General features: G+C 67.0%; 48 protein-coding genes and 1 tRNA gene (2 of these 49 running past the window's edge). 28 read left to right on the top strand and 21 right to left on the bottom strand.

The features are described 5' to 3' along the window. Window positions 1–98: the 5' end (the start) of a folate-binding protein gene (locus QZ546_RS08185; protein ID WP_294236101.1), read on the bottom strand. It extends 670 nt beyond the left edge of the window; only the first 98 of its 768 coding nucleotides appear in the window; the start codon lies at window positions 96–98; its stop codon lies off the left edge, out of view. A 47-nt stretch (window positions 99–145) separates the two neighbouring features. On the opposite strand from QZ546_RS08185, the gene QZ546_RS08190 reads away from it, so the two are divergent. Next, a complete protein-coding gene (locus tag QZ546_RS08190; RefSeq protein ID WP_294236102.1) occupies window positions 146–1,465 on the top strand; it encodes a dihydroorotase in 1,320 nt (439 codons plus the stop codon). Next, a complete protein-coding gene (locus tag QZ546_RS08195; RefSeq protein ID WP_294236103.1) occupies window positions 1,462–1,863 on the top strand; it encodes a hypothetical protein in 402 nt (133 codons plus the stop codon). The genes QZ546_RS08190 and QZ546_RS08195 overlap by 4 nt, the downstream gene beginning before the upstream one ends. 167 nt (window positions 1,864–2,030) lie before the next feature. Here QZ546_RS08195 and QZ546_RS08200 read toward each other — a convergent pair whose 3' ends face one another. Then, window positions 2,031–2,801 carry a DUF1134 domain-containing protein gene (locus QZ546_RS08200; RefSeq protein WP_294236104.1) on the bottom strand — a complete coding sequence of 257 codons (771 nt, stop codon included), beginning with the start codon at window positions 2,799–2,801 and terminating at the stop codon, window positions 2,031–2,033. Between the two features lie 165 nt (window positions 2,802–2,966). On the opposite strand from QZ546_RS08200, the gene QZ546_RS08205 reads away from it, so the two are divergent. Both QZ546_RS08205 and QZ546_RS08210 read left to right on the top strand, forming a co-directional pair. Next, window positions 2,967–3,056, top strand: a tRNA-Ser gene (locus tag QZ546_RS08205). Between the two features lie 144 nt (window positions 3,057–3,200). Beyond that, window positions 3,201–4,181, top strand: coding sequence for an MBL fold metallo-hydrolase (locus QZ546_RS08210; protein WP_294236105.1), 981 nt, complete (start codon window positions 3,201–3,203; stop codon window positions 4,179–4,181). A 12-nt stretch (window positions 4,182–4,193) separates the two neighbouring features. Here the strand turns inward: QZ546_RS08210 and QZ546_RS08215 are convergent, their stop codons facing one another. Then, a complete protein-coding gene (locus tag QZ546_RS08215) occupies window positions 4,194–6,230 on the bottom strand; it encodes a DUF3857 domain-containing transglutaminase family protein (RefSeq protein ID WP_294236106.1) in 2,037 nt (678 codons plus the stop codon). Between the two features lie 139 nt (window positions 6,231–6,369). Here QZ546_RS08215 and pncB point away from each other — a divergent pair, with 139 nt between their 5' ends. The 3 genes from pncB (at window position 6,370) to QZ546_RS08230 (ending at window position 12,421) form a co-directional block, all read left to right on the top strand. Continuing rightward, window positions 6,370–7,674, top strand: coding sequence for a nicotinate phosphoribosyltransferase (gene pncB, locus QZ546_RS08220; protein ID WP_294236107.1), 1,305 nt, complete (start codon window positions 6,370–6,372; stop codon window positions 7,672–7,674). Window positions 7,675–7,835: 161 nt separating this feature from the next. Then, window positions 7,836–11,243 (top strand): DUF3857 domain-containing protein, encoded by a 3,408-nt coding sequence (locus QZ546_RS08225; RefSeq protein ID WP_294236108.1) that lies wholly within the window; start codon window positions 7,836–7,838, stop codon window positions 11,241–11,243. An 86-nt stretch (window positions 11,244–11,329) separates the two neighbouring features. Beyond that, the gene (locus QZ546_RS08230) at window positions 11,330–12,421 is read left to right on the top strand and encodes a Gfo/Idh/MocA family oxidoreductase (RefSeq protein WP_294236109.1); all 1,092 of its coding nucleotides are present in this window, start codon (window positions 11,330–11,332) and stop codon (window positions 12,419–12,421) included. Window positions 12,422–12,678: 257 nt separating this feature from the next. On the opposite strand, the gene QZ546_RS08235 is transcribed toward QZ546_RS08230, so the two are convergent. Next, window positions 12,679–13,944, bottom strand: a complete 1,266-nt coding sequence (locus QZ546_RS08235) for an MFS transporter (protein ID WP_294236110.1) — start codon at window positions 13,942–13,944, stop codon at window positions 12,679–12,681. Between the two features lie 167 nt (window positions 13,945–14,111). Between QZ546_RS08235 and QZ546_RS08240 the strand changes: the two genes are divergently transcribed. The 4 genes from QZ546_RS08240 to QZ546_RS08255 all read left to right on the top strand — a co-directional run bounded on the left by QZ546_RS08240 (window position 14,112) and on the right by QZ546_RS08255 (window position 18,608). After that, complete coding sequence (locus tag QZ546_RS08240) at window positions 14,112–16,583, top strand: PAS domain-containing protein (RefSeq protein ID WP_294236111.1); 2,472 nt, start codon at window positions 14,112–14,114, stop codon at window positions 16,581–16,583. A 29-nt stretch (window positions 16,584–16,612) separates the two neighbouring features. Continuing rightward, entirely contained in the window at window positions 16,613–17,029 is a 417-nt protein-coding gene (locus QZ546_RS08245; RefSeq protein WP_294236112.1) for a GNAT family N-acetyltransferase, read from the top strand. A 65-nt stretch (window positions 17,030–17,094) separates the two neighbouring features. Next, window positions 17,095–17,445: a VOC family protein gene (locus QZ546_RS08250; RefSeq protein ID WP_294236113.1), complete on the top strand. Its 351-nt coding sequence runs from the start codon at window positions 17,095–17,097 to the stop codon at window positions 17,443–17,445. 281 nt (window positions 17,446–17,726) lie between these two features. Beyond that, on the top strand, window positions 17,727–18,608 hold the full coding sequence (locus QZ546_RS08255; RefSeq protein ID WP_294236114.1) for a GyrI-like domain-containing protein: 882 nt from the start codon (window positions 17,727–17,729) through the stop codon (window positions 18,606–18,608). Window positions 18,609–18,716: 108 nt separating this feature from the next. Here QZ546_RS08255 and QZ546_RS08260 read toward each other — a convergent pair whose 3' ends face one another. Beyond that, window positions 18,717–19,031 carry a cupin domain-containing protein gene (locus QZ546_RS08260; protein WP_294236115.1) on the bottom strand — a complete coding sequence of 105 codons (315 nt, stop codon included), beginning with the start codon at window positions 19,029–19,031 and terminating at the stop codon, window positions 18,717–18,719. Between the two features lie 89 nt (window positions 19,032–19,120). Here QZ546_RS08260 and QZ546_RS08265 point away from each other — a divergent pair, with 89 nt between their 5' ends. Then, the gene (locus QZ546_RS08265) at window positions 19,121–19,573 is read left to right on the top strand and encodes an Lrp/AsnC family transcriptional regulator (RefSeq protein ID WP_294236116.1); all 453 of its coding nucleotides are present in this window, start codon (window positions 19,121–19,123) and stop codon (window positions 19,571–19,573) included. Window positions 19,574–19,689: 116 nt separating this feature from the next. Here the strand turns inward: QZ546_RS08265 and QZ546_RS08270 are convergent, their stop codons facing one another. Then, window positions 19,690–19,869, bottom strand: coding sequence for a hypothetical protein (locus tag QZ546_RS08270; protein WP_042490606.1), 180 nt, complete (start codon window positions 19,867–19,869; stop codon window positions 19,690–19,692). Between the two features lie 203 nt (window positions 19,870–20,072). Between QZ546_RS08270 and QZ546_RS08275 the strand changes: the two genes are divergently transcribed. Continuing rightward, window positions 20,073–22,157 carry a TonB-dependent receptor gene (locus QZ546_RS08275; RefSeq protein ID WP_294236117.1) on the top strand — a complete coding sequence of 695 codons (2,085 nt, stop codon included), beginning with the start codon at window positions 20,073–20,075 and terminating at the stop codon, window positions 22,155–22,157. 109 nt (window positions 22,158–22,266) lie between these two features. Here the strand turns inward: QZ546_RS08275 and QZ546_RS08280 are convergent, their stop codons facing one another. Then, window positions 22,267–24,036: a retroviral-like aspartic protease family protein gene (locus tag QZ546_RS08280; RefSeq protein WP_294236118.1), complete on the bottom strand. Its 1,770-nt coding sequence runs from the start codon at window positions 24,034–24,036 to the stop codon at window positions 22,267–22,269. A gap of 303 nt (window positions 24,037–24,339) precedes the next feature. Here QZ546_RS08280 and QZ546_RS08285 point away from each other — a divergent pair, with 303 nt between their 5' ends. From QZ546_RS08285 to QZ546_RS08295, 3 genes are read left to right on the top strand one after another with little or no spacing between them, the layout of a single operon-like run. After that, window positions 24,340–25,629: an MFS transporter gene (locus QZ546_RS08285; RefSeq protein WP_294236119.1), complete on the top strand. Its 1,290-nt coding sequence runs from the start codon at window positions 24,340–24,342 to the stop codon at window positions 25,627–25,629. Then, window positions 25,626–26,732, top strand: a complete 1,107-nt coding sequence (locus QZ546_RS08290; RefSeq protein WP_294236120.1) for a metallophosphoesterase — start codon at window positions 25,626–25,628, stop codon at window positions 26,730–26,732. The genes QZ546_RS08285 and QZ546_RS08290 overlap by 4 nt, the downstream gene beginning before the upstream one ends. Then, entirely contained in the window at window positions 26,729–27,979 is a 1,251-nt protein-coding gene (locus QZ546_RS08295; RefSeq protein WP_294236154.1) for an arsenic transporter, read from the top strand. Before QZ546_RS08290 ends, QZ546_RS08295 begins: the two co-directional genes overlap by 4 nt. A 95-nt stretch (window positions 27,980–28,074) precedes the next feature. Here the strand turns inward: QZ546_RS08295 and QZ546_RS08300 are convergent, their stop codons facing one another. The 3 genes from QZ546_RS08300 to QZ546_RS08310 form a co-directional block, all read right to left on the bottom strand. Continuing rightward, window positions 28,075–29,298, bottom strand: coding sequence for a threonine synthase (locus tag QZ546_RS08300; protein WP_294236121.1), 1,224 nt, complete (start codon window positions 29,296–29,298; stop codon window positions 28,075–28,077). 40 nt (window positions 29,299–29,338) lie between these two features. Beyond that, window positions 29,339–30,118: an SDR family oxidoreductase gene (locus QZ546_RS08305; RefSeq protein WP_294236122.1), complete on the bottom strand. Its 780-nt coding sequence runs from the start codon at window positions 30,116–30,118 to the stop codon at window positions 29,339–29,341. A 164-nt stretch (window positions 30,119–30,282) separates the two neighbouring features. Next, the gene (locus tag QZ546_RS08310; protein ID WP_294236123.1) at window positions 30,283–30,870 is read right to left on the bottom strand and encodes a DUF2238 domain-containing protein; all 588 of its coding nucleotides are present in this window, start codon (window positions 30,868–30,870) and stop codon (window positions 30,283–30,285) included. Window positions 30,871–30,996: 126 nt separating this feature from the next. Between QZ546_RS08310 and QZ546_RS08315 the strand changes: the two genes are divergently transcribed. From QZ546_RS08315 to QZ546_RS08330, 4 genes are all read left to right on the top strand, one after another. Next, entirely contained in the window at window positions 30,997–31,740 is a 744-nt protein-coding gene (locus QZ546_RS08315; protein WP_294236124.1) for a dienelactone hydrolase family protein, read from the top strand. A 93-nt stretch (window positions 31,741–31,833) separates the two neighbouring features. Further along, entirely contained in the window at window positions 31,834–32,412 is a 579-nt protein-coding gene (locus tag QZ546_RS08320; RefSeq protein ID WP_294236125.1) for a TadE/TadG family type IV pilus assembly protein, read from the top strand. Beyond that, the gene (locus tag QZ546_RS08325) at window positions 32,409–32,942 is read left to right on the top strand and encodes a TadE/TadG family type IV pilus assembly protein (protein WP_294236126.1); all 534 of its coding nucleotides are present in this window, start codon (window positions 32,409–32,411) and stop codon (window positions 32,940–32,942) included. Before QZ546_RS08320 ends, QZ546_RS08325 begins: the two co-directional genes overlap by 4 nt. Before the next feature lie 5 nt (window positions 32,943–32,947). Continuing rightward, window positions 32,948–34,273, top strand: coding sequence for a TadE/TadG family type IV pilus assembly protein (locus QZ546_RS08330; RefSeq protein ID WP_294236127.1), 1,326 nt, complete (start codon window positions 32,948–32,950; stop codon window positions 34,271–34,273). Window positions 34,274–34,288: 15 nt separating this feature from the next. Here QZ546_RS08330 and QZ546_RS08335 read toward each other — a convergent pair whose 3' ends face one another. Then, window positions 34,289–36,073, bottom strand: coding sequence for an ABC-F family ATP-binding cassette domain-containing protein (locus QZ546_RS08335; protein WP_294236128.1), 1,785 nt, complete (start codon window positions 36,071–36,073; stop codon window positions 34,289–34,291). 113 nt (window positions 36,074–36,186) lie between these two features. Here QZ546_RS08335 and QZ546_RS08340 point away from each other — a divergent pair, with 113 nt between their 5' ends. From QZ546_RS08340 to QZ546_RS08355, 4 genes are all read left to right on the top strand, one after another. Further along, entirely contained in the window at window positions 36,187–36,507 is a 321-nt protein-coding gene (locus QZ546_RS08340; RefSeq protein ID WP_294236129.1) for a hypothetical protein, read from the top strand. 43 nt (window positions 36,508–36,550) lie between these two features. Then, window positions 36,551–37,231, top strand: a complete 681-nt coding sequence (locus tag QZ546_RS08345) for a response regulator transcription factor (RefSeq protein ID WP_294236130.1) — start codon at window positions 36,551–36,553, stop codon at window positions 37,229–37,231. Window positions 37,232–37,253: 22 nt separating this feature from the next. After that, on the top strand, window positions 37,254–38,609 hold the full coding sequence (locus tag QZ546_RS08350; protein WP_294236155.1) for an ATP-binding protein: 1,356 nt from the start codon (window positions 37,254–37,256) through the stop codon (window positions 38,607–38,609). A gap of 112 nt (window positions 38,610–38,721) precedes the next feature. Beyond that, window positions 38,722–39,210: a hypothetical protein gene (locus QZ546_RS08355; protein ID WP_294236131.1), complete on the top strand. Its 489-nt coding sequence runs from the start codon at window positions 38,722–38,724 to the stop codon at window positions 39,208–39,210. Between the two features lie 19 nt (window positions 39,211–39,229). Here QZ546_RS08355 and QZ546_RS08360 read toward each other — a convergent pair whose 3' ends face one another. Both QZ546_RS08360 and QZ546_RS08365 read right to left on the bottom strand, forming a co-directional pair. Next, window positions 39,230–40,231 carry an LLM class flavin-dependent oxidoreductase gene (locus QZ546_RS08360; RefSeq protein WP_294236132.1) on the bottom strand — a complete coding sequence of 334 codons (1,002 nt, stop codon included), beginning with the start codon at window positions 40,229–40,231 and terminating at the stop codon, window positions 39,230–39,232. A 49-nt stretch (window positions 40,232–40,280) separates the two neighbouring features. Beyond that, window positions 40,281–42,575, bottom strand: a complete 2,295-nt coding sequence (locus QZ546_RS08365; protein WP_294236133.1) for a S8 family peptidase — start codon at window positions 42,573–42,575, stop codon at window positions 40,281–40,283. Window positions 42,576–42,710: 135 nt separating this feature from the next. Here QZ546_RS08365 and QZ546_RS08370 point away from each other — a divergent pair, with 135 nt between their 5' ends. Next, complete coding sequence (locus QZ546_RS08370) at window positions 42,711–43,373, top strand: pyrimidine 5'-nucleotidase (protein WP_294236134.1); 663 nt, start codon at window positions 42,711–42,713, stop codon at window positions 43,371–43,373. 2 nt (window positions 43,374–43,375) lie between these two features. Beyond that, window positions 43,376–44,203, top strand: a complete 828-nt coding sequence (dapD, locus tag QZ546_RS08375) for a 2,3,4,5-tetrahydropyridine-2,6-dicarboxylate N-succinyltransferase (RefSeq protein WP_294236135.1) — start codon at window positions 43,376–43,378, stop codon at window positions 44,201–44,203. A 451-nt stretch (window positions 44,204–44,654) separates the two neighbouring features. Here the strand turns inward: dapD and QZ546_RS08380 are convergent, their stop codons facing one another. Together QZ546_RS08380 and QZ546_RS08385 are read right to left on the bottom strand one after the other, a co-directional pair. Next, complete coding sequence (locus QZ546_RS08380; RefSeq protein WP_294236136.1) at window positions 44,655–46,196, bottom strand: glycine betaine ABC transporter substrate-binding protein; 1,542 nt, start codon at window positions 46,194–46,196, stop codon at window positions 44,655–44,657. After that, window positions 46,193–46,936 (bottom strand): ATP-binding cassette domain-containing protein, encoded by a 744-nt coding sequence (locus QZ546_RS08385; protein WP_294236137.1) that lies wholly within the window; start codon window positions 46,934–46,936, stop codon window positions 46,193–46,195. The genes QZ546_RS08380 and QZ546_RS08385 overlap by 4 nt, the downstream gene beginning before the upstream one ends. A gap of 153 nt (window positions 46,937–47,089) precedes the next feature. Here QZ546_RS08385 and glpX point away from each other — a divergent pair, with 153 nt between their 5' ends. Then, window positions 47,090–48,052, top strand: coding sequence for a class II fructose-bisphosphatase (gene glpX, locus QZ546_RS08390; protein WP_294236138.1), 963 nt, complete (start codon window positions 47,090–47,092; stop codon window positions 48,050–48,052). A 177-nt stretch (window positions 48,053–48,229) separates the two neighbouring features. After that, window positions 48,230–48,952 carry a CPBP family intramembrane glutamic endopeptidase gene (locus QZ546_RS08395; protein WP_294236139.1) on the top strand — a complete coding sequence of 241 codons (723 nt, stop codon included), beginning with the start codon at window positions 48,230–48,232 and terminating at the stop codon, window positions 48,950–48,952. Window positions 48,953–49,076: 124 nt separating this feature from the next. On the opposite strand, the gene QZ546_RS08400 is transcribed toward QZ546_RS08395, so the two are convergent. The 6 genes from QZ546_RS08400 to QZ546_RS08425 all read right to left on the bottom strand — a co-directional run. Then, complete coding sequence (locus tag QZ546_RS08400; protein WP_294236140.1) at window positions 49,077–49,838, bottom strand: ABC transporter permease; 762 nt, start codon at window positions 49,836–49,838, stop codon at window positions 49,077–49,079. Further along, window positions 49,835–50,767 (bottom strand): ABC transporter ATP-binding protein, encoded by a 933-nt coding sequence (locus tag QZ546_RS08405; protein WP_294236141.1) that lies wholly within the window; start codon window positions 50,765–50,767, stop codon window positions 49,835–49,837. Before QZ546_RS08405 ends, QZ546_RS08400 begins: the two co-directional genes overlap by 4 nt. Before the next feature lie 33 nt (window positions 50,768–50,800). Then, window positions 50,801–51,508 carry a DsbA family protein gene (locus QZ546_RS08410; RefSeq protein ID WP_294236142.1) on the bottom strand — a complete coding sequence of 236 codons (708 nt, stop codon included), beginning with the start codon at window positions 51,506–51,508 and terminating at the stop codon, window positions 50,801–50,803. Next, the gene (locus tag QZ546_RS08415) at window positions 51,508–52,854 is read right to left on the bottom strand and encodes a M48 family metalloprotease (protein WP_294236143.1); all 1,347 of its coding nucleotides are present in this window, start codon (window positions 52,852–52,854) and stop codon (window positions 51,508–51,510) included. The genes QZ546_RS08410 and QZ546_RS08415 overlap by 1 nt, the downstream gene beginning before the upstream one ends. Window positions 52,855–53,039: 185 nt before the next feature. Next, the gene (locus tag QZ546_RS08420; RefSeq protein WP_294236144.1) at window positions 53,040–55,142 is read right to left on the bottom strand and encodes a TonB-dependent siderophore receptor; all 2,103 of its coding nucleotides are present in this window, start codon (window positions 55,140–55,142) and stop codon (window positions 53,040–53,042) included. A gap of 364 nt (window positions 55,143–55,506) precedes the next feature. Beyond that, on the bottom strand, window positions 55,507–57,671 hold the 3' portion of the coding sequence (locus QZ546_RS08425) for an Rne/Rng family ribonuclease (RefSeq protein ID WP_294236145.1). Its footprint extends 493 nt past the window's final position; the window shows 2,165 of its 2,658 coding nt (coding positions 494–2,658); the start codon falls outside the window, past its right edge; the stop codon is at window positions 55,507–55,509.

The following is a 57,671-nucleotide window of genomic DNA, read 5'->3' on the forward strand; positions in this document are numbered from 1 at the left end:
TCGCCCGCGATCCGGATCAGCCGGCGGTCGGTCAGGGTCGTGCCGGATGGGGTGCCGGGGTGTGTCGCGGGGGCGGTCGTCGGGGTGGTATCGCTCATGCGAGCAAGGTAGGAGGGCGCAACCCTATGCGAAAGGCCCGTTCGTCATGACCTTCGACCTGCTTCTCTCCGGTGGCACCGTTCATACCCCCGGCGGCCCCGTCCGCGCCGATGTCGGTGTGCGCGGCGGCCGAATCGTGGAGATCGGGGCGACAGGCGATGCGGGCCGCGTGATCGACTGTACCGGCCTCGACATCCTGCCCGGCGTCATCGACACCCAGGTGCATTTTCGCGAGCCCGGGCTGATGCACAAGGAAGACCTGGCGAGCGGCAGCCGCGCGGCGGTGATGGGCGGCGTGACCGCCGTGTTCGAGATGCCGAACACCAAGCCGAACACCGATTCGGCCGACGCGATCACCGACAAGCTGACCCGCGCGAAGACCATGTTCTGCGACCACGCCTTTTACGTCGGCGCGACCAACCACAATGCCCGCGACCTGGCCGAGCTGGAGCGGATGCCCGGTACGGCGGGTGTGAAGATCTTCATGGGCGCCTCGACCGGCGACCTGCTGGTGTCGGAAGATGCGCGGCTGGCCGAGGTGCTCGCCTCGGGCCATCGCCGCGTCGCCATCCATGCCGAGGACGAGGACCGGATGAACGCGCGCGTCGACGAGCGGATCGAGGGCGATCCGTCCTCGCATCCTGTCTGGCGCGACGATGAGAGCGCGATGCTCGCCACCCGCCGCATCCTGCGCCTGGCCCGCGAAGCCAATCGCCGTATCCACATCCTGCACGTCACCACCCCGGCCGAGCTGGAATATATCGGCCAGAACAAGGATATTGCGACCTGCGAGGTGACGCCGCAGCATCTGACGCTGGCGGGCGAGGAGGCCTATCCGCGTCTCGGCACGCTGGCGCAGATGAACCCGCCGATCCGCTCGGGCGCGCACCGCGAGGGTCTGTGGTACTGGTTGAACCAGGGCGTGCCCGACGTCATCGGTTCCGATCATGCGCCGCATACGCTGGAGGAAAAGGCCAAGCCCTATCCCGGCAGCCCCAGCGGGATGCCGGGCGTGCAGACGCTGCTGCCGTTGCTGCTCGACCATGCCGCCAATGGCCGTTTGTCGCTCCAGCGCGTGATCGAGCTGACCAGCGCCGGTGCGCAGCGCATCTTCGGCATCGTCGGCAAGGGGCGGATCGCGGCCGGGTATGATGCCGACTTCACCATCGTCGACCTCAAGAAGCGCTGGACGATCGAGGATCAGTGGCTCCAGTCCAAGTGCGGCTGGTCGCCCTTCACCGGCATGGAACTGACCGGCAAGCCGATCGGCACGATCATTCGCGGCGAGGTCGCGATGTGGGAGGATCAGCTCGCCGCCGCGCCGACCGGTCAGCCGCTGCGCTTCGAGGCGGTCGACTTCGGATGAGCGAGAGGCGGTGGGTGCGCGACATCCGGGTCTATTGCCCGGTCGCACCCCCGACCCTGGCGGCGATGATCGCCGGGGATCCCGGCGCGGTGGAGCGGGACGATACCGCCGCCGCGCTGCTGGCGATCCTGCGCATCCCGCCGCTCGGCGATTTCGGGCGGTATCGCGAGGTGGTGGAACTGGCGATCGGTTATGAAGGCTTCCGGCCTGGCGAGGGCGCGGTGCCGACGCTGGGTGCGGTGGGCGAGGCGAGCTGGTCGCCCACCGTCATCCTGACCGCGATGTACGATGCCGGCGCAAATGTGGATGCGCTTACCGAGCAGCTGCTAGCCATGCATCCCTGGGACGTGCCGGTTATCGTGGTGAGCGAGCCCTATCGGTTGCTGGTACGGGGGTAGGGCAGGGCGCGGGCTTCGACTTCGCTCAGCCTGAACGGCTGTCTATCCTCAAACCCCGTTCAGGCTGAGCCCTTCGGCTGGCTGGCAAGCCAGCCGCTCAGGATAAACTTCGGCGCGGAGCGCCGAAGTCGAAGCCCAAGGGAATCCCTCGCGCCCCCAGCCCCGCATCAGAACGGCAACCACCGCGCCTTATGCGTGAAGTTCATATACCCCACATTCACGCCCGCGCGCCAACCGACGCCCAGCCGCACCGGGATCAGCACCACATTGCCGCGCCGCAAATAGGTCGCGGCGAACCCGCCGACGAAATAGAGCCGCCCCTCGGCCGCCGGGAAGCGGTGGAACAGCTCCTCGGTGTCGTAGAGGTTGTAGACCAGCACGAAGACCTTGTTCGCGTCGCCGCCGATATCGAAGCCCAGCGACGGACCGGTCCAATAGACCGGCATCTGCCCCTCGACCTTATGGGTCATGATGCCCGAGCCATAGCGTAGCCCGACGACGAACGCGCCCGACGCCTCGCGGCCCGCGATATAGGCATTGGGGCGCCCCTGTTCCTTCAGGATGCGCTCGATGATGCCCGCCAGGCCCTCGGCGCCCTTGCCGAACACACCTTCGCCCGCCGCGAGCAGGTCGTCGCGCTCGAACGTGTCGGCGGCCTGCGTCGTCTGGGTCGCGCGCGTGTCCGGCGAGGTGGCGGGCGGCGGCGTCACCGGCGTCGACTGCGCGGGCGGGAGGGACGGCATGGTCGTATCGTCCTGGGGCGGCGTGCTGCGCTGGTCGCGCGGCACCTGCTGCGACGGCGGGCGCGAGGCTTGCGTGCCCAGGTCGCTGTCGATGCCCTGATTGGGGTCGATCGTGCGCACCTGCGCCGCCACGGGGGCCGCGGCGATCAGCGCAAGGCCACCCAGCAGCGACAGGGTAGGACGGACGATACGCATGACTTTTCAACTCCCCCGGCGGACCGATGGGCCACGTTAACCAGCCCCCGCCTTGCAGTGCAATGAATGACGGGACGGGGCCTAGTCGATTTTCCGCATAAAATCCCGCTCAGACCCGGTTGATTGCCTCCACCGGCCCCGCTATAGCCGCACCTCGCCGCAGCCGGAGACGTGGGTGAGTGGCTGAAACCAACGCTTTGCTAAAGCGTCGTACGGGAAACCGTACCGAGGGTTCGAATCCCTCCGTCTCCGCCATTGCCCGTCGATCGCACGAACGGATCGAAATTCGGGACCGCGCGCGCAATATCCCTGCCCCCTCCTGTGGCGTTGGTGATTGGCCCGCGCTAGGCCTTTGGCTATGACCGTCCGTCCTTTCCCAGAAACACGTCGCGCCTGACCATGGGCGGCAATCGCTATTATCAGGGTGCGCCGAGCGACCATTTCGACGGCACACGCTTTTTCAATCCGGGGCAGGAGAGCACCGATCGCGGGTTGCGAGCGATCTTGCGCTGGAAGCTGGGCGGACGGCCGGCGAAATGGCCGGTATCCGTTCCGGTGACGCCTGCCAGGCCGGAGGTGCGGGTCGAAGGCCTGTGCGTGACGATGGTCGGTCACGCCTCGCTGCTGATCCAGGTCGCAGGCGTCAATATCCTGACCGATCCCGTCTGGTCAGCGCGGGCGAGCCCCTTTCGCCATGTCGGCCCGAAGCGTGTGACCGCGCCAGGCATCGCGTTCGCGGACCTGCCGCCGATCGATATCGTCCTGCTCAGCCATGGCCATTACGATCATCTGGATATCGAGACGCTCCGGCGGTTGCAGGCGGCGCATGATCCGGTGATGGCGATGCCGCTGGGCAATGACGCGATCGTGCGGCGGGCGATACCAGAGGCGCGCTGCGTGACGGCGGACTGGTGGGATCGCCTGGATTTGGGGCAGGGGATCGCGACGACGCTGACGCCCGCCTATCACTGGTCGAACCGTTGGCCGAGCGATGCGCGGATGATGCTATGGGGCGGCCATTATCTCGACACGCCGGCCGGGTCGCTATGGTTCGTCGGCGACACTGGCTATGGCGACGGGCGAATCTTCGGGGAGATACGCGCGCGGCTGGGCTCGCCGGATGTCGCGCTGATCCCGATCGGGGCCTATGCGCCGCGATGGTTCATGGCCGCCCAGCATGTCGATCCCGTCCAGGCGGTGCGGATCTTTCAGGACGTGGCGGCGGGCAAGGCCCTGGGCATTCACTGGGGTACGTTCCAGCTCACCGACGAGGCGCGCAACGCGCCGGTCGAGGAACTGACCCAGGCGCTGTCCGCCGCAGGAGTTGCGGCCGACCGCTTCGTCGCGGCCGAGCCGGGATGCGCCTATTCGTTCGCCTGACCGACGCTGGCCTCAAACGCCTTTGGGCAGCGCCGTGCAGGGGACGTTGTCGGCGGTCCAGTCGATCTCGTCGGGCGCGGGAACATTGCCGCCCTTGCCGATGTCCGCCTTTTTCCCCTTGGGGCTATAGGTCACATAGGCCTTGCTGTTGTCGAAGGCCGGAATACGCGCATTGTCGCGCTCTGCGGCGGCGGCGTCGATTTCGGTCTGTTCGATGCGCGAACCCCGGATCATGCGGATCGTGCCGCCCCGCATCTCCCAGGCGCGGTAATAGTTACGGCCGAACAGCCGCTGGTCGAAACCGGGCGTCGTCGACCATTGCCGCGCCTCGGTCGTGGCCGGCAGGCGAAGGGTGGTGGCATAGCAGTCATATTCGGGCTTGGTGTAGAAGGGCACGTCCCGGCGCGTGTCGCCGCCCCGGCTGCGCCGTTCGGGCGGGCTGAAGCCACCGCCGGGCAGCGCCAGCGACTTCGTGCCATCGGTACCATTCTCCCAGTCGATCGTGCCGGTGCCCTTGATGGTCAGGACGCTCGCCTGCGCCTTCTGGTCGTAGCGCCATGTCGCGCTGTCGACCGCCTGCCAGAAGTCGCCGACCATGTTTTGGCGCAGCGCTTCCAATAGCTGGCCGTTGGTGATGGCCGAGAACTGCATCTGCTGCTGCAACCCCGTTACGCCGCGCACGATGGTGGTCATCGTCATCCCGGCGGGCTTGTCGAAGCCGGCACGCGCGTCGAGGTCGAACAGGGTGATCTCATCGGGCGTCTGCGCCATCCGCCAGGGCAGCTGCTCCAGCCCGTTGCCCTTGGGCGTCAGCGGCAGGACCCATTGCACGGGGAATAGGGGCCGGGCGGCGGGCGTCGCCACCGCGGGCAGGGTGCCGTCCAGCCAATAGGCGCGTCCGTCGATCTGCGCGCGGACCAGCACATGGTCGAACAGCTGGGGTCCGGGTAGTCGCTGGTCGAAGCCATCGTCGCTGCCGCTGGAATTGACGATCACCGGTTCCGCTTCGATGCCCATTTCGCGCAGCAGGGCGAGAAGCAGCGCAGTCTTGCCCTTGCAGTCGCCATAGCGGCGCTGCCACGTCTCGTCGGCGGTGGCCGGGGTCAGGTTGCCGCCGTTCAGCCCGACATAGATATAGCGGACATCCTGCTGGACCATCTTCAACGCCGCCGCCGCCCGGTCGAGCGGGGCGGGGTGCGCGGCGGCGATCCGGACGGCCTCGGCCTTGAGCGGCGAGGTTGCGGGCAGGGTCGAGGCCTTGAGATAGAGCGGCGCGAAATGGCGCGACACAGATGTCCAGTCGGCAAAGTCGCTATATTCGGCGATCCGCATCCATTGATAACGGGGCGGCGCGTCCTTGGGCGGGGTCAGGATCGCGGGGTTGTCGAACCGCCAGTCCAGGCCGTTCTCGGCGGCCTTCACCGCCGCGGTCAGGTCGGGGGTCATCTGGACACGGGGCTTGTGCCCCGCCGCCCAGCGCAGGCCCAGATGATAGCGGCCCGGCGCTGGGCTCTGCGCCATGACGAGCAGGCCGGAGGCCTTGGTCCCCATTACCGGGTCCTTGGAAAAGCTGGTCCATTCGACCTCCAGCTCGTCGCCCACGCGCAGGTCGGGCACGCGCAGCATGGCAGTCAGCGTACCGTCGAGCTTGGCCTGCTCCAGCTTGTCCTCGCGCCGCAGGATCTCGAACGATGTGGCCTTCAGCACGTCGATCGTTTGGCCGTCGCGGATGATGGTGATGCCATGCACGATCGGCGGCCCTGCCGCCGGGTCCCAGGTCAGTGCGAGATTGCCGATCTGCAACGCGTTGGATTGCAGGATCTTGACGCGGTAGCCCAGATATTGCGCCTGCCCCTGGTCATCGAGATGCGCCTCGACATCCTGGCGGCGGATGAAGACCGGGCCGCTGGGATCGGCGGGCACGGTCATCGGCTCGGACCGGGTGGCCCAGGCGGGGAGGGGGCCGCGCCGCACCTGATCCGCTTGCGCCCCCGCCGTGCCGGCGGCGAGCATCGACACCAGCGCCATCGCCATCACACGCAACTGCATTCCCCCCAAGTCCGTCCCTTTGCCCCGGTTCGGCATAGTGACAGAAGCGCCGCCGGGTTCAAGCCGGGCCCGCGCCCGTGCTTGTCCACGCCGGGGCGATCGTGCATCGACCTGCGTGTCGTCTAGCCAAGGATCGTCCATGCCCGTCACCGACATCGCCACCCGCGTCTATAATCATGGCTGGCGGCTGGACCCGGTGGTGCGCAGCCTGCTCGACACCGATTTCTACAAGCTGCTGATGCTGCAGATGATCCGGCAGCTTCACCCCGATGTGCACGCGACCTTTTCGCTCATCAACCGCAGCACCTCGGTCCGCCTGGCCGAGGTGATCGACGAGCGCGAATTGCGCGAACAGCTGGACCATGCGCGGTCGTTACGCTTCACCAAGAAGGAGCTGATCTGGCTGGCGGGCAACAGCTTCTACGGCAAGCGGCGGATGTTCACCCCCGACTTCCTGGAATGGCTCGCGCGGTTCCAGCTGCCCGACTATGACCTGCGCACCGTCGACGGCCAGTTCGAGCTGCATTTCGAGGGCCCCTGGGCCCAGACCAGCATGTGGGAGATTCCCGCGCTCGCCATCGTCAACGAACTGCGTTCGCGCGCCGCGCTGAAGGGCAAGGGGCGGTTCGAGCTGGACGTGCTCTATGCCCGTGCCAAGGCCAAGCTGTGGGACAAGGTCGAGCGGTTGCGGGCGCTTCCCGACCTGGTCCTCTCCGACTTCGGCACGCGGCGGCGGCATGGTTTCCTGTGGCAGCGCTGGTGCGTCGAGGCGTTGAAGGAGGGGCTGGGGAGCCGCTTCATCGGCTCGTCCAACGTGCTGCTGGCGATGGACAACGACCTGGAGGCGATCGGCACCAACGCACATGAGCTGCCCATGGTGATGGCCGCGCTCGCCCCCGACGATGCGGGGGTGGCCGCCGCGCCCTACCGGGTGCTGGAGGAGTGGCAGGCGCTGTATGACGGCAACCTGCTGATCGCGCTGCCCGATGCGTTCGGGACGACGGCGTTCCTGCGCGACGCGCCCGACTGGGTGGCCGACTGGACGGGGTTCCGCCCGGACTCGATGCCGCCGATTCCGGGTGGCGAGCAGATCATCGCCTGGTGGCAGGCGCATGGCCGCGACCCCAGGAGCAAGCTGCTGATCTTTTCCGACGGGATGGACGTGGACAGTATCGAGGCGGTCTATCGCCATTTCCACGGCCGGGTGCGGATGAGCTTCGGCTGGGGGACCAATCTGACAAACGACTTCCGTGGCTGCGACCCGGACGGCGAGGCGGGGCTGGAGCCGATCTCGCTGGTCGCCAAGGTCATCAGCGCCGATGGCCGCCCGGCGGTGAAACTGTCCGACAACCCGGCCAAGGCGACGGGCGACCCCGCCGAGATCGAACGCTATCTCCGCATCTTCGGCCAGGATGGGCGCCAGGCGAAGCCGGTCACGGTATAGAATCGCCTCTTCCCCTTGCCAGCACCGGGCGCGGGCCATAGCGTCGGCGCCTATCTCGGGGGAGGCAGAGTAGCGTGACGAGGGGCATGACGGCGCGACGCCGGTGGGTGGGTTTCGCGTTGATGGCGGGGGTGGCCGCGGCGTCCCTCTGTGGAAGCACGATGGCGTTCGCCGCGCCGAACGAGACCAAGGCGGCGGCACCGACCGTCGCGGTCGAGCCCGTGCCCGGCTGGATCCGCGACTATGCCGTGCCGGAGGCGACCAAGGCGCGGGTCGAGGGGGCGCGGGACGGCACCGCCTATCTGCTCAACGACCAGCAATATCGCGCCCGCGCCGACGGGCATGACGACTGGTTCCGGCTGGCGAGCAAGGTGGTCGACCGCAGCGGGCTGGAATCGGCGGGGCAGATTTCGCTCGTCTATAATCCTGCGTTCGAAAGCGTCGGCATCGCCTTTGTCCGCATCGTCCGCGACGGCAGGACGATCGACCTGACGCGCGATACCCAGTTCCGCGTGGTCGAGCGCGAAAGCGACCTGAAGGACGGGATCGTCAGCGGCAGCCTGAAGGTGATCGCCAATGTCCGCGACCTGCGGGTCGGCGACGTCATCGACTATGCGACGATCGTCCACACCAATTCCACCCTGTGGGCGGGCCAGTCCTTCCACCAATTCTCGCAGCGCTTTTCCGATCCGCTGGCGATGCGCGCGATCCGGCTGATTTGGCCCAGCGGCATGACCCCTGCGTTCAAGGCGCTGAACAGCGATGTCGCGTTCCAGGTCAAACCGTTCGACGGCGGCACCGAATGGGAATGGCTGGCGCAGGATCCTCCTGCCGCCAAGGGGGAGGGCGATGTGCCCGCCGGGGCCTTCCAATGGGGCCTGGTCGATATCTCGACGATGAAGAGCTGGGGCGAGGTCGCCGTCTGGGCCGATCGGCTGTACAAGGGCGACGAGGCACTGCCCGCCGATTTCGCCGCCCGGCTGGACGCCATCGCCAAGGCCTATCCGGCGGCGGCGGACCGGCTGACCGAGGCGTCGCGGCTGGTCCAGGATAATATCCGCTATGTCGGCGAGGAACTGGGCGAGGGGTCGTTCGTGCCCCGGCGGCCCGCGACGGTGGTGGCGCGCGGCTATGGCGACTGCAAGGACAAGAGCCTGTTGCTGGCGGTCGCGCTGCGGCGGCTGGGCATCGACGCGGCGCCGGCGCTCGTGTCGACGCAGGCGGGCGAACGCCTGCCCGACCGGCTGCCCTCGCCGCTTCAGTTCGATCACGTCATCGTGCGCGCGGTGCTGGATGGCCGGGTGATGTGGATCGACCCGACCGGCACGCATCGCGGCGGGCGGGGCGCGGCGATCGTCGCGTCCGACCTGGGCTATGCCCTGCCGATCCGCGCGGGTCAGTCGGCGCTGGAGAAGATGGACGGCTATGGCGACCATGCCGGGCGGATGACCGTGGTCGAACAGTTCGCGGTCGACGAAAAGGGCGCCGTGCCGCTGACCCTGCATGTCGAGACGCGCTATACCGAGGCGCGGGCGGACGGGATGCGGGCAGGCTGGGCGGCGGGATCGGTGCGCAGCATCGCCGATGGCAATCTCGACTTCTATCGCCAGCGCTTCCCCGGCCTTGCCGAGGCCAAGCCGCTGGTCCTGAAGGACGATCGCGACGCCAACGTCCTGACCATGGTCGAGGACTATAGCTTGTCGCGCGAGGCGTTCGACAAGGCCAAGCTGTCGTCCAAGCTGATTACCCGCGCTTATGGGCTGCAGAACGTCCTGCCCGACCGCCAGGCCAATCCGCGCCGCAATCCGCTGGCGTTGCCGGACCATATCGTCACCGACCAGACGATCGAGCTGCGCGTCAAGGACCGGATGCTCGACCCGCTGGACAATATCGACGCCAAGGGCGGCCCGATCGCCTTCTCGCGGACCAGCACGAAGCTGCCCGACGGACTGCGCATGGTCTATCACCTCGACACCGGCGCGCGCGACCAGGTTCCGGCGACCGAGGCGGAGGCGGTCTATACCTTGTCCGACACGATGAAGGACGAGACGGGGATCGAATTCTATCTGGAAAAGGCGGGTCGCCCCTCCGAAATGCCGGGCGGGCTCGATCCGGCGATCGCCGCGACGATCCGCCCCGAGCTGGAAAAGGTCCAGGCGCTGATGCAGAAGCCCGACGAGGCCTCGAAGATCGAGGCGCTGTCGCTGATCGCCGCCATTTCGGACAAGGTGCCGCATCCCTCGCCCTTTGCCGGGTTGATGGACGGGCTGAAGGCCGGAGTGCTGTCTGATCTGCGGCGGCCGCAGGCGGCGCTGACCGCCTTCCGGTCCGCGACCGCGCAATATGACGGCAATCCCGAGGTGTTCCGCCTGTGGATCGGTTATGAGATCGACCTGGGTGACGGCACCAGTGTGGCCAAGGCGTTGCAGCGGACCCGGGCGGTGCAACCCGGCATCGTCGCCACGCTCGACGAACGCTGGATTCAGGGCGCTCTAGGACAGGTGCAGGCGCTGGAGCCCGCCAAGCGACAGGCGGCGCGCGAGGATATCTGCTTGGCCTTGTCCGCCTCAGGCTGGCAACAGACACCGCGAACCGCGTTCGGCGACACCATCTTGCGCTGCGCCATCCTGGCGCATGTCCGTCGCGGCCAGATGGCGGAAGCGCGTGCGTTGCTTGCCAATGAGCCATCGGCCAAGACCCTGGTCACGCTGGCGGCCGAGCGCCGCTATCAATCCTTCTGGCCCGCAGTGGACCGGATGATGGCCGATCATTTCCGTGGCGCGCTGCAGGCCGATGCCCGGCGGGCGGCGGCCGCCGCCAAGGCCGCGCCGACCAGCTACAAGACCGTATTGTATCAGATGCAGACCTTGCGCGCGCTGGGTCGTTTCGACGAGGCGATCGCGGTAGGCAAGCCGCTTGCTACCGACCGCGCCCGGATCGAGATGGTCGGCCAGGACGGCTTCCGGCTTGTAAACGAATATGCCGCCGCTCTGAAGATGGCGGGGCGGCCCGACGAGGCGATCGCGGCGCTGGACCTGGTGATAGGGCTGGGCATCGAGCAATATCCCGACCTGGCACCAATCGCGATCAACCGAGCGGATATGCTGAGCGCGATGGGGAAAGACCAGGCGGCGCTCGACAGCTTCAATTCGTTGGCGGCCGATCATCTCGATCGGTTGAACGCGCATGGCCGCAGCTATGTATGGGGCGGTCGCGCGTGTGTGCTATACCGAATGGGACGTCTGGACGAGGCAAAGGCGGACGAGGCCAAGCTGACCGCCAAGCCTGCCGATAATTGGGGCGCGGTGACGCGTGTAGTGACATGTCGCGGCGACGTGAAGGCCACGGCCACCATATTGCTTGACCGGTTGCGCGACGAAGACGCGCGGAATGATGTGTTCGACCAGTTCCTGACCTTCGAGACGGCGGAAGCGCAGATGCCGATGGAACAGACGATCCTTCAGACCCTGGCCAAGGCGCGCGCCACGCCCGAGGTCCAGGCGGAATTCGCCAAATATGCGCGGCCGCTCCACTATGCCGGGACGAGCCAGGGCTGGTGGACCTATTGATCCAGGCTGGTGGTTATGACGTGCCTGTCATGATAAGCTGCTGATCCGGCTGGCGAACTACGCCGGTCGGATCATGGGAGAGGATCATGGGCCACGCCGACCGTCGGACGATCATCGCGGGGCTGGGCGCGGGCCTTGCCATGGCGGCGAGCGGAGCCTGTGCCGCGCCGCGCGGCCGCAAGGTCGGTTATGCGATCGTCGGGCTGGGCCGCTATGCCGAGCTGATCATGGCCAAGTTCGCCGAATGCGACCAGTCGCGCCTGGTCGCTCTGGTCAGCGGCACGCCCGAGAAGCTGACGCGCTTCGGCGAGAAATATGGCGTCCCTGCCACGCATCGTTATTCCTATGCCGATTTCGATCGTATCCGCGACAATCCGGATGTCGATGTCGTCTATGTGATCCTGCCCAATGCGCTCCACGCCGAATATACGGTGCGCGCGGCCAGGGCGGGCAAGCATGTGATGTGCGAAAAGCCGATGGCGGTGTCGGTCACGGAATGTCGCACGATGATCGCGGCGTGCCGGGCGGCGGGTCGCAAGCTGATGATCGGCTATCGCTCCCGGTTCGAGCCCCATAACCGGCTGGCGATCGACCTGGCGCGCAAAGCCTTTGTCGGCCCGACCCGGATCATCACCGCCGACCATGGTTTCAATGCGGGGTCGAACCAGTGGCGGCTCGACCGGGCGCTGTCGGGCGGCGGGTCGCTGATGGATATCGGCATCTACAGCCTGAACGCCGCCCGCTATCTGACCGGCGAGGAACCGGTCGAGGTCAGCGCGATCGAATCGACCGATCGCAGCGATCCGCGTTTCCGCACCGTCGAGGACCGGATCAGCTTCCTGCTGCGCTTCCCCTCGGGCATCGCGGCGACCTGCGTGTCGAGCTACAGCTCCAACCACAATATGTACCGCGTGACGGGCACGGAGGGCTGGATCGAACTGGAGCCGGCGACCGCCTATGAGGGGCAGAAAATGTGGATCCGCCGCGACGGCCGGACCGAGGAGCGGCAGGTGCCCGTGGCTAAGGGCCAGCATGCCGGGCAGCTCGACCATTTCGCCCGGTGCATCCTGAACGGCACCGATCCGCTGGTGCCGGGCGAAGAGGGGCTGGCGGACATGCGGGTGATCGAGGCGATCTACCGCTCCGCCCGCGAAGGACGCCGGGTGACGCTGGCCTGATCCTCTTCGGCGCGGAGGCCTGTTTTTCTTCCCTCGCCCCTCGCAGAGGGGAGAGGGTTGCGCAGACTTGGTCTTTGCGAAGCAAAGGCTTAGTCGGAGCTGGGTGAGGGGTGGGCGCGCATAGCGCGCGCGAGCCATTGGGCTCGCTCGACCCTTCACCCAAGCTGCGCTAGCCAGCAAAGCTGGCAAGCTTCGCTAACCCTCTCCCCTGTCCAGGGGAGAAGGAAAGAATAAGCCATCCGGAATCTCGATCCGTCCTAGCTCGGCCGCGGCAATCGCCGTTCGACCAGCATCACCCCCAGCGCCGCCGCCGCCAGGCAGGCGGCCAGGAACAGCATCGGGGCGGTGTCGCTGCCCGTCCGGTCGCGGATCGCGGGGACGATGGCCTGTGCGACGAAGCCGCCCAGATTGCCGACCGCGTTGATCGCCGCGAACCCGGCGGCGGCGCGGGCGCCCGACAGGAAGCGCGGCGGCAGCGTCCAGAAGGCGGGCTGGCCCGAAAAGATCGCCGCCGCCCCCAGGCTGAGACAGGCGAAACGTAAAGGCACCGACGTCACCACGACGCTCAGCACCAGCAGGATCGCCCCGGCCAGCGCCGGCCCTGCGGCATGCCATATCGGATTGCGATAGCGCGCGGCATGGCGCGGCACCGCCCAGAGCGCAAAGGCGACCAGCGTCCAGGGAATGATCCCGAGCAGCCCGTTGACGGTGTTGGACACGCCGAAACCGCGAATGATCGTCGGCAGCCAATAGCTCAGGCCATAGGCCGCCAGCGGAAAGCCGATATAGACCAGGCACAAGAGCAGCACGCGACCGTCGCGCAGCACCGACAGGATGCCGTCATGGCCGTCGTCCGGCTCGGCCTTGGCCAGTTCGTCGGCCAGCCACGTCTTCTGCGCGTCGCTGAGCCAGGTCGCCGTCGCGGGCGTGCGGGGCAGGGCGAAGAGCACGACGGGGGCCAGCAGCACGGCGGGCACCCCGGTCGCCAGGAACACCCATTGCCACCCCGCCAGCCCCAGCGTCCCGTCCTGGTCGAGCAGGAACCCGCCGACCGCGCCGCCCAGCGCATTGGCGACCGCGCTCGCCAGCATGAACAGCCCGACCGCGCGGGCCCGGTAGCGGACCGGAAACCACAGGGTCAGGACATAGAGCACGCCGGGAAAGAAGCCCGCCTCCGCCGCGCCCAGCAGGAAGCGCAGCACGTAGAAGACGGTCGCATTGGGGGTGAAGGCCAGCGCCACCGTCACCAACCCCCAACTGGCGATGATCCGCGCGAACCAGCGATGCGCGCCGACCCGGTGGAGCAGGATGTTGCTGGGCACCTCGAACAGGAAATAGCCGATGAAGAACAGCGAGGCGCCCAGCCCGAACGCCGTCTCGCTGAGGCCCAGCGCACCCACCATCTGCAGCTTGGCATAGGAGATGTTCTGCCGGTCGATATAGGCGACCAGATAGAGCAGCCCGAGCAGCGGCATCAGCCGCCACATGACCCGGCGGATGGTCGCCTGTTCCAGCGCGTGCATAGACTCTCCCGACCTATCGTACCCCCGCTGCCAGGACCCGGCGCGGGGTGTGACGCTCTTGTCGGTGGCTTCGGCCCGGAAAGCCATCGCTAAGATCAGGGAATTGCTCTAACCGGCTTCTATCGCGACCGGATCGGCGGCGCGGGGATCGAGGATGCTTTTCGCCCATGGCAGTGCCCCATAGCTTCCGCGAACGCCTGTGCGCGGGCGGTGCGTGCGGCACGCTGATCGCGCAAGGCGACTGGTCGGCCAGCCCGTTGGGCGCGATCGAGGGCTGGAGCGCGGCCTTGCGCAACGCCCTGCTGATCCTGCTGCACGCGCCCGTCCCGATGGCGATCCTGTGGGGCGACGATGGCGTCATGCTCTATAACGACGCCTATTCGGTGTTCGCGGGGCAGCGCCATCCCGGCCTGCTGGGATCGCTGGTCCGTGAAGCCGGGAGTGAGATCGCCGCGTTCCACGACCAGGCGATGCGCGCGGTGCTGGCGGGTGGCACGCGCAGCTATCGCGACCAGGCGCTGACGCTGGACCGCAACGGCGCGCCCGAGCCGCTATGGGTGAACCTCGACTATGTGCCGGTGATCGACGACGATGGCCGGCCCGGCGGCGTGCTGTGCGTGCTGGCGGAGATCGCCGACACGGGCGCGGTCGAGCGGCGGCGGCAGGAAGCGGACGCCGCCCTGTCCCAGAGCGAGGCGCAGTTCCGGCTGATGGTCGATACCGTGCCGCAGATCATCTGGATCACCGACGCCAATGGCCGGATGCAGTTTCTCAGCCACCATTTCTCGATCTATACCGGCGCGCAGTTCCAATCCATGGCCCCGGCCGAGATCGCGGCGGCCTTCATCCACCCGGAGGACGGGCCGCATGTCGTCGCCACCTTCCAGGCCGCGCTCCGGTCGGGCGGCGAGCATCGGTGCGAACATCGCATCCGCTCCGCCTCGGGCGAATATCGCTGGTTCCTCGACCGCGCGCATCCCTATCGCGACCCCGTGACGGGCCAGATCGTCCGCTGGTTCGGCGTGTCGGTGGACATTCACGACCGCAAGCTGGCCGAGGATCGGCTGCACGCGCTGAACGCCACGTTGGAACAGCGGGTCGCCGAGCGCACGGCCGAGCGCAACATGCTGGCCACGCTGGTCGAGAATACCGATGTCATGGTCAAGGCCATCGACATGGATTTCAACATCCTGGCGCTCAATGCCGCCAATGCCGACGAGTTCGAGCGGGTGTTCGGCGTGCGGCCGCGCGCGGGCGACAATATCCTGGCCCTGCTGGCCGACCAGCCCGCCCTGCGTGAGGAAGTGCGTGCGGGCTGGGCGCAGGGGATGCGGGGAGAGCAAGTCACGATCGTCGAGCCATTCGGCGATCCGCAGCGCGATCGCCCCCATTACGAAATCAGCTTCCGCCCGCTGTTCGACGAGGCGGGGGTGCAGATCGGCGCCTATCAGTTCGTCACCGACGTCACCGATCGTCTGCGCCGCGAAGCCCAGTTGGTCGAAGCGCAGGAGGCGTTGCGCCAGGCGCAGAAGATGGAGGCGATGGGCCAGCTGACCGGCGGCGTGGCGCACGACTTCAACAACCTGCTGACCCCGATCGTCGGCACGCTCGACCTGTTGCAGCACAAGGGGCTGGGCGGCGCGCGCGAACAGCGGCTGATCGCGGGCGCGGCGCAATCGGCCGAACGGGCGCGGACGCTGGTCCAGCGGCTGCTCGCCTTCGCCCGGCGTCAGCCGCTTCAGATGATCCCGCTCGACATGGCCGAGCTGGTCCGCGGCATGGGCGACCTGATCGCCAGCACGACCGGGCCGCAGATCGCGGTCGAGGTCGATATCGCTCCCGACCTGCCCTCCGCCGATGCCGATCCGAACCAGCTGGAAATGGCGCTGCTCAACCTGGCGGTGAATGCGCGCGATGCGATGCCGGGCGGCGGCACCTTGCGCATCGGGCTGTCGCAGGTGCGGGTAACCGCCGCGCAGGCCCTGCCGGTCGGCGAGGGCGCGTATCTCCGCCTGTCGGTCGCCGATACGGGCAGCGGCATGGACTCCGCGACGCTGGCTCGTGCGATCGAACCCTTTTTCTCGACCAAGGGCGTGGGCAAGGGCACCGGCCTGGGTCTGTCGATGGTCCATGGCTTGGCCTCGCAGCTGGGCGGCGCGCTGCATATCGACAGCGTGCCCGGCCAGGGGACGCGGGTCGACCTGTTCCTGCCGGTCGGCGTCTCGCCCGCGCCGATCGCTGTCCCCGGCCCGGCCTGTGCCGGCCCGAGGCAGCGCAGCGGCCGCGTGCTGCTGGTCGATGACGAGGATCTGGTCCGGCAGAGCACCGCCGATATGCTGGGCGACCTGGGCTATGCGGTGATCGAGGCGGGGTCGGCCGAGGAGGCGATGCGGCTGATCGACGACGGGGCGGCGTTCGACCTGCTGGTCACCGACCACCTGATGCCGGGCATGTCGGGCACCGATCTGGCCCGCACCGTCCTGACCCGGCGGCCGGGCGTCTCGATTCTGCTGGTATCGGGCTATGCCGAGGCGGAAGGGATCGAGCCGTCCATGCCCCGGCTGGCCAAGCCGTTCCGCAAGCAGGAACTGGCGCACAGCCTGTCGCAATTCGCGGGCGACATGGCGGTGACGGCCTGACCCCCGCGGCGTTCACCATCCGACCGGGTGTGCCCCTGGACGCGGCGGCGCTGACCGCCCTGATGCACGCCGCGTCGGCCTATCGCGGCCACTATGCCAGCATATTGGAAGGCTATGCGATCACGCCCGAGCAGATCGCCGCCGACCTGTTCCATGTCGCGGAGAAAGAGGGCGTCCTTCTGGGCTTTTACAGCCTGACACTGGTGCCGGAGCCCGAACTGGACCTGTTGTTCGTCTCCGACCATGCGCAGGGGGCGGGATTGGGCGCGGCGCTGTTCCGGCACATGGCGGGCGAGGCGAAGCGGCTGGGCGTAGCGGCGGTGAAGATCATATCCCACCCACCATCGGCGGGGTTTTACGAGACGATGGGCGCAACCGTTATCGGGACGAAGCCTCCCACCCCGAAGGCCCGCTGGGCGCGGCCGATCCTATGCTTCCGCCCTTGACCGGACTCGCCAACCCCTGAGCTTTGCGGCACGATCCGCCGATCCGAAGCGGAGAGGATCGCCCGATGAACCACCATGTCGTCGCCATCGTGCCTGCCAGCGACCTGGACGCCAGCACCGCCTTCTACCGACTGCTGGGGTTCGAGTTGGCGGCGGATTTCGGCGGCTATCGCATCCTGGAGGATGGGCGCGGCTGGCACCTGCACCTGAACCACATGCCCGGCTGGCCGCCCCGGGTGGAGGACAATCCCTTCGGCCTGTACCTCTATGTCGAGGATGTCGACGCGGTGGCGGCGCGCGTGCGCGACCGCATCATCGAACCCGGCGCGCCGCACGCCAAGCCCTGGGGCACGTACGAATTTGCGGTCAGCGATCCAACCGGGGTGCTGGTACGGATCGGGCGGGTCATGGGGTGAGGGGGCTTGGGTTATGGATGGCATCGGGCTTCCTCGCCAACCCCTGGACGTTCGGGCCGGCACGGCGGGCCCCCCCCCCGGGCCTTTTCGGGAAAGCGCGATCGGGAACGGGTTTTGAGAAAGCGGAGTTCGCAGGCGGCCGTCGACGCAAGGGGCGGGGGCGGATTCGCGTCTCGAGTTCGCAAACGAGAAAGCCGGCAGACGACGCCAGAACCGCAAGATCGGTCGAGCGCGTCATAGCCGGGAGCGCCTAACTTGTGTCGCCAAGAGGATAGGACGAGATGACGGCGGCGCTTCAAAACTACCATGCCCGGATGCAGCGGGTGCTGGATCATATCGACCGGCATCTGGAGGACAATCTGGACTTGGATGTGGTGAGTGGCATCGCGGCCTTCTCGAAATACCACTTCCACCGGCAATTCACGGCGACCTTCGGTCTGTCGGTGCATCGCTACGTCCAACTGGCCCGCATGAAGCGGGCATCCTACCAGTTGGCTTACCGGGACGCGCAGAGCGTGACCGACATAGCGATGGATGCCGGTTACTATGCGCCGGATGCCTTCGCCCGCGCCTTTAGGCGAAGGTTCGGGCAGTCGCCGTCGTCGTTCAGGAAGGCTCCCGACTGGGAGCCGTGGCTTGCGGCCTTCGGGCCTCTCGACAACGCGAGGAGTAAGCTCATGCAGACCACCTACACCCCCGACGACGTGACGATCCGCGACGTGAGCCCGACGCCCGTGGCGATCATGGAGCATCGCGGCGACCCGGCAACGATTGGCGCGACCATCCAGCGGTTCATAGCCTGGCGCAAAGCGACCGGACTGTCGCCGAAGACCAACCCGACCTTCAACGTCTTCCACGCCGACCCACGCACGACGCCTCCGGCCGAGTATCGCATGGACCTGTGCGTCGGCACCGATCGCCCGATCGACGCGCATGGCGAGCGGATCGAGGTCGGCACCATTCCCGGTGGACGCTGTGCGGTGCTGCGTGTCGTCGGCAACACCGACAATCTGGAGCATGCCGCCTTGTACCTCTACCGCGATTGGCTACCGGCCAGCGGCGAGGAAGTGCTAGACTTTCCGCTCTACTGCCGGCGCATCACCTTCTTCCCGGAGGTGCCGGAACATGAAGCTGTCGCGGAACTGTTCCTGCCGCTGAGATAGTTGGTTCCATGGGCGGCATTGTTTCGTAGCGAACAGGCCGTCCTTTTTCAAAATACCCCCTAATGGGACGGCTCGGGCTGTCTCGGTCGCCGTTCATATTTGAGACGTTCAGATACTGCCTGCTCGCTCGATGACCAAAGCGCGCGCCGTGCCGATAGGAACGGCACGATGCGCATCCCCTTGTTCGGCATGGAAGATCGATCCGGGTGTCAGCCGGTGGACTTGGTCGACGCCATTTTCGCGAACCTGCATATCGAAGCTTCCATCGAGAACGACGAAGACCTCCGGTCCGTCGTTCACGTGCCAGATATATGGCTGGTCGGTCCAGTGCAGCCGAATGGTCACGCCATCGATCTCACCGATATCCAGCGCCTCCCAGGGCCGCCCACCTTGAAATGCACTGGCTTCGACAATCTTCATCATACCCTCCCTTGGTGCCGCCGAGATGGTACGGAGGATGGGAATAGACGAGATGGCAGATCGCCGTAAGTGACGACGTTTCGAAGGTGCAGATGAACCGAACAGGCAAACGACTCGACGAGATCGACCAGCGATTGGTGGCATTGCTGCGTCGGGATGCCCGCAAGCCTGTTGCGTCGCTCGGCCGCGATCTCAACCTTTCACGCACGGCCGTGCAGGCGCGTATCGCTCGGCTCGAGCGGGACGGCATAATCCTTGGCTATACGACGACACTCGCTTCCGACGTGGTGGCAGGCGTCATGGCGCTGGTTTCGCTGTCCATTTCAGTGCGGCCGTGCGCGCTCGTCACTGACAGGCTTGCCGAATGGCCGGAGGTCGAGCGCATATACTCGATCGCCGGTGATCGGGACGCCGTGCTGGTTGTCTCGGCCGCTTCGCCGCAAGCGCTGTCCCAACTGGCCGATCGCCTTCAGACCATCGAAGGGATCAGGAACGTCGAGACAACGGTCATTTTGTCACAACGGACAGGATCGACACAGGCCTGATTGCAACTTGGGGGGAAACTCCGACTGACCGCACCTTCAATTTCCCCATCAACCATCTTTTTTGGGAAAAGGCGATATTCAGTTCCGTCGGCGCTGGCCGCCGGCGAGCCCCCGCCTCAATGCAGCTTGGCGATCGACAGTCCGTCTTCCTTCGCCCGCGCCTTGACCGACTCCTCGCTGCGGGTCAGCGCCTTGGCAATGGCCTTCAGCGCCATGCCCTTCTTGGCGAGCGTGTGCAGCTTCTGGATTTCGTCCTGGCGCCAGGGCTGGCGATGTCGTTCAAAGCGTTCGGCCATGGCCCCTTATAGGCCGATCCCGCACCGCTGACCATGGCCGGGGCCGCATGATAGGTTGCTTACAAATGCGTCATGGACGCCTGTGCCGCTTGCCATTGTATCGCGGTGCAGCAAGATAGCCCGATCGGGAGACGTTATATCATTTGGGGTTGTCTATGCGTTTTGGTGTGCTCCTTTGCTGTGTCGCTTCGTCTGCCATAACCATGCCCGCGCTGGCGCAGACGCGGGGCGTGCCTGCGTCCGACTCGGATCAGGCCCCGACTGGCCAGAGCAGCGATATCGTCGTCACCGCCAAGCGACTCGACACCGCGCGCGAGCATATCCAGCCGAGCCTGGGCGCCTCCAATTATGAAATCAGCAGCGAGACGATCAAGGCGCTGCCCGGCGGCGAGAACCAGCAGTTCAACCAGATCCTGCTCCAGGCGCCCGGCATCGTGCAGGACGGTTTCGGCCAGTTCCACGTCCGCGACGACCATAACGGGCTGCAATACCGCATCAACGGCACCATCCTGCCCGAAGGTCTGGCGGTATTCGGCCAGACCCTGTCGCCGCGCCTGGTCGACAAGGTCAACATCCTGACCGGCGCGCTGCCCGCGCAATATGGCCTGCGCACGGCGGGCGTGATCGACATCACGACCAAGAGCGGCCTGTTCGACAATGGCGGCACCGCGTCCATCTATGGCGGCAGCCACAATACCATCCAGCCCAGCCTGACCTATGGCGGCTCGAGCGGAAGCACCAATTACTTCGTGTCGGGCGATTACCGGCACAGCGGCCTGGGCATCGAGAGCGTCGATGGCCGGTCCAACCCGGTGCATGATGATACCGACCAGTATCAGGGCTTTGCCTATGTCGACCATATCCTGGACGACCAGAACCGCGTGTCCTTCGTCGGCGGCTATTCCAACCAGTGGTTCCAGATCCCCAACCCGGTCGGGCAACAGCCGAGCGCGGGATGGAGCGTCGGCGGCCAGACTGCCTTCCCCAGCGAAAAGCTGAACGAGACGCAGCTGGAGAAGACCGGCTTCGGCCAGGTCGCGTTCCTCCACGATGCCGAGCCGCTGACGGTGCAGGCGTCGCTGTTCGCGCGCTATTCCTCGCTGCGCTATCGCCCCGACGTGCTGGGCGAGCTGCTCTATAACGGCCAGGCGCAGCAGGCGTATAAGCAGGACTTCGCGATCGGCGGACAGGTCGACGCGGTCTATCATGTCGGCAGCGCCCATACGCTGCGCGGCGGCCTGCTCGTCACCCGCGACCGCTCGACCAGCGACACCACGACCCAGGTGTTCCCGGTCGATGCGAATGGCGGCCAGACGGGCGAGCCGATCGCGATCACCGACAATGGCGGCAAGACCGCGACCAGCTTCAGCGCCTATCTGCAGGACGAATGGAAGCTCGCGCCCAAGCTGACGCTCAACTATGGCGGCCGCTACGACCTCTATAACGGCTATCGGCGCGAGGGGCAGCTGTCGCCGCGCGTCAACCTGGTCTGGCAGCCGGGCAGCATCTATACGCTCCATGCGGGCTATTCGCGCTATTTCGTGCCGCCGCCCTTCGAGCTGGTCGGCAATACCAGCATCGCCAAGTTCGTCGGCACCAGCGCCTATCCTGCCAATCCGCTCAACGACGTGCCCTATGCCGAGCGGCAGGATTATTTCGACGTCGGGTTCCAGGCCAAGCCCAGCCGTTATTTCACCTATGGCATCGACGCCTATTACCGCATCTCGAAGAACCTGATCGACGAGGGGCAGTTCGGCGCGCCGATCATCCTGACCCCGTTCAACTATAAGCAGGGTCGCATCGGCGGTATCGAGGCGAATGTCAGCTATGCGCGCGGCGGCCTGCTCGCTTATGCCAATTTCGCCGCCGCCAAGGCGAAGGGGCGCAACATCGTCTCCAGCCAGTTCAGCTTCTCGCCGGACGATCTGGCCTATATCGCCAACCATTACATCTATCTGGATCACGACCAGACCTTCACCGGCTCGGCGGGCCTGTCCTATGCATTCAGCCAGGGCACGAAGCTGGGCGGCAGCATGATCTATGGCTCGGGGCTGCGCCGTGACGATGACGTCAACGACATTCCCAACGGCGCAAAGATCGCACCCTATGCGCAGTTCAACCTGACCGCGAGCCAGCATCTGGCCGGGCCCAATCTCGACATCCGCTTCGATGTCATCAACGTGCTCGACCACAAATATGAAATCCGCGACGGAACCGGCGTGGGCGTCGGCGCGCCGCAATATGGCCCGCGTCGCGGTTTCTTCGTGGGGCTGTCGAAGGCGTTCTGATGCCATGATTGTCCTCCCCCGATAGGGGAGGGCTACCGGCGAAGCTGGGGGAGGGGTGTCCCGTTATCGGGACACCCCTCCGTCCCCTTGCGGGGAGGAATGAAGCCGATCAGCCGATCCCGTATTTCTTCATCCGCTGCGGTAGCGTCTTGTCGAGCGCGGTCGCCAGCGTCCGGTCCTGCGCGGCCTGGGTGGTCATGCCCAGATGCGCCTCGGCCAGTGCCCGGCCATAGAGCGCCCAGGCCCGCCTTGGATCAAGGGCCAGCGCCGCGTTAAAATCGGCCAGCGCGGCCTGATCCTCCTTCAGGCGGAGATGGACGAAGCCGCGGCTGTCGAGAAAGCTGCCATTGCGGGGCAGCGCGCGCACGGCGGCGTTGCAGTCGCCCATCGCCTTGTCCAGATCCTTGTCGGCCAGCATCCGCGCCCAGCATCGCCCGTTCTGCGCGGTACTGCGCTCGGCATCCTCGCGGCGGCCGGTCATCCACAGATCATATTGCGCGATCGCCGCATCGAACGCGTCCGCGCGGGCATAAAGCTGCGCCATCTGCAGGCGCGCGGCGTCTTCGCGCGGCAATTGGGTGTTCAGCAGGTCGAGGTCGCCGATCGTCCCCGCCGGATTGCCTGCGCGAACCCGCAATTCGGCACGGATCAGCCGCGCGCGCGTGTCGGTGGGATCCAGCGTCAGGGTGGTGTTCAGATCGTCGATCGCCAGCACGGGGCGGCGCTGCGCCATATACGCCAGCGCGCGCTGGCGGGGAAAGCGCGGGTCCTTGGGCGCCATCGCGATCGCCTTGGTAAAGTCGTCGATCGCGCGGGGCAGGTCGTGCTGCGTCACATACATCGCACCGCGGCGGCTATAGCCCTCGGCATCGGTCGGCGTCGCGTCCGTGGTCGCGCCTTGCGCCGTCACGACGGCGGCGGTGGCATCGGCATGGGCGGTCGAGTCGAACAGACGCCCGCCATTATAGGTGAAATAGATGCGATGCTGCGCATTGGAGACATAGAGGCGGTGCGAGACGAAGAAGTCCGCGCCCAGCAGCATGTCGGTGTCGATCGAGCCCATATCCTCGATATGCAGGCGGACATTGTGCAGTTCCTCATTGCCGATCTTCAGCAGCTTGAACCGCGCGATCCAGCTCTGCACCACATGGCTGCCCAGGCCATAGCCCGCCCCGGCCAGCTCGACGCCGGGATCGCCGGGATGCACCCCGGCGCGGGCGGCGGCGCGCAGCGACACGGTGGTCTGCGTCGCGCCGGTGTCGAACGTCGCGTTCAGCTTCGCCCCGTCCAGCTCGACCGTACCCACCGTGTGACGCTGTCCATTGTCGCGGCTCTCGATCGGGATTTCGAAAAAGGGCTGGCCGCCGGTCCAATAAGCCATGGCCGACTTGCCGCAATTGCTCGGCTTGAACAGCCGGACCATGCCGCCGGGCAGGTCATATTCGACATCCCCCAACCCCAGGACATTCTGACCGATCAGGCCGATCTGGCCGACATAGCTGCCGCTGACGATGAACTGGACATTGGGGATGTCGAGCCCGGCCAGCTTGAAATCCTTGACGGTCGTCATCGAGGCGTCGGAGCTGCCGCCGATGCCACCGACTCGGAAGCCCATGGGCAGGGACCGGAGCGACAGACCCAGCTCACGCGCCTCGGGCGGGGAGATGTTGCTATAGGCAGCACCGCTGTCGAGGATGAAGGGCGCGGGCTTGCCGTTGATCCGGGTTTCGACGACCGGGCGAAAGCCCTGCATCGTGATGGGGATCGCCACCATCTGTCCGATCTTGCACGGCGTCGCGGCCATGGCCGGGCTCGCCGTCCCGATCATCAACGCCGCCAGCGCACCCGCCTTGCGATAGGCCCCGATCATCCCCGTCATCCCCATTTCGCGTTGCGGCGGCGAACCTATCAGGGCGTGAAACCGACGAAGATGACGGGATGCTTAAATCGCGGAAATGCAAGTTGAGGGAGGTCGTAACCGGCCGCCAATATTTTGTTCCGCCGGCCAATCATGAAATTCATGACATGTAGCGCACATGGCCTCATCGAGAATATGGAGGAATTATCAAGCCTATTCAGTGCATTGGTCATCGACTGTCATTTTGTCCAACATAAATCATCTTCTGTACGGATATTTCAAAGTGTTGCCGGGTTGGGCCCCCGCATATCGCGGAGACCCGTCATGGCCACAGCGGCATTGCCCAATTCTTCTTCATCCCGTGCGCCGGACGCTGACCGGCGGCGCGCGACTCGCTGGCTTCAGGCCCTCAACTTCTTCATGGCGGACATGCAGGCGGGGATCGGCCCGTTCCTGGGCGTCTTCCTGCAACAGCGCGGATGGCAGACCGGGCCGATCGGCTCGGTCATGACGCTGGGCGGCGTCGCGGGCATGGTGATGACCGTGCCTGCGGGCGCGTTCATCGACCATACCGACAAGAAACGCTGGGTGGTGGTGATCACCGGCATCTGCACCGTGCTCGCGTCCTTCCTGATCCTCTGGTCGCAGGCGGGCGTGGTCGTCGGGGTCAGCCAGGTGGCGACCGCGATCGCGGGGGCGGCGATCGGCCCGGCGGTGACCGGCATGACGCTGGGCGTCGTCCGGCAAAAGGGCTTCAACGCGCAGAATGGCCGCAACCAGGCGTGGAACCATGCGGGCAACATGGTCGGCGCGGGCCTGTCGGGCTTTCTGGGCTGGAAATTCGGGATGCCCGCCATCTTCTACCTCGCCGCGGCGTTCGGCGTGCTGGCGATCATCTCGGTCCTGTCGATCCCCGAGCGCGCGATCGACCACCGCGCGGCGCGCGGGCTGGAGGACAAGGACGGCGACGAGGATCAGGAAGGCGGCCAGGCGGAGGGGTTCAAGACGCTCCTGGCCAACAAGCCGATGCTGATCCTGGCGGCGGCGCTGGCCTGTTTCCACCTGGGCAACGGCGCGATGCTGCCGCTATACGGCATGGCGGTGGTCGGCGCGGGCAAGGGCGATGCGGCGATGTTCACCGCAACCACGGTGATGGTCGCGCAGGCCGTCATGATCGTCGCCAGCCTGGTCGCGATGAAGGTCGCCGCCGGGCGGGGCTACTGGTTGGTGCTGCTGATCTCGTTCGCGGCGCTTCCCTTGCGCGGCTTCCTGGCCGGCAGCTTCATCGAACATTGGGGCGTGTGGCCGGTCCAGGCGCTCGACGGCATCGGCGCGGGGCTTCAGAGCGTGGCGGTGCCGGGCCTCGTCGCCTGCCTGCTGAACGGCACCGGCCGGGTCAATGTCGGCCAGGGTGCCGTGATGACCATCCAGGGCGTCGGCGCCTCGCTGTCGCCGGCGATCGGCGGCTGGCTGGCGCAGGAACTGGGCTATCACATCGCCTTCTACATTCTGGGCGGCTTTGCGGTGGCGAGCCTGGCGCTGTGGATCGGGTTCGCGGGAACGCTGCGCCCGGCCTGTGCCGGGAACGCCGAGCCCCGGGAGGCAAAGGCATGAGCGGCTTCGCCTGGGTCCATATCGGAGACCTGCACCTGGACGAGGATGACGGCTGGCAGAGCCTCGACCGGCTGCATGCGATCGTCGGACAGGTGAACGCCCACATGGGCAGCGCCGACTTCGTCTTCGTGCCCGGCGACAATGCCAATCACGGCACGCCCGAACAATATGCCCGGATGCTGGAAGCGCTGGCGCCGCTAAGCCTGCCCTGGCGCATCATCCCCGGCGACCATGATTTCGAGCCGGGCGACCTGTCCGCCTATGAGGCCGCGATCCCCGAGGCGCATCGGCCGGAGACCGAGGTGATCGCGGGGCATCGCTGCCTGTTCCTCGACGTCGTGTCGGCGGGGGCGGGCGGGCCGGATTTCCGGCTGACCATGCATCACCGCAATCGCCTGTCCGAGGAACTGGCGCGAGCGAAGGCGGCAGGCGAGGTGCCCTTGGCCTTCATGCACGCCTATCCTGGCGATCTGGCGGCGGACGGCGACCGGATCGCGCGCCAGTTCATCGACGGCGCGGTCGCCTTTGTCGATACCGGCCATACCCATTATAACGAGCTGCTCAACGACGGCCGCGTGGTCTATGGCGCGACCCGCTCGACCGGGCAGATCGAGGAGGATGGCGGTGCGCCGGGCTTCACCATCGTCTGTGTCCAGGACCGGGTGGTCAGCTGGCGCTTCCGACGGCTGGACGCGCCGTGGCCGCATGTCCAGATCGTCTCGCCGGGCGATGTCCGGCTCATCACCCGCCCGACCGACCCGCATCAGGTGCCACGTCCCGGCGCGGTGGAGGTGTTCGCCCGGCTGTTCGGCGGAGATGCGCCGCCGGTCGCACGGGTCGGCGACCGCGACACGCCTATGACGCGCGGCGGCGATGGCCTGTGGCGCGCGACGGTGACGCTGGACGAGGGGCTCAACCCGATCGAGGTCCGTTGCGGAGACGGCTATGACCGGATCGAGTGCCTGGTCCGCGACGCCCATGCGATCCCGAAGCGCCGACTGCCCGTGGCACCGGGCGAGGATTGCCACGCGATCGGCGCCTGGCCTATCGCCGGGATCGACGGTGCCCAGCTCGGGCCCAACAAGAATGGGTGCGGATGGTGACCTTTGCCTATGGAGCCACCTGGGCGATTGCGGGCCTGTCGACGGCGGGCGTGATCGCACGGCCGATGCGCTGGCCCGAATGGATATGGGCGGTGACGGGGGCAGTCCTGCTGATCGTCCTCGGCCTGATGCCGCTGGCACAAGCGGGGCAGGCGGTTGCCAAGGGCCTCGACGTCTATCTCTTTCTGACCGGCATGATGCTGCTGAGCGAGACCGCGCGCGAACATGGCGCGTTCGACTGGATCGCCGCCACCGCCGTCAACATGGCGGGCCGGTCGCGCGCAAAGCTGTTCGCGCTGGTCTATGCGACGGGCGTGGTCGTCACGACCTTCATGTCGAACGATGCGACAGCCGTCGTCCTGACCCCCGCCGTGTTCGTCGCGGCGAAGAAGGCGAAGGCCGATCCGTTGCCCTTGCTGTTCGCCTGCGCGCTGATCGCCAATGCGGCCAGCTTCGTGCTGCCCATTTCCAACCCCGCCAACCTCGTTCTCTATGGTGGCCACATGCCGCCGTTGGGCGCGTGGATGAAGGCGTTCGCATTGCCCTCGATCGGGTCGATCGTGGTGACCTATGGGGTGCTGCGCTGGACGCAGCGGGCGCGGATCGCGGGGGACTGCGAATCCGATGTGACGCGCGAGGCGCTGTCGACCGGCGGCAAGCTGGCGATTGCGGGCATCGTGCTGACCGCGCTGCTGCTCCTGACCATGTCGGCGCTCGACGTCGAACTGGGCCTGCCGACCGCCTTGGCAGGCATCGCGACGGCGGTGGTCGTGTCGCTGCTGGCGGGGCGCTCGCCGGTGACGTTGGCGCGGTCGGTCAGCTGGGGCGTGCTGCCGCTGGTCGCGGGGCTGTTCGTGCTGGTCGAGGCGCTCGACCGGACCGGCGTGATCGCCTGGGTGGCGCGGGGCCTTCGCGATATGCTGACTGATCCGACGCGCGCGGCGGCGGTGTCGGGGACGGTGCTGGCGTTCGTCAGCAATGCGATGAACAATCTGCCGGCCGGCCTGGTCGCCAGCAGCGCCATCGCCCAGGCGCATCCGCCGCAGATCGTCACCGACGCGCTGCTGATCGGGGTCGACCTGGGACCGAACCTGTCGGTGACGGGATCGCTGGCGACGATATTGTGGCTTCAGGCTATCCGGCGCGAGGGCGAGGATGTGAGTTTCCTCGCCTTCCTGAAGGTCGGGGCGGTGGCGATGCCGCTCGCCTTGCTGGCGGCGCTGGGGATTCGGTTGCTGATCGGGTAGCGCCACCCTCCGTTCGCACTGAGCGAAGTCGAAGTGCATGCGGGACGGTTGCCCCTTGGCCTTCGACTTCGCTCAGGCTGAACGGAGTTTGGTAATCATAGCGTCGCCAGGTTGATCGCCCCGTCCTTGTCCAGCCACTGCCCCGCCTCCGGCATCGGGTATTTCAGCCCCGTGGCGCAGTTGAACAGGACCACCCGCTCATCCTCGTCGACCAGATTGTCGCGCACCGCCTGTTTGTACGCTGCCAGCGTCGCCCCGCCCTCGGGACACAGCAGCAAGCCGTCGCGCCTGGCGCAATCTTCCACCGCCTTCAGGATCGCCGGGTCGCCCACCGCCAGCGCCGCGCCGCCGGACTCCCGCACCGCGCGCAGGATCAGGAAGTCGCCGACCGCTTTCGGCACGCGAATCCCCGCCGCCACGGTCGCGGCATCCTCCCAACGCTCGGCATGCTCTTCGCCCGCCTCATAGGCGCGAACGATCGGAGCGCAGCCGCTCGCCTGCACCGCATACATGCGCGGCCGCTTTGAGCCGATCCAGCCCAGCCGCTCCATCTCGTCGAACGCCTTCCACATGCCGATCAGGCCGGTGCCGCCGCCGGTGGGATAGAAGATCGCATCGGGCAGGTCCCAGCCCGCTTGCGCGGCCAGTTCCAGCCCCATCGTCTTCTTGCCCTCGATCCGGTACGGCTCCTTCAGCGTCGAGAAGTCGAACCAGCGCCCCTCGGCCGCCCCGCGCCCGACGATGGCACCACATTCGTCGATCTGGCCGTTGACCCGCCAGACGCGCGCACCCTGGGCGGCGATCTCGCGGACATTCACTTCCGGAGTCTCCTCCGGGCAGAGGATCACCGTCTCGATCCCGCACCGCGCGGCATAGGCGGCCAGCGCCGCGCCCGCATTGCCGTTGGTCGGCATCGCGATCCGCGTCACACCCAGCTCGCGCGCCATCGCCACCGCCATGACCAGGCCGCGCGCCTTGAACGATCCGGTGGGCAGCCGCCCCTCGTCCTTGACCAGCACCGAGCCCCCGCCCGAGCGCGGGATGGGGATCAGCGGCGTCTCGATCTCGCCCAGCGACACGATGCTGTCCGTCCGCCGGACCGGCAGCAGTTCGCGCCAGCGCCACAGATCGGTGTCGCGCGCGGCGATGGTGTCGCGCGACACCGCCTTGCCCAGCGCCTCCAGGTCGTAGCGGACGAGCAGCGGCCGCCCGGCGCGTGACAGGCCGTGCAGCCGGTCCGCCTCATACCGCTCGCCGGTCAGCGAACATTCCAGATGGGTGACGAAGGTCGGGCGGTCTTCGGTGAGGTTGCGATTCATGGGCGCAGCCTATCGGTCGAAACCGCCCGACGCCATACGCTTAGCCGGGTGTGGCCGCCGACCCGGCGAGCAGCCCGCCGTCGATGCTGAACTCTGCGCCGGTCACATAGGTCGCCTCGTCGGACGCCAGCATGACCGCGATCGCCGCCACCTCGTCCGGCTCGCCGAAGCGTTTCAGCGGCGTATCGGCGACCAGCGCCGCCATCTTCGCCGCGCGGTCGGGGCCGGTGCCCAGCATCGGCTCCCAGATCGGGGTCAGGATCGCGGCGGGGTGGATGGAATTGCAGCGGATCGTCCATCCGTTCTGCGCACAATAGAGCGCGACCGTCTTGCTATGGTTGCGGATCGCCGCCTTGGACGAGGCATAGGCCGCCGCGCCCGGTATCCCGACCAGCCCCGAGCGCGACGAGATGTTGATGATCGAGCCCGCGCCCTTCGCCTTCATCGCGCCGATGGCATAGCGACAGCCGAGGAAGGTGCCGTCGAGGTTGACCCGGTGCACCGCGTGCCAGTCCTCCAGCGACGCATGTTCGGGATCATGGGGCACGAAGCCCTGCTCGAATCCGGTGATCCCGGCATTGTTGACGACGACGTCGGCGGTCGGGACGATGTCCGCCAGTCGCGCCCAGTCGGCTTCCTCGGCGACGTCCAGCGGCTCGAAGCGGCAATCCAGCGTATCGGCGGCGGCCCGGCCGGTCTCGGCATCGCGGTCGGTCAGGATGACGGTCGCGCCTTCGTCGTGAAAGCGGCGGGCGATGGCACGGCCGATCCCGCGCGCCGCGCCGGTGACGACGCACGTCTTGTTCTGCAAACGGGGCATAAAATCTCTCGAAATGGGGGCAGGGGGCGGTTCATGCCGCCGTGAAGACCTGTGCCGCGTCAGCGGTGCCGCTGGACCATGTCGAGAACTCCTGGTTTCGGGTCGTTCCTATCACCGACCAGTGTCCGCTTCATCTCCTTTGTTCGCGCCTCTGCGCGAACAAACTACCTCGCCGTGATCCCGGCAATCTGCCGATCATGCACCCGCGACAATGTCGCCAATGCCGTCACCGCGCCGATCAGGCACATCAGCATGTCCCATTGCGTGTCCCAGGGATCGCCCTGCGTCCCCAGAAATTCGTCCGCACCCTGACCCAGCGCCATCGCCGCGCCGAACTCGATCAGCTCATAGGTGGCGCTGACCGCCAGGCAACAGGCGAGGACGAGGGCCGTCAGCAACCCGCCGCGCACCAGGCTGCCGCGCCGGACCAGCCCTTCGCGAAACACGAGGGCGGGCACGAATCCCTGCGCGAAATGGCCCAGCCGGTCATAGGGATTGCGGGCCAGATCCAGCCAGTCCTGCACCCAATATCCGGCGGGCACGCGCGCATAGCTATAGGCGCCGCCCAGCATCAGGATCAGCCCGTGCACGCCGATCAGGATCAGCGCCAGGTCGGTCGGCACGAACCGCCGCCGCATAGCCCAGAGCAGGGGCAACACGATCAGCACCGGCGCGACCTCCATCCACCAGGTCGCCCGGTCGAACGGGTGGAGTCCCGAGGCAAGCAGCCCCACCACCCAAATCGCACTCAACAGCGCCAGCTTTGTCCCGCTCCCCATCACGGCGCCGACGATAACGCCAAGGGACAACCGGGCAAGTCGATTGCCCCGATCCCGCCGGGATGCCAAGGACGCGGTCGAAACAAGGACGAAGGCGCCATGATCCTACGCAGCGACGAGACCCAGGATGTCGAGGTGCCCGGCAGCGGCGCGATGCGGATGCACCTGTTCCGCCCGGCCATCGAGGGGCGCTTTCCCGGCATCCTGCTATTTTCCGAAATCTATCAGGTGACGGCGCCGATCCGGCGGCTGGCGGCGATGCTGGCGGGGCAGGGTTATCTCGTCGCAGTGCCCGAGGTCTATCACGAATATGAGCCCGCCGGCACGGTGCTGGCCTATGACAAGCCAGGCACGGACCGGGGCAACGACCTGAAATTCACCAAATCGGTCGCCGCCTATGACGCCGATGCCGCCGCTGCGCTGACCGCGCTCGCCGCGCATCCGGCGTGCAACGGGCGGTTGGGGACGTTCGGCGTGTGCCTGGGCGGGCATCTGGCATACCGTGCCGCGCTCGACCCGCGTGTCGGCGCGGCGGCATGTTTCTACGCGACCGATATCCATTCGGGCACGCTGGGCGCGGGGCGTCAGGACGACAGCCTGGCGCGCATGGACAAGTTGAAGGCCGAGACGATGTTCGTCTGGGGCCGGCAGGACCCGCATGTACCCTTTGCCGGACGCGAGGCGATCCGGGCGCGGCTGGAAGCGGTCGGCGCATCCTATGAATGGCATGAGGTGGCGGGGCAGCATGCCTTTCTGCGCGACGAAGGGCCTCGCTACGACCCCGCGCTGTTCCTGCAGGCGATGCAATGGACGCTGGCGCTGTACGCGCGAGCGCTGCGATAGGGGCCTCGCGCGTTCGCGGCGCAGGCGGCGTCGTGTTTGCAGAAGTTTAACGGATTCTGACCATTATGGACGGGAAAGAGAACCGTCCTCCCCATGCTGAGTCCTTGTTCCCCGCGCCGCCGTCCAGGCCCTCGGCGTCCGATCCTGTCCGATCGGCGGGGGGCGGCGATCGTCGAATTCGCGCTGGTCGCGGCGCCCTTCATCGCGCTGCTGCTGGCGATCCTCCAGACTGGTCTGGCCTATCTGGCGCAGGAGGCGCTGGAGAGCGCGGTGGAGACATCGGCGCGCAGCATCGTGACCGGCCAGGCCCAGGCCGCCGACATCCAGGGCAGCGGCGCCGGCATGAGCATCGCCCAGTTGACCGAGCGTTTCCGCCAGGCGGGGTGCAAGGGATTGCCCTCCTTCATGGCGTGCAACCGGCTGTATGTCGACGTGCGTAGCGCGTCGTCGGGCGCGGCCTTTGCCCCTGCCGCCGCGCCGCTCAACTATGACAGCCGCAGCGGCAAACCGACCAACCTGTCCTATGATCTGGGCAGCCAGGGATCGCTGGTGATGGTGCGGTTCATCTATCTCTGGCCGATGCGGCTGGCGCCCAATATCGACCTGAGCGGCAATGGCGGCACCACCACGCTGATCGCGACCTCGGTATCCAAGTCAGAGGCCTATCAGTGAGCCTGCGCCGTCTGATCGGGGATCGTCGGGGCGTGGCGATGATCGAATTCGCCCTCGTCCTGCCGGTCATGCTGATCTTGTATCTGGGCGGCGTGCAGTTGCAGGACGCGGTTTCCTGCAAGCGCAAGGTGACGATCACCGCCCGCGCGGCGGTCGATCTGATCGCCCAGAGTACGACCGGCGTAACCTCCGCCGCCGAAGTCCAGGCCAATCTGACTGCGGCGACGCAGGTGATGCAGCCCTATGCGCCCGGTACGACCCAGATCCGGGTGACAGAGATCGCGACCGACAGCCAGGGGCGTACTTCGATCGTCTGGAGCCGTGGTCAGAACGCCTATCCCTATACGCGTGGCATACGCGTGCGGGTCAATCCGGCCATGAGCGCGCCGGGGACCAGCTTCCTGCTCGCGGAGGTGGGCTATCCCTATAACCCGGTCGCGACCTTCGGCGTGTTCGGCCCGATCGCGCTCTACGACTATATCTGGATGGTTCCGCGCAACACGGACCAGATCGCCTGCTCGGATTGCTGACCCCCATGAACCTGTCTTTCCTGCAAGCCGCGCTCGGCGTGACCCGGCATCGCCGTGGCTCCGTGATGATGATGTTCGCGCTGGTCCTTCCCATGCTGGTCTTCACGATCGGCATGGGGATTGATTACGCGCGCGCGATGAAGGCGCAGACGAAGTTGAACGCGATCGCCGATGCCGCCGCGCTTTCGGCGGTCAGCAAGACGGCGTTGGGCATGGCCGACGATCAGGCCGTGGCCTATGCCCGCAGCTTCTTCGACACCCAGACGAGCAACGTCACCGGCTCAGGCGACGTGGTGATCACGAACGTGTCGATCAGTGCGCCGACCGACAATACGGGGCGGCGCAACGCCACGGTTCGCTACACCGGCGTGTCGAACAACGTCTTTGCCGCGATCCTGGGCATCAAGACGCTGACCGTATCGGGCCAGTCGCAGACGACCAATGCGACCGCGCCCGATATCGACTTCTACATGCTTCTGGACGTGTCCGGCTCGATGGCGTTGCCGACGACCAGCGCCGGGCTGGCCAAGGTCGCGGCGAGCAATTCGAAGAAGTGCCAGTTTGCGTGCCATTCGACCAAGGACCTGACCGGCCGGGATGCGAACGGCAATATGACGGACCTGTACGGCGTCGCCAAATCCTATGGCCTGACGTTGCGTATCGACGACGAGGGCGCAGCGGTATCCAAGCTGACGACCAATGCGACCAGCACGTCCAGCAAGAACGGCGCGCGCTATCAGATCGCGATCGCGACCTTCCGGGGCAAGGGAGGCTTTTCGATCCTCCAGTCCAAGACGGCCGACATGGCCACGGCGGCGTCCACGACGAAGCAGCTGAAACCGTCGCTCTTCTACAGCAACAGCTGCCCGACCCAGGCGTGCAAGTCGACCGATGTGGGCTATAACGACACCGATACCGGAACCAGCGATGCGATGGATCAGATCAACAGCCAGTTGATCAAGAACGATCCTGGCACCGGAATCGGATCGGCGGCCCCCCAGGCGGTGATGTTCCTCGTCACCGATGGCATGCGCGACGAGTATCGTTCCAACGGCAGACCCGAAATTGCCGTCGACACCGCCAAATGCGACATGATCAAGTCGCGGGGCGTGCGGATCGCGGTGCTCTACACCGAATATCTTTCCGACGCGCTGACCGGCGACTCCTGGTCCCAGAACAACGTCGCCCCCTATCTCTACAAGGTCGAACCGGCGCTTCAGGCCTGCGCGTCGCCCGGCCTTTATACGAAGGTTTCGACCGACCAGGACATTGCGACCGCGATGGCGGCGCTGTTCCAGAACGCCGTGGCGACCGCACGCATCACCCGGTGACGCGCGCGGCCGGGCTTATCCGGCCAGCGCCTCGACCTGCTCGGCCAGTTCCAGCCAGCGCATCTCGGCCTCGTCCTTTTCGTCCCGCGCCTTTTCGATCGCCTTCATCAGCCGGTCGAACTGCGCGGGGTCCTTGGCATAGAGATCGGGGTCGGCGAGCTTGGCCTCGTCGCGGGCGATGCCGGTTTCCAGTTCTTCAATCCGCTTGGGCAGCAGTTCGTAATCGCGCCGGTCCTTGTAGCTGAGCTTGGTCTTGGCCTGCACCGGCGCGGCGGGGGAGGGGGCGGCCTTGGCCGGGGCCTTCTTCGCCTCGGGCGCCTGTTTGCGCTTGGCCACCCAATCGGCATAGCCGCCCGCCACCACATCGACATTGCCCGACCCGTCCAGCCCCAGCGTCACCGTCACCGTGCGGTCCAGGAAGTCGCGGTCGTGGCTGACGATCAGGACGGTGCCGTCATAATCGCCGATCACCTCCTGCAACAGGTCGAGCGTCTCCAGGTCGAGATCGTTGGTCGGCTCGTCGAGGACCAGCAGGTTGGATTCGCGCGCGAATTCGCGGGCGAGCAGCAGGCGCGAGCGTTCGCCGCCCGACAGCGTCCCGATCTTCGCCTCGGCCAGCGAGGGATCGAACAGGAACTCCTTCAGATAGCCATGGATATGTTTGCGGGTGCCGCGCACGTCGATCCAGTCGCCGCCGTCCGCCAGCACCTCGCGCACCCGCTTTTCCGGGGCCATCAGCTTGCGCTGCTGGTCGATGATGACGCCGTCCAGCGTCTTGGCCAGGAAGACCGTGCCCTCGTCGGGCTGGATCTCGCCGGTCAGCAAGCGCAGCAACGTCGTCTTGCCCGCCCCGTTCGAGCCGACGATGCCGATCCGGTCGCCGCGCGTGACCTTCAGGGTCAGGTCCTTGATGATCGTGCGGTCGCCGTAACGCTTGGTGACATGCTCGGCCTTGATGACCTCCTTGGTCTTCACGTCGTCAGAAGCGATGCCGAGCTTGGCGGCACCCTGCGGCCCGATCATCGCGGCGCGGGTGGCACGCATCTGGTGCAGCTTTTCGAGGCGGCCCTGGTTGCGCTTGCGCCGCGCGGTGACGCCGCGGTGGAGCCAATGCTCCTCGATCTTGAGTTTCGCGTCGAGCTTCTCGGCGGCGCGTTGTTCCTCGGCATAGACCTGTTCGGTCCAGGCGTCGAAGCCGCCGAAGCCGACCTCGTTGCGGCGCATCTGCCCGCGATCCAGCCACAAGGTCGACTTGGTGAGGCGGGTCAGGAAGGTGCGGTCATGGCTGATGACCACGAACGCGCCGGTGAAGCGCTTCAGCCAGTCCTCCAGCCATTCGATGGCGGCGAGGTCGAGATGGTTGGTCGGCTCGTCGAGCAGCAGCACGTCGGGGTTCATCGCCAGCGCGCGCACGATGGCCGCACGGCGCTTTTCGCCGCCGCTGGCGGTGGAGGCGTCGCGGGTCAGGTCGATGCCCAGCTGCCCGGCGATCGCCTCGGCCTCATAGCTTTCCGGCGCCCCCTCGCCCGACAGCACATAGTCCATTAGCGTGGCACAGCCGATCAGGTCCGGGTCCTGTTCGAGGTACACGACGTGCGTGCCCGGCACGATCATCCGCCGCCCCTCGTCGGAATCGATGATCCCGGCGATCAGCTTCAACAGGGTCGATTTGCCCGCCCCGTTGCGCCCGATCAGCGCCAGCCGGTCGCGCGGACCGATATGGATGTCGAGATGCCGGAAGAGCCAGCCCGAGCCTTGCACAAGGCCCAGGTCTTCATAGGAAAGAACGGGTGCTGCCATGATAGGGATGCAGTTAGGCGCGGGAGCGGAACCCGGCAAGCGGTCCATGCGCTGTCGCGCCGCTGCATGATCCATTCAGAGGCTGTTCAACGGTTGCCCGCTATGCCAGTTTCATGTCGATGACCGTCCTTCTGGCTCTGCTCGCCGCACCGCTGGGCTCGCCGCCGATGTTCGATCCGCCGATGATGTCGGGGGGCGATCAGCGTCGCGGCGACCAGATCCGTGCGTATCAGCAGCGCAAGGAAGGCAATTTGTCGCTGCGCGAGATCGAGGCGCGGGTCGTGCCCATCATGCGCGACGCGCAATATATCGGCGTCGACTATGATGCGCAGGCGGCGGTTTACACGCTTAAATTCCTGCGCAATGGCACGGTCATCTGGGTGGAGGTGGACGGCCGCACGGGCCGCATCATCGGCCGGACCGACGGCGGATGACCGGCCGCTCGGTGAGCCTCATGGACATACAGGGAGTTGTACGATGCGCGTTCTGATCGTCGAGGACGAGCCCAATCTCGGCCAGCAGCTGAAGGCCACGCTGGAGGGTGCGGGCTACGCCATCGACCTGGCCACGGACGGCGAGGAGGGGCATTTCCTCGGCTCGACCGAGAGCTATGACGCGATCGTCCTCGACCTCGGCCTGCCGGAGATCGACGGGCTGACCGTGCTCGACCGCTGGCGCAAGGAGGGCAAGACCATGCCCGTCCTGGTGCTGACCGCGCGCGACAGCTGGTCGGACAAGGTGGCCGGGCTGGATGCGGGCGCCGACGATTATGTCGCCAAGCCTTTCCAGACCGAGGAACTGATCGCCCGCCTGCGTGCGCTGATCCGGCGCGCCAGCGGCAATGCCTCGTCCGAGCTGACCGCCGGCGATGTCCGCCTCGACACCCGCTCGGGCAAGGTCACGCGCGCGGGCGAGCCGGTGAAGCTGACCGCGCAGGAATATAAGCTGCTCAGCTATCTGCTTCACCACAAGGGTAAGGTCGTCAGCCGCACCGAGCTGATCGAGCATATCTACGACCAGGATTTCGACCGCGATTCGAACACGATCGAGGTGTTCGTGACGCGCATCCGCAAGAAGCTGGGCCAGGATGTGATCACCACCATCCGGGGCCTGGGCTATAGCTTGGACGATCCGGCGGCGGGTGGCGCGGCGGCCTGATCCGGTCCTTCCCGTGACGGATATGATCATCTCGCGCCCGACGCTGCGTACGGGCTCGCTGTCGCGCCGCATGATCCTGATCGCCGCTGGGTGGATCCTGGTCCTGCTGACCGGCGGCGGCTTTGCGCTCGATCGGGTGCTGGTGTCGGCCGTCACGCAGAATTTCGACGATCGCCAAGCCTATGTGCTCCAGTCGATGCTGGTATCGGCGCAAATCGTTCAAGGCGAAGTCTGGTTTAGCCGCGAGCCGGCCGATCAGGGTTTTCTCGAACCGGGGTCGGGCATTTATTGGCAGGTATCTGCTCCCGGTCTGGAGCCCTATGCGTCACGCTCGCTCTGGGACCGGCGGCTGACCTATGGCGCGCCGCACAATGACGATACGATCCACGTCTATACCAGCACCCAGTTTCCCGATGAAAAGCTGCGCGTCGTCGAACGCGATGTGAAGCTGCCCGGCTCCGATGTGCGCTGGCGGTTTCAGGTGGCACAGCGGACGACGGGATTGGATGCGCAGGTCGGAGCCCTGCGCCGCATCCTGATCCGCAGTTTCGCGCTGCTCGGTGTCGGCCTGCTCCTGATGGCGGCGATGCAGACCTTTTACGGCCTATATCCCTTGCGCCGGGTGCGCGAGGAGATCGCCGCGATGCGGGTCGGGAAAGCCGACCGTATCTCCGACGCGATGCCCAACGAGGTCGCGCCGATGGTCGAGGAGTTGAACGCGCTCATCGAGCATAACGAGAGACAGGCCGAGGAGGCGCGGCGCCATGCGGGCAATCTGGCCCATGCGCTTAAGACCCCGCTGACCGTCATCATGAACGCCGCGACCGCCCAGTCCGAGGACCTGGCCGAGACGGTGATCCGCGAGGCGCGCACGATGCGCCGGCAGGTCGACCACCATCTGGCGCGCGCCCGCGCGGTCGGTCGGCGCGGCTCGGCGCACAGCCGCGCCGAGGTCTGGCCCAGCCTGCAGTCGGTCGAACGCGCCGTGGGCCGCCTCTATCGCCATGTCCGCATCGACATTGATGGCCCCAAGGACTTGGTCGTGCATGTCGAGCGGCAGGACCTGGACGAGATGCTGGGCAATCTGGTCGAGAACGCGGCCAAATATGGCGGCGGCAGCGTCTTCGTGACCGTCTCCGCCCAGGCCGGCTTTGTCGAGATGCTGGTCGAGGACGACGGCACAGGCATCCCCGAGAACGAACGCGTCCGCATTTTCGACCGCGGCGTCCGGCTGGACACGGGCAAGCCGGGCACGGGCCTGGGCCTCGCCATCGTTCGCGACGTGGCCGAAATCTACGGCGGCACCGTCGCGCTGGAGGAAAGCGAGGATCTGGGCGGGCTGCTGGTGCGGCTCAGGCTTCCGGCGGCGGTGGGGTAGGGTTCGATCCGCTTCGGTGCCATCCGGCTGTTGCCCGGATTGCAGCCCTGTCACCGGTCGGTTAACGGCCCGCCCCTGCCGATACGCATTGTATCGGTCACGGGGGAATTTCATGAATATCTTCAAGGGGCTGGCGATGGTCGTTGGTCTGTGTGCGGCGTCGCCCGCGCTGGCAAGCTCGTTGGTGCTCGAGGCCAATGGCGCGCGGGCGCAGGATCGCTGGGGCGGCGAACTGGGATTGGGTTACGCGTTCGATATCGGACGGATCAGCCTGCGCCCGATCGGTGGCGTCTTCATCCACCATGACGAGAACAACCCGAACCGCACGGATTATTTCAGCAACGGTCAGTCGCGTTGCCGTGCGCCGAACGGGCAGTTTACCGACACGTCCGATTGCGCGGCTATCGCTTTCAAGGGTTATGCCAAGGCGGAGGCGCTCTATGTCTTCCCGCAGGGCTACGAACTTGGCGGCGGCGCCCGGTTCAGCAGCGACTCCGTACGGCCCTATGGAACGCTTGCCCTTCCTATCGGCACCAAGGCACGCCTGAAGGGCAATGTGGGGGACCGCTATTACGCGCTGGGCGTGAAGGTCAGCTTCTGATCCGGGGTGGCGGCCCCGATCAGGCCGCCACCGTTTCCAAAGCCTCCATCGCCCGCGCCGCGATGCCGATCGACCGCTTGCGCGCCGCATGGTCGAAGATCGCACTGACCACCATCACTTCGTCTACCTTGGTCCGCTCGATGAAGGCCGCGAGCTGGCGTTGCACCGTCGCGGGGCTACCGATCGCCGAGCAGGACAGGACGTGGTCTAGGATCGCAGACCCTTGTGCGCCGAGGCTCTCGCGATAGCCGGGGACGGGCGGGGGCAGCTTGCCCGGCCGGCCGGTGCGTAGCGCAACGAAGGCCTGTTGTTGCGAACTCGCCAGCAGCGCCGCCTCTTCATCCGTATCGGCGGCGAAGACGTTGAATCCCGCCATGGCATAGGGCTTGTCGAGCACCGCCGACGGCCGGAAATCGCGGCGATAAATGGCCAGCGCGTCGTCCAGCGCATCGGGCGCGAAGTGCGATGCGAAGGCGTAGGGCAGGCCCAAAGCGGCAGCGAGTTGCGCGCCGTAGAGGCTCGATCCCAATATCCACATCTGCGGCTTGGCGCCCGCGCCTGGCGTGGCGACGATCCCCGTCTGTCCGTCATCGGCGAAATAGCTCTGCAGCTCCATCACGTCGCGCGGGAAGGCGTTGGGATCGCTGTCCAGCGTCCGGCGCAGCGCGCGCGCGACACGCTGGTCCGATCCCGGCGCGCGGCCCAGGCCCAGGTCGATGCGGCCGGGGAAAAGCGCGTCGAGCGTCCCGAACTGCTCGGCGATGGTCAGCGGCGCATGGTTGGGTAGCATGATGCCGCCCGCGCCGATGCGGATGGTCTTCGTCGCCTGGCCGACATGGGCCAGCACGACGGCAGTCGCGGCGGACGCGATGCCCGCCATGCCATGATGCTCGGCGGTCCAGTATCGATGATAGCCGACCGATTCGGCATGGGCGGCGAGGTCGGCGGCATTGGCCAGCGCCTGGGCCACGGTGCCACCCTCGATGACGGGCACCAGATCGAGCAGGGAATAGTGTGTCATGACAGGGAGATGGGGATGCAGGCCCCGCCCCGCCAGCCAAATCCGGGTATCAGAAGGTCAAGCCATACTTCACGGCCACGCCGCGTTCGGGCGGCAGCATCGCGATATGGCCCGGATCGCGCCGCCAGAACAGATGCGTCGACAGCTCGCCCGTGCCCAGCATCACGCCGTGTCGCGCCTCGACCAGCAGCTCGCGCCCCGTCGGGGCCAGCGACAGGCGCTCGGCCGTCCAGCCATCGACCGTGGCGCTCGCATAATCCCAATGCGAGGGCAGCCGCAGGTCCAGGCCGCCCGCCTCGACCCGCAGCGGCCGCGACACGCGCAGGTCGAACCGGTCGCGACCGAATAGTCCGTTCTTGCCCGCCTCGACCGACCAGGACCGGCTCTGCAGCATTCCATCGCCCAAGCCACCAGTCGCACGCGTCCAGCCGCTGCGCCAGCGCGTGGCGAGCGTCCAGCCCTCCGCGTCGCGCCAGCGGGCACCGGCATCGGCGAACCAGCTCAGCCCATGCGCCTGGCCCAGCGCGCCGCCGAACCAGCCGCCCAGCACGGTCGAGCGCTCGGCCAGCCGGGTCACGCCCAGCGTCATGGCGACATCGCCCAGCCGCCGGTCCAGGGTCAGCCCACTCTGGTCGTATCGCGGCGGCACCATGCCGGGGACCGGCGCGGCGAAGCGGCCGCTTTCGGCCATCACGCTGATGCCCAGCCCGCCCCAGGCGTGCCGGATCGCGCCCGACGCGATGGGGGCGCGGTCGACCCCGAACCCCGGATCGCTCAGCAGAAAGGCCGCGCCCGCCTGTCCGGTCCATCCCGAGATCAGGGCATCGCCGCCGCTGGCAAAGCCCAGGCCGATGGCGGTATCGGGGCTCAGCGTCTGGGTGATGCTGCCCGCGACGATCCGGCGGCCGGGCGGGCTTGCGTCACCGGGCACGATGGAACGTAGCCGCATCTCGCCCGGCATCTGCATCGCGCTGGTCAGCGCGACCGACCGGGCGCCGTCGCTGACCACCGCGCCCTCGACCCGGCCGAGCAGCGCGGGCGAAAGCAGCGCACGCGGGCTCGCCTGCGCCACCGTGCCGGACAGGTCGACATGATAGGCGCGGGCATAGCCGTCGAGCGCGACGAGGCTCAGCCCGCTCGCCGTCGCATCACCCATGGCGGGCGACAGGCGCGCGTTGATGCCCATCGACACCGCGGCGGTCGTGCCCGCGACGCTCATCGCGCCGACCGGCTGGAAGGCGGCGGTCAGGTCGAGCGTGCCGCGCCCATAGACGCTGGCCGAGCCTCCGCCCGCCGGACTGCGCGCGGTGCGCAGCAACAGGTCGGCGATCTGCGCGCCGGTCAGGTTGGGAAAGGCCTGGGCGAGGAGGGCGGCGGCTCCGCTGATCTGCGGCGCGGCGAAGGACGTGCCCGACCAGAGATAGCGGGTGCCGGTCGCGTTGGGCGCCTCGACCTGCTCGCCCAGCGCGGTCAGGTAATGCGTCGCCGACTGGCCCGCCCGGTTGCTGAAGGACGAGATGGTGCCGCTGGTGCCGATCGACCCGGCGATGATCACCTGGCCGCGGGCGACCGAATCATTGTTGGCGATCTGGGCGAGCAGCGTGGGGTTGGACTCGCCGTCATTGCCCGCGGCGATCACGATCACCATGCCCGCCGCCGTTGCCCGCCCGATCGCGGCGAGCAGGGCGGCGGGCGGCGTGTCGTTGGAGCCGAGCGAGATGTTGACGACCCGCGCTCCCGCCGTCCGTGCGACGTCGAGCCCGCGCGCGATCGCGTCCGAGGAATAGCTGCATGCGCCGCCCAGCCCACTCGAACCGGAACTGCTGGTACAGCTGCCCGGCTCGTCGGCGCGCAGGACGACCAGGGTCGCGTCGAACGCTACGCCTTGCGCCTGGGTACCGCCCCGCCCGCCCGCCGCCGTGAAGGCGACGGCGGTGCCGTGCCCGTCCTCGTCGCCGATGCCGCGCGTGCCCGCCACATCGGTCGAGGCCGGGGAGATGCGGTTCGCGAAAAGGCCGGTGCGCGTGTCCAGTCCCGAATCGATCACGCCCAGGGCAATGCCGGTGCCCGTCGCGCCCTTCTGATAGGCGGCGAGCGCGTTCATCGACACCGCGCCCTTGGTCGCACGATAGCCGGGGGTGTCGTAATTCTGGGTCGGCGAAGGCGAGGGGGAAGGGGCGGGCGATGGGCTCGGCGTCGCGCTGGGCGGAGTCGGGGTCGACTGGACGCCGCCGCCCCCGCCACAGGCCGCCAGCATCATGCTCGTCACGCCGACCGCCGTGCCGATCCTGACGACGCGTCCCGTGCGCGCGTGCCGCCTGTTGCCACCCACCCCTGTGTCCATCGCCCCCAAGTCCCTGGCTTTGCGTCCGTCATACGGCCCATTGCGGGCCAGGCGAAGCGGGATTCGCGGGGCGGCGGGCGGACCGGCGCGGGACGGCTTGCGACCCCGGCCCCGCCCGCCTAAACGCTGGCCCCGATGCTGCCCGCGCTTGCCCATATCGACGCCTGGATCTTCGATCTGGACAATACGCTCTATCCGGCGAGTGCCGATCTGTTCGTGCATATCGACCGGCGCATGACCGCCTTTGTCGGCGACCTGCTGGGCGTCGACCGCGACGAGGCATTTCGTCTTCAAAAGGCCTATTTCCACGCGCACGGCACCACCCTGGCCGGGCTGATGGCCGAGCATGACGTCGATCCCGCTGCCTTCCTCGCCTATGTTCATGATATCGAGATGGACGTGCTGGAGGAGGACGCGCCGCTCGCCGCCGCGATCGCGAAACTGCCGGGGCGCAAGCTGGTCTTCACCAATGGCGACAAGCCCTATGCGCTGAAGGTGCTCGACCGACTGGGGCTGGGCAGCCATTTCGAGGCGGTGCACGACATCACCGCCATGGGCCTGGTCCCCAAGCCGCAGCCATCCGCCTATGCGGGGCTGTGTTCGGCGTTCGGGATCGACCCGACCCGTGCCATCTTCTTCGAGGACATGGCGCGCAACCTGATCCCGGCCAAGGCGATCGGGATGACGACCGTGTGGGTCGACAACGGCTCCGAACAGGGGCCCGAGGCCGCCCGCGACCATATCGACTATACCGTCCACGCGCTGACGCCGTGGCTGACCAGCATATTGGAGGAATGACCATGAGCCAGGACCTGGCCGCCACCATCGACGCCGCCTGGGAAAACCGGGCCGAGCTGGGCTTTGCGACGCAAGGGCCGGAGCGCATTGCCGTCGACCGCGCGCTGGCGCTGCTCGACCGGGGCGAGGCCCGCGTGGCCGAGCCCGACGGCAATGGCGGCTGGACCGTCAACCAGTGGCTGAAGAAGGCGGTCCTGCTGTCGTTCCGCCTGAACGACAATGTCCTGATCGACAATGGGCCGGGTGCGGGCCACTGGTTCGACAAGGTGCCGTCGAAGTTCAGCGGCTGGTCGGAAGCGGACTTCCGCGCCGCCGGTTTCCGCGCGGTGCCCGGCTCGGTCGTGCGGCGCGGCGCGCATGTCGCCAAGGGCGCGATCCTGATGCCCAGCTTCGTGAACATCGGCGCCTATGTCGGTGAGGGCACGATGGTCGACACTTGGGCCACGGTCGGCAGCTGCGCGCAGATCGGCAAGAACGTGCACCTGTCGGGCGGTGCGGGCATCGGCGGCGTGCTGGAGCCGCTCCAGGCCGATCCGGTCATCATCGAGGACGGCGCATTCATCGGCGCCCGCGCCGAAGTCGCCGAGGGCGTTCGCGTCGGCGAGGGTGCGGTGCTGTCGATGGGCGTGTATCTGGGCGCCTCGACCAAGATCATCGACCGCGAGACGGGCGAGGTCTTCCGGGGCCATGTGCCGCCTTATTCGGTGGTGGTACCGGGCTCGACCCCCTCGGTCGACGGCAAGCCGGGGCTGTATTGCGCGGTGATCGTCAAGCGCGTGGACGCGCAGACGCGGTCGAAGACCAGCATCAACGACCTGCTGCGGGATTGATCGGACCTATGGCCTGATCGGGGCCGGACGGACTCGGTGAGACCCCATGCCCTCCCCTCGATCCCCTCCCGCTTGCGGGAGGGGAAGAAGGATGCATTGGAGGTGTAGGTCCTGCCGGCTCCGCTTGGCACGCCCCTCCCGCAGGCGGGAGGGGATGGGGGAGGGAAGGCCACGGGCGATAGGCTCGGTGAGACACCCTACACTCCCCAAACCCCTCCTGTTTACGGCAGGGACTTAATCCTTCACGCGAAGCCGCCAAGAAGAATGGGTTTCGCGCGGAGGCGCGGAGAACGCAGAGGTGTCTCGCCCGGCGGCAGCCTCAATATTGCTTCCCCGGCCTATGATGAAAACGGGATGTCCGCCCGAAGCGATACCCCTCCGCGTTCTCCGCGCCTCCGCGCGAACAAAATCTTTTCTACTTCGCGTCCTCGCGGCTTCGCGTGAACCAACACTATAGTCCGACCCGCTTCGCCAGCCACCGCGCCGCCGCCTCGGGGCTTTCCTTCGCCGCGTCATCCCGATCGACCCGGTAATTCGCCTCGCGCATCGCCTCGACCGGAATGCGGTTCAGCATCGGCCGCAGCGCCTCCACGAACTTTGCATCCCCCGCCCGGTCCTTCGCCACCAGCAGTACCGCGTCATAACCGGGGATGGCCCGCTTCGGGTCGCCCAGCACCGTCAGCCGCTCCGCCGCGATCCGCCCGTCCGAGGAAAAGGCCGAGATCACATCCGCCCGCCCGCTCTCCAGCGCGCGGTACATGAAGGTCGGGCTATAGGGCGTCATGCTCGCGAAGCGTAAGCCATAGGCATCGCGCACCGCCGCCCATTCGGGCCGGTCGAGAAACTCCAGGTCGCTGCCCAGCTTCAGTCCCGGCGCGCGCCCTGCCAGATCGGCGAGCGAGCGCACGCCCAGCCGCTGCGCGAGCGGCGCCTTCATCGCAAAGGCATAGGCATTCTCGAACCCCAACGGCCCGAGCATCGCGACGTCGCGCGTCGCTGCCCAGTCCTTCAGCGCATCCAGCATCGCCGCGCGGGGCGGGGAGTCGTGCCGGTGCATCGCGGTCGTCCACAGCGTGCCCGCATAATCGACATAGACATCCACCCGGCCACCCGCTGTCGCCTCGAAGGCCACGGTCGAACCCAGCCCGTCGCGATAGCTGACATCGTAACCTGCATGCGTCAGCCGGTCGCCGATGAGGCGCGCGAGGATATATTGCTCGGAGAAGTTCTTCGCGCCGATCACCACCTGTTGGCGGGCCTGTCCGCCGCGCGGCCAGAGCGGCTGCGTCGCCAGCGCACATCCGAGCGCCAGTGCGATCAACCCGCCGATCCACAGCCCGCGTCGCCGCGTCGCCAGCCCGCGTTCGATCAGCCCGATCAGCGCATCGACCGTCAGCGCCAGCGCGGCGGCGGCGAAACAGCCCGCCAGCACCAGCGCCCAGGCCTGGGTCTGGAGGCCGGCAAAGATCAGGTCGCCGAGCGAGGGCTGCCCCACGGTGGTCGACAGGGTGGCGGCCCCGATCGTCCACACCGCCGCGGTCCGTATCCCCGCCGCCAGCACCGGCGCGACCAGCGGGGCCTCGACCAGCCGCAGCTTTTGCCCCCGCGTCATGCCCACCGCATCGGCGGCCTGCAACACCGCCGGATCGAGGCCGAGCAGTCCCGTCACGCCGTTGCGCAGGATCGGCAGCAGCGCATAGAGCGTCAGCGCCAGAAGCGAGGGCAGGAAGCCCAGCGCGGGTATCCCACCGCCGACCAGCCCCGACAGGCTGAGCAGCACCGGAAAGAAAAGGGCGAGCAACGCCAGCGCCGGGATCGTCTGGACCAGGCTGGCAAAGCCCAGGGCCACGCGCGACAGCCCCGGCCGCCGCGCACAGGCAAAGGCCAGCGGCACGGCGATCAGGATGCCGAGCGCGAGCGCCGCCATACTGACCAGCACATGCTGGGCGAGCAGCGGCGGTACGCGGGCAAGGGCGTCGAGGAATGCGCTCACCGGGCGAGCGCCGCCAGCCGCTCGGCCTGATGCCGGGGCACCGCCATCAGCGCCTGCGCCGCCTCGCCACCCTGCCCGGCGACCAGTTGCGCCGGTGTCGCGTCGGCGACGATCCTGCCCTTTTCCATGACCAGCACGCGCGAGGCGGTCAGCAGCGCCTCGGCCATGTCATGGGTGACGAGCAGGGTGGTCAGTCCCAGCCGCTGGTGCAGCTCGACCAGCCGCCCCGCCACCGCGTCGCGGGTGACGGGATCGAGTGCCCCCAGTGCTTCGTCGAGCAGCAGGATCGGCGGCTCGGTGGCGAGCGCGCGGGCGATCGCCACCCGCTGGCGCTGGCCGCCCGACAGCGCATCGGGCATCCGCTCCGCCACGTCGCGCGGCAGGTCGACCAGATCGAGCAGTTCGCCGACCCGGTTGCCCATCGCGCGCCCGGCGATGCGCAGGCCGATCGCGATATTCGCCGCGACCGTCATGTGCGGGAACAGGCCATGCTGTTGAAAGACATAGCCGATCCGCCGCCGCAATGCCGGCGCCGCCTCCGCGCCGACGTCGCGCCCGTCGATGCGGACATGGCCTTCGTCCGGGTCTTCCAACCGGTTGATCATCCGCAGCAGGGTCGACTTGCCCGATCCCGACGCGCCGACCATCGCGACGAAGGCGTGTCGTTCGATGCTTAGCGAAACCTGATCGACGGCCGCCACCGCGCCGTAGCGGCGGCTGACGCCGTCAAGGATAATCATGGGGTCTGTCGGATCCACGCGGGCCTTAACGCGGGATGGGCGCATTCCGCCTCAACCCGTCATGATTCGGGGCTATGCCTTCCCGACGCCAGGCGATAAGGCGCGTAAAACATGTTCAACAAGCGGCCGCCAAAAGGCCGTCAGGAGAGTAAGATGACCCAGACCGCCAGCCAGGTTCTCGACCGTGTCCTCGTTCTCGAAATGGTGCGCGTGACCGAGGCGGCGGCGATCGCGGCCTCGACCCTGGTCGGGCGCGGCGACGAGAAGGCGGCGGATGCCGCAGCGGTCGAGGCGATGCGTGCCGCGCTCAACGAGCTCGACATGGACGGCACCGTTGTCATCGGCGAGGGCGAGCGTGACGAGGCACCGATGCTGTTCATCGGTGAGAAGGTCGGCACCGGCAACGGCCCCGAAATCGACATTGCGCTCGATCCGCTGGAGGGCACGACCATCTGTGCCAAGGCGGGGCCGAACAGCCTGGCCGTGCTGGCGATCGCCGAGAAGGGGCATCTGCTCAATGCGCCGGACGTCTATATGGAAAAGATCGCGGTCGGCCCCGGCTATCCGGCGGGCGCCATCGACCTGGACCGCAGCCCTAGCGACAATATCCGCGCCATTGCTGAGGCCAAGGGGGTGAAGCCGGGCGACATCACCGTCTGCGTCCTCGACCGGCCGCGTCACGAGGGGCTGATCGCCGAATTGCGCTCGCTCGGCTGTGGCGTGGTGCTGATCGGCGACGGTGACGTGGCGGGCGTGATTGCGACGACCGATCCGGAGACGACGATCGACGTCTATATGGGCTCTGGCGGTGCGCCGGAGGGCGTGCTGGCCTGCGCCGCGCTGCGTTGCGTCGGCGGGCAGTTCAAGGGCCGCCTGCTGTTCCGCAACGACGCCGAGCGCGCGCGGGCGTATAAATGGGGCGTGACCGACCTCGACAAGCAATATGACCTGACCGAGCTGGCGCAGGGCGACTGTATCTTCGCGGCGACCGGCGTGACCGACGGTTCGCTGCTGGCGGGGGTGAAGCGTCATGCGAAGGTGATGACGACCGATAGCGTGGTGATGCGCGCTTCGTCGGGAACGGTACGCTGGGTGAAGGGGCAGCATCGGTTGTGATGGGACGGCGGGATGGTCATTCCCGAAACATCACGAAACCGCCGTTCAGCCTGAGCGAAGTCGAAGGCCAAGCGGCAGGCGTCGCCAGGCCGCGAATGCCGGGCGTGCGCTTCGACTTCGCTCAGCGCGAACGGGCGGGAGAGAGAGAGGGGATGCGGTGATGGGGGGATGTCCCTGATGGCTTCCCCTCTAGCCGCCCTCCTTCTGCTCGCCGCGCTGGTGGGAGTCTGGTGGTTCCAGAAGGGCGACCTGGCCGGATATCGGCGTTTCAAGACGTTGGATGACGGCCATTCGCGGCGGATGCGGTTCCGCTTGTGGCTGGTACGCGCGGCGTTGGTCTTTGCGTTGCCGGTGGTGGTCGGGCTGGCGCTGCTCGGGCGCTTCGGGGAGCTGGCGGCGATGCCGGGCGAGTTCGCCGCGCTGGCGGGCGCGATGCCGCCGATCTTCCGCGATGCCAAGGCGATGGTGCCGATGCTGGTCGGCGGCGCGGTGGGCGGCCTGATCGCGGGCGCGCTGCTGGCGCGGATGCGCGGGCGGCGGACGCTGGGCGATGTTTCGGCGCTGCTGCCCCGCAACCGGCGCGAGCTGAAATATACTGCGACGCTCAGCATCATGGCGGGGGTGAGCGAGGAGGCGTTTTTTCGCCTGTATCTGCCGCTGCTGGTCGCGGTCGTCACCGGGCAGGCATGGATCGGCTTTGCCGCCTCGCTGATCCTGTTCGGGGCGATGCATCGTTATCAGGGCTGGGCGGGGACCCTCGCCACCACCGCGCTGGGGGCGGTGATGACCGGGCTATACCTGATGACCGGCGCGTTATGGGTGGCGATGCTGGTCCACACGTTGGTCGACCTGAACGGGCTGGTCGTGACGCCGCTGATGCGTGGGGTGGGGCGAGCCTGAATTTTCCTCCCCTGTAAGGGGAGGGGGACCAGCGAAGCTGGTGGAGGGGTGTCGCCCTATCGAGAACGGGACACCCCTCCGTCAGGCTTCGCCTGCCACCTCCCCTTGCAGGGGAGGAATGCGTTTAGTTCTTCAGCCGCCAGCCGGTGCGGAAGATCCAGCCGATCCAGGCCAGGCAGGCCAGCAGGAACAGCCCTGTCACCCCCAGGCTGACCCCCGGCGTCACGTCCGAGGTGCCGAAGAAGGTCCAGCGAAAGCCGTTGATGAGGTACACGACCGGGTTGAACAGCGTCACCGTCCTCCACGGTTCGGGCAGGATCTTCACCGAGTAAAAGGCCCCGCCCAGAAAGGTGAGGGGGGTAACGATCAGCAGCGGGATGACCTGCAGCTGCTCGAACCCGCGCGCCCAGATGCCGATGGCGAAGCCGAACAGCGAGAAGGTCACCGCGACCAGCAACAGGTAGAAGAGCATCGCCACCGGGTGCAGGATGCTGAGATCCACGAAAAGATAGGCGGTGGCGAGGATGACGAGGCCGATCACCATCGACTTGCTGGCCGCCGCCCCGACATAGCCCAGCACCGTTTCGATCGGCGACAGCGGTGCGGACAGGATTTCGTACATGGTGCCGGTGAATTTGGGCATGTAGATGCCCAGGCTGGCGTTCAGGATGCTTTCCGAAAAGATCGACAGCAGCATCAGCCCCGGCACGATGAACGCACCGTACGGCACGCCCGAAACCTGGTTCATCGCCGATCCGATCGCGGTACCGAACACCACGAAATACAGCGTCGTGGTGATGACCGGCACCATCAGGCTGGTCCACACCGTCCGCCGGAACCGCGCCATTTCGAAGCGATAGATCGCCCAGATGCCATGCAGGTTCATGCGCGCGTCCCCTCGACCAGATCGACGAAGATATCCTCTAGCGAGGATTTATAGGTTTCCAGATCGACGAACCCGATACCGCTGTCGCCCAGCTTGCGCAGCAGCGAGGGGATGCCGGTATGCTCGGCGCGGGCATCGAAGATATAGCGAAGCCGCTTGCCCTCATCCTCCAGCGTCAATTGCCATTCGGCCAGTTCCGGCGGGATCGCGGCCATCGGCTCGGCCAGCGTCAGCACCATTTCGCGCTTGCCGAGCTTCTTCATCATCTCGGCCTTTTCCTCCACCAAAAGCAGCCGGCCCTTGGCGATCACGCCCACCCGGTCGGCCATTTCCTCGGCCTCCTCGATATAATGGGTGGTCAGGATGATGGTGACGCCGCGTTCCCGCAGGCGGTGGACCAGCTGCCACATGTCGCGGCGCAGCTCGACATCGACGCCCGCCGTCGGCTCGTCGAGGAAGAGAAGGTCGGGTTCGTGGGACAGCGCCTTGGCGATCAGCACGCGGCGCTTCATGCCGCCCGACAGCTCCATCAGCTTGGCGTGGCGCTTGTCCCAGAGCGACAGGTCGCGCAGCACCTGTTCGATATAGGCCGGATTGGGCGCGCGGCCGAACAGGCCCCGGCTGAAATTGACCGTGTCGATGACCCGCTCGAACATGTCGACCGACAGTTCCTGCGGCACCAACCCGATCTTGCGCCGCGCGGTCTTATAGTCGCGAAGCGCGTCATGGCCGTCGACGCGGATGCTCCCCGCCGAAGGGGTGACGATCCCGCAGACGATCGAAATCAGCGTCGTCTTGCCCGCGCCATTGGGCCCGAGCAGCGCAAAGATTTCGCCGCGCCGGATGCTCAGATCGACCGGCTGGAGGGCGGTGACGTCGCCCTTATAGGTCTTGGTCACGCCCTCGACGGACAGGATCGGGTCGGTCATGCGGCAGTTCCCCGTTGCAGGACTGCCGCTTTATCAACCGTTTCGCGCGGCGGCGATGGCCTTTTGCAATTCCTCGATCGGCAGGGCGCCGGACAGGACGCGGTTGCCGACGATCCAGCTGGGCGTGCCGGTCAGGCCCAGCCGCCCGGCGGCCTCCAGATTGCGGGCGATCTCCGCATCCGCCTGGGGCTGGAAGGCGGCCATCTTGCTCATGTCGACGCCCGTCTTGGCGGCGGCGGCGGCGATGGTCGCGTCGCTGACCGGGCCACCGGCATAGAGCGCGTCGTGAAAGGCGGCGAACCTGCCCTGCGCCGCGGCGAGCAGGCTGGCCCGCGCCGCCGCACGGCTGGACGGCGCCAGGATCGGCAGCTCGCGATAGACGATCCGCAGCTTGGGATCGGCCTGTGTCAACTGCTTCAGCAGTGGCAGGCTGGCGCGGCAATAGCCGCAATTATAGTCGTAGAATTCGACCAGCGTCACGTCGCCCTGGGGGTTGCCGGTATAGGCGCTGCCGAACGGCTTGGTCAGGTTGCCGCCGGTCGCCGCCACCGCCTTGCCCTGTTCGCGATCCTGCAGCCGCTGCATCGCCTCAGGGATGACCTCGGGATGGTCGAGCAGATAGGCGCGGACGCTGTCGCCCGATGCGGCATGGGGCGCGACCATGGGCGCCAGCGCCAAGGCGGCGCCGCCGCCGACCAGACCGCCCAAGACCGCCACGGCGGCCAATGTCTTCAGCCCCATCAGCGGCGCTTCTTCTTGGTGCTGGCGGCGGCGTCGGCAGAGGTCATGGCGATATCCTGCGCCCGAATCCATTCGGACGTATTGGGGGTGAGATTGGCCATCGCATAGCGTGCGCTCTGGATGGCGGTGCGGTTGTCGCCCATCATGCTGGCCCGCTCGGCAGTGGCCAGCGCGGCGCGCGGCGTGTCGCCCAGCTCCTCATAGGCGGTGCCGAGCTGGACCCAGGCGAAGGGATTGTCCTCATCGCGCTGCACCGCGACCTTCAGGACCTTCACCGCCTCGGGCAGGTTGCGCTTGTCCTCGGTCGCGATCAGCGCATGGCCGAAGGTCGTGGCGATCAGCGCATTCTGCCCCGATCCCATGGTCGCGGCGCGCAGGGGCGCCAGCGCGTCCTGCGGCCGGCCCGATTCCAGCAGGATCTGGCCCTGGATCTCCTCGAAATAGGGGTCCTTGGGATCCTTGGCGATCAGGGCATTGGCCTCCGCCTCGGCCTTCTCGGGATAGGCGGCCTTGTGATAGGCATAGGCGCGGGCATAATGCGCATAGACGCTCTGGTCGCTGTCCGGGAATTTCTGCAGCGTCGTCTCGGGCGGCGAGACATAGCCGAACAGCTTGGCCTTCACCCGCAGGAACCGTTCCTGCAGGGCCGGGTCGACCGGCTTGTTCCAGGCGGGTGAGCCCTGAAGATCGGCGGTCAGCGACTGGATACGCACGGACGACAGCGGGTGGGTCTGCGCGAACGGATTGATGTTGGTATAGCCGTAGCGATATTGCTGGTTCTGCAGCTTCTTGAAGAAGCTCAGCATCCCCTTGCCGGTGACGCCCGCCGTCGTCAGATAGCGCGCGCCCGCCGCGTCGGCGGCCGATTCCTGGTTGCGGCTGAAGGCGAGGACGTTGTTCATCGCCGCCTGCTGGCCCGCCGCCATCACGCCCATGCCCGCGGCACCGCCGCCCATCGCGACCGCCGCCAGGCCCAGGACCATGGACAGCAGCTGCATCTTCATGGCGGGCTTCATCGCCTGTTCGCTCAGGATCACATGGCCGTCGGCGATGTGGCCGAGTTCGTGCGCGACGACGCCCTGCACCTCGTTCACATTGTCCGCCGCCTGGATCAGCCCCGAATGGACATAGACGATCTGCCCGCCCGCCACGAAGGCGTTGATCGAATCGTCGTTGATCAGGACGATCTTCACGTCGCGCGGGGAGAGCCCGGCCGCCTTGATCATCGGCGCGGCCATGTCGGCGAACAGCGATTCGGTTTCCGCGTCGCGCAGGATCGATTGCGCGGCGGCCGGCTGCGCCCAGAGCAGGGCGGTGGCGGCGAAGGCGGCGATCAGACGCTTCATGCTTCCTCTATCGACGGGTCGGCGGCGGGACACAACCGGCTTTGCGTTTCATGACGCAAGGGGGCGGCTGTGGCACGCGGTGGCTGAACGCCGGACGAACGAGGGAGATGCATGAGGGCGTGACGAGCGACCGGGCGATTGCCGCCTTTCCAGGCGGCCCCGCCACGGTCGCCCGGCGCCAAGGCCTATAGCCGGTAGCCCAGCGACACCATCACGTTGCGTGGGGCGGATACGAAACAGTCGCCGCGGGCCAGGCACGAGGCATAGGCGCGATTGTCGAGCAGATTGGTGGCGTTGACACGCAGGCGCCAGCGGTCGCGCTCCAGCTCGACCAGCGCGTCGACCATCGTGCGGGCGGGCGTGACAAGGGTCCATGCGGCATTGCTCGACACCTGCTCGCCGAGATAGCGCACGCCCGCACCCAGCCGCAGCGTCGCCCAATCGCCCGGGATTGTCTTGGTGCCCCAGGCCGATGCGGTGTGACGCGACAGATAGCCGATCTCGCCCGTGTCGCCATCGACATCGTTGAACCCATAAGCGAGCGACAGGTCGTAATGGTCCGGCAGGGTGCGCGTCGCCTCCACCTCGAACCCCTTGGTGGTCAGCGTGCCGGCCTGAATCTGGCCGAGCGGGTTGGTGGGATCGGTGACGGGCCGGTTGCGTTCCTTGATATGAAAGCCGGTCAGCGTCACCAGCGTGGCCCTGTCCGGCTGCCACTTCACGCCGCCTTCGAACTGCCGGCCGGTCTGCGGGCGGAAGGGAATGCCGGAGGTGGTCCGGCCCGCGATCGGTTGAAAGCTTTCCGTATAGCTGACGAAGGGCGACAGGCCCGCCCCGACCTCGCCGATGATGCCTGCGCGGAAGGTGGTGGCGGTATCGGTGGTATGGCTGGTCGTTCCGGTCGCGGTGTTCAGGCTGGATCCGCGCACCCGGTCGCGCCGCGCGCCCAGTACCACCGACACGCGGTCCCACAGCCGGATCTGATCCTGGACGTAGAGGCCGAGCTGCTTCTGCGTATCGCGGTTGAAAGGGGCGACGAGCGGCGGCTCGACGATCGCGCCATAGTCGATATTGTAGAGGTCGATGATCTGGAACCCGTAATTGTCGCTCTTGCGAACCTGGTTCCAGCTGTAATCGACACCGGCCAGCAGCGTATGCTTGACCGCCGGGCCGGTGTCGAAGCGCCACTGGATATTATTGTCGGTCGAGAACACGTCCAGCCGTGCCAGCGACGATCCTGCATACAGCCCGACGCGCCGCCCGTTGCTGCCCGGTATATAGGGATCGGTCGGATTGCTGTAGCTGTTGACGTAGTGGGTGAAGTAATCGACGTCGCTGTCGATATAGCGCGCCTTCAGGCTGAGCTTCAGGTCGTCGGTAAAGCGGTGCGTGACGATGCCCGACCCCTGCAGCAGCCGTCCGTCATAGCGATCATAGCCCGGCTTGCCGATGAACTGGTAGCGCGGCAGGCGCGGATTGCCGGGATTGTCACGCAGCGTGCCGACGACCGGCAGGAAGTTGGGCGTCGAACCGCTCCGGTCGTCCTGATAGAGGCCAAGCAGGGTGATGTCCGTGCGGGTGCCCGGTCGCCACGTCACGGAGGGTGCGATCATCACCCGGTCGTCCGGGACATGGTCGACATAGGTATCGGCATCGCGGGCCCGCAAGACAACCCGCGCCGCCAGCGTATCGCCCAGCCTGGCGTTCACGTCGGCAAGCACTTCCTTGCGGTCGTAGCTGCCATAGACGAGGTTTAGGTCCGCGCTGTTGGTGAACAGCGGCGTCTTCGACACAAGGTTGATGATCCCGCCGATCGAACCCTGGCCGAACAGAACCGAGGCGGGACCGCGCACCACCTCCACTCGCGAGAAGTTATAGGGGTCGGCGGTGATGCTGGCATAATAGCTGAAGATGTCGCGCATACCGTCGCGGAACTGCAGCGCATTGACGCCTCGTATCGTGAAGGTGTCGACGCGCGTATCGCGCCCATAGGCGTCGGAGTTGACCCCGGCGGCATAGCGGACCGTATCGGCGATGTTGATCGCGCCCTGCGCCAGATAGACGTCATCGGTGATGACGGTGAGCGGCTGCGGCACCTGGATCAGCGGCGTCTCGGTCTTGGTCGCGGCGAACGTCTCGTCCCGGCGGCCTTCGACCAGAATCTCCCGCTGGTCCTCCGCCTTCGTCTCGGCGGACGCGCGGTCGTTGCGATCGTCCGGCGCAGCGGCCGATGCGGGCGAACCGACGAGTGCCGCCAGCGCAACGCCGGCGAGAATGATAGCCTTCATGAATATGTGCCCCCGTTGATATTTCGGAGGCGCAATAATGATAATGATACCGAGTCGCAATATATGTTTTATTGGTGGAAGGCCGGGGGCGGTATTTCCTGAATCGGTCGGAGTCGTATCCGAGGGAAATCGGGCGCTTCGGTCCGATCGACACTCGTTCGGTTCCGGCCCTCCGAAAGAGCTGACTACCGGCTGTGGCAGGACCGGGAATGGCGGGTTGGAACGACGGACCAGGCCCATGGGATGGGCATCCTGGCCCTGGTTCCTTCCGCATTCTCCTGCACCCCAGCGGTTACACCGCCCATGAAAAACGCCCTCCTTCCGCCGGGGAAGGAGGGCGTCTTTGCGCGTGTCGTGAGGGCGGTCAGGCGCCGAAGGTGCGCTGCCACCAGCCGCGACGCGGAGCGTCCGACGAGGGGGTTTCCTCGGTCGCTTCCTCCGCGGGCGCGGGCTCGGCGGCCGGGGCTTCCTCGGCGACCGGTTCGGCGGCGACCTTGGGCGCGGCCTTCTTGCGGACGCGCTTGGGCTTGGCTGGGGCTTGGACCGAGGCTTCGGCCGGCGCTTCCGCCTCAGCCTCGACCACCGGCGCGGCTTCGTCGGCGACCGGCTCGGCGGCGACCTTGGGCGCGGCCTTCTTGCGAACGCGCTTGGGCTTGGCGGGCGCTTCCGGCTCGGCCACTGGAGCTTCGGCCACCGGCGCTTCCTCGGCCACCGGCGTCTCGGTCGCTTCGGTCACGACCGGCGCAGCCTTGCGGGCACGCGGACGGCGGCGGGTCTTGGGGGCCTCGCTCGCCTCGACCTCGGCGATCGCCAGCGGCGTCGTCACCGGAGCGGCGTCGCCCGCCTCGATCGGCTCGGCGATGGTCAGCGGCTCATCCGCCGCATCCTCGTCGGCGGTCGTGTCGGCCCCAGCCTCGATGGCGTCGTTCGCGCCACCTTCGGCCCGACGACCACCCCGGCGACCGCGACGGCCACGACGACGGCGACCGCCTTCGCGCGCTTCGGCGTCGGTCGCTTCGACCGGCTCGGCGGCTTCGTCCTCAGCCACCTCGTCGGCGGTCTCGTCCTCGACCTCGTCCGAGGTTTCTTCACCCTCGGCGCCTTCGCCACCCTCGGCACCGCCACGGTTGCGGCGGCCGCGACGGCGACGGCGGCGCTTGCGGCCGCCGTCGCCGTCTTCGCGCGGTTCACGCTGGGCCGGTGCTTCGGTCACGGCCTCTTCGGCCTCTTCCTCGTCCTCTTCTTCCTCGATCTCGTCGATCAGATCGTCCTCATCCTCCTCGACGGGCAGGAGCATGTCGATCTTGGGCGCATAAGCCGGCGGCGGGCCCGAGGCCTCGACCGTCATGCGCGCACCCTCTTCCTCGCGGTCGGGGATGATCTCGACGGTCACGCCGTAGCGATCCTCGATCTCGGCGATGTCGGCGCGCTTGCGGTTCAGCACATAGACGGCCGCTTCCTGGCTGGCGCGCAGCGTCAGGATCGAGCCGCGACCGCGCGCGGCCTCGTCCTCGATCAGGCGCAGCGCCGACAGGCCCGAGGACGAGGCAGTGCGGACCAGGCCGGTGCCCTCGCAATGCGGGCAGGGGCGGGTCGAGGCTTCGAGCACGCCGGTGCGCAGGCGCTGGCGGCTCATTTCCATCAGGCCGAAGGACGAGATGCGGCCGACCTGGATGCGGGCGCGATCGTTCTTCAGCGCCTCCTTCATCGCCTTCTCGACCTTCCGGACATTGGAATTGTTGTCCATGTCGATGAAGTCGATGACGACGAGGCCCGCCATATCGCGCAGACGCAGCTGGCGCGCGATTTCCTGCGCGGCTTCGAGGTTGGTCGCGGTCGCGGTCTGCTCGATATTATGCTCGCGGGTCGAACGGCCGGAGTTGATGTCGATCGAGACGAGCGCCTCGGTCGGGTTGATGACCAGATAGCCGCCCGACTTCAGCTGGACGACCGGATTATACATCGCGGCCAGCTGGTCCTCGACATGCGCGCGCTGGAACAGCGGCACGGCGTCGGCATATTGCTTCACCCGACGCGCATGGGTCGGCATCAGCAGGCGCATGAATTCCTTCGCCTGGCGATAGCCTTCCTCGCCCTCGACGATCACTTCCTCGATCTCGCGATTATAGATGTCGCGGATCGCGCGCTTGATCAGGTCGCTGTCGCCATAGATCAGCGCGGGCGCCGAGCTGTGCAGCGTCTTCTCGCGAATGCCGTCCCACAGGCGCGCCAGATAGTCGAAGTCGCGCTTAATCTCGGTCTTGGTCCGCTGCAGCCCTGCGGTGCGGACGATGCAGCCCATGGTCGAGGGCAGCGCCAGATCGGCCATGATCGACTTCAGCCGCTTGCGGTCGGCCGCGTTCGAGATCTTCCGGCTGATGCCGCCGCCGTGCGACGTGTTGGGCATCAGCACGCAATAGCGACCGGCCAGCGACAGGTAGGTCGTCAGCGCCGCGCCCTTGTTGCCGCGCTCTTCCTTGACGATCTGGACCAGCAGCACCTGGCGGCGATGAATGACGTCCTGGATCT

Origin of the sequence: uncultured Sphingomonas sp., assembly GCF_913062585.1 — a bacterium.
Lineage (GTDB): Bacteria > Pseudomonadota > Alphaproteobacteria > Sphingomonadales > Sphingomonadaceae > Sphingomonas.

Coding starts and splice junctions, on each gene's coding strand:
- QZ546_RS08190 (WP_294236102.1), top strand. CDS start 146: ATGACCTTCGACCTGCTTCTCTCCGGTGGCACCGTTCATACCCCCGGC.
- QZ546_RS08195 (WP_294236103.1), top strand. CDS start 1,462: ATGAGCGAGAGGCGGTGGGTGCGCGACATCCGGGTCTATTGCCCGGTC.
- QZ546_RS08200 (WP_294236104.1), bottom strand. CDS start 2,801: ATGCGTATCGTCCGTCCTACCCTGTCGCTGCTGGGTGGCCTTGCGCTG.
- QZ546_RS08210 (WP_294236105.1), top strand. CDS start 3,201: ATGGGCGGCAATCGCTATTATCAGGGTGCGCCGAGCGACCATTTCGAC.
- QZ546_RS08215 (WP_294236106.1), bottom strand. CDS start 6,230: ATGCAGTTGCGTGTGATGGCGATGGCGCTGGTGTCGATGCTCGCCGCC.
- pncB (WP_294236107.1), top strand. CDS start 6,370: ATGCCCGTCACCGACATCGCCACCCGCGTCTATAATCATGGCTGGCGG.
- QZ546_RS08225 (WP_294236108.1), top strand. CDS start 7,836: ATGGCGTTCGCCGCGCCGAACGAGACCAAGGCGGCGGCACCGACCGTC.
- QZ546_RS08230 (WP_294236109.1), top strand. CDS start 11,330: ATGGGCCACGCCGACCGTCGGACGATCATCGCGGGGCTGGGCGCGGGC.
- QZ546_RS08235 (WP_294236110.1), bottom strand. CDS start 13,944: ATGCACGCGCTGGAACAGGCGACCATCCGCCGGGTCATGTGGCGGCTG.
- QZ546_RS08240 (WP_294236111.1), top strand. CDS start 14,112: ATGGCAGTGCCCCATAGCTTCCGCGAACGCCTGTGCGCGGGCGGTGCG.
- QZ546_RS08250 (WP_294236113.1), top strand. CDS start 17,095: ATGAACCACCATGTCGTCGCCATCGTGCCTGCCAGCGACCTGGACGCC.
- QZ546_RS08255 (WP_294236114.1), top strand. CDS start 17,727: ATGACGGCGGCGCTTCAAAACTACCATGCCCGGATGCAGCGGGTGCTG.
- QZ546_RS08260 (WP_294236115.1), bottom strand. CDS start 19,031: ATGATGAAGATTGTCGAAGCCAGTGCATTTCAAGGTGGGCGGCCCTGG.
- QZ546_RS08265 (WP_294236116.1), top strand. CDS start 19,121: ATGAACCGAACAGGCAAACGACTCGACGAGATCGACCAGCGATTGGTG.
- QZ546_RS08270 (WP_042490606.1), bottom strand. CDS start 19,869: ATGGCCGAACGCTTTGAACGACATCGCCAGCCCTGGCGCCAGGACGAA.
- QZ546_RS08275 (WP_294236117.1), top strand. CDS start 20,073: ATGCCCGCGCTGGCGCAGACGCGGGGCGTGCCTGCGTCCGACTCGGAT.
- QZ546_RS08280 (WP_294236118.1), bottom strand. CDS start 24,036: ATGACGGGGATGATCGGGGCCTATCGCAAGGCGGGTGCGCTGGCGGCG.
- QZ546_RS08285 (WP_294236119.1), top strand. CDS start 24,340: ATGGCCACAGCGGCATTGCCCAATTCTTCTTCATCCCGTGCGCCGGAC.
- QZ546_RS08290 (WP_294236120.1), top strand. CDS start 25,626: ATGAGCGGCTTCGCCTGGGTCCATATCGGAGACCTGCACCTGGACGAG.
- QZ546_RS08300 (WP_294236121.1), bottom strand. CDS start 29,298: ATGAATCGCAACCTCACCGAAGACCGCCCGACCTTCGTCACCCATCTG.
- QZ546_RS08305 (WP_294236122.1), bottom strand. CDS start 30,118: ATGCCCCGTTTGCAGAACAAGACGTGCGTCGTCACCGGCGCGGCGCGC.
- QZ546_RS08315 (WP_294236124.1), top strand. CDS start 30,997: ATGATCCTACGCAGCGACGAGACCCAGGATGTCGAGGTGCCCGGCAGC.
- QZ546_RS08320 (WP_294236125.1), top strand. CDS start 31,834: ATGCTGAGTCCTTGTTCCCCGCGCCGCCGTCCAGGCCCTCGGCGTCCG.
- QZ546_RS08330 (WP_294236127.1), top strand. CDS start 32,948: ATGAACCTGTCTTTCCTGCAAGCCGCGCTCGGCGTGACCCGGCATCGC.
- QZ546_RS08335 (WP_294236128.1), bottom strand. CDS start 36,073: ATGGCAGCACCCGTTCTTTCCTATGAAGACCTGGGCCTTGTGCAAGGC.
- QZ546_RS08340 (WP_294236129.1), top strand. CDS start 36,187: ATGTCGATGACCGTCCTTCTGGCTCTGCTCGCCGCACCGCTGGGCTCG.
- QZ546_RS08345 (WP_294236130.1), top strand. CDS start 36,551: ATGCGCGTTCTGATCGTCGAGGACGAGCCCAATCTCGGCCAGCAGCTG.
- QZ546_RS08350 (WP_294236155.1), top strand. CDS start 37,254: ATGATCATCTCGCGCCCGACGCTGCGTACGGGCTCGCTGTCGCGCCGC.
- QZ546_RS08355 (WP_294236131.1), top strand. CDS start 38,722: ATGAATATCTTCAAGGGGCTGGCGATGGTCGTTGGTCTGTGTGCGGCG.
- QZ546_RS08360 (WP_294236132.1), bottom strand. CDS start 40,231: ATGACACACTATTCCCTGCTCGATCTGGTGCCCGTCATCGAGGGTGGC.
- QZ546_RS08365 (WP_294236133.1), bottom strand. CDS start 42,575: ATGGACACAGGGGTGGGTGGCAACAGGCGGCACGCGCGCACGGGACGC.
- QZ546_RS08370 (WP_294236134.1), top strand. CDS start 42,711: ATGCTGCCCGCGCTTGCCCATATCGACGCCTGGATCTTCGATCTGGAC.
- dapD (WP_294236135.1), top strand. CDS start 43,376: ATGAGCCAGGACCTGGCCGCCACCATCGACGCCGCCTGGGAAAACCGG.
- QZ546_RS08385 (WP_294236137.1), bottom strand. CDS start 46,936: ATGATTATCCTTGACGGCGTCAGCCGCCGCTACGGCGCGGTGGCGGCC.
- glpX (WP_294236138.1), top strand. CDS start 47,090: ATGACCCAGACCGCCAGCCAGGTTCTCGACCGTGTCCTCGTTCTCGAA.
- QZ546_RS08395 (WP_294236139.1), top strand. CDS start 48,230: ATGGCTTCCCCTCTAGCCGCCCTCCTTCTGCTCGCCGCGCTGGTGGGA.
- QZ546_RS08400 (WP_294236140.1), bottom strand. CDS start 49,838: ATGAACCTGCATGGCATCTGGGCGATCTATCGCTTCGAAATGGCGCGG.
- QZ546_RS08405 (WP_294236141.1), bottom strand. CDS start 50,767: ATGACCGACCCGATCCTGTCCGTCGAGGGCGTGACCAAGACCTATAAG.
- QZ546_RS08410 (WP_294236142.1), bottom strand. CDS start 51,508: ATGGGGCTGAAGACATTGGCCGCCGTGGCGGTCTTGGGCGGTCTGGTC.
- QZ546_RS08415 (WP_294236143.1), bottom strand. CDS start 52,854: ATGAAGCGTCTGATCGCCGCCTTCGCCGCCACCGCCCTGCTCTGGGCG.
- QZ546_RS08420 (WP_294236144.1), bottom strand. CDS start 55,142: ATGAAGGCTATCATTCTCGCCGGCGTTGCGCTGGCGGCACTCGTCGGT.